Raw genomic sequence first — 43693 nt, forward strand, 5'->3', positions numbered from 1 at the left:
GCACAACGTGATCGGGATGCTCGCCACCCTGGGAGTCGACCTGGTCGAGGTGTCGGGCGGCAGTTACGAAAGCCCGGCCATGAACGGCCGACCGGCGGACGGGCGCACGGCCGCGCGCGAAGCGTACTTCCTGGAACTTGCCGCGGATCTGGCCAAGACCAGCCCGATTCCGCTCATGCTCACCGGCGGAATCTCCCGCAGCGACACCGCCGAACGCGTCCTGTCGAAGAATGTCGCGGTGGTCGGGATGGCAACCGCGCTGGCGGTGACGCCGGATCTGCCCGCTCGGTGGCGCGAGCGTCTCGGCGCGGCCGGAACGCTGAAGCCGGTGAACTGGTCGGACAAATCCCTCGCCTCCGCGACCGAGATGGCGCAGGTCCGCTATCAGATGCGCAGGATGGCGGCCGGCAGGCAACCGGCCCTCGGTGTCAGGCCCGCGCTGGCGCTGGTGGCCGATCAGCGCGTGCAACGACGTGCGTTGCGCCGCTACTCCCGATGGCTGGCATCGAAGAAGCAGCGCCCGGCCGGGACACCATCTGTCCGCACGGCGGCGCGCTGAGCCCCCGCCGCATCGTCGTCCCCACGAGCCCGCCTCGTCGACACTCGAAGGAATCATGCCCACAAGCACGACCGCGCCGCGTGAAGTCCCGTCGGCGACCACCATCCCGCACAACCATGTCGCGATCATCGGAAGTGGCTTCGGCGGTATCGCCACCGCGGTGCGGTTGCGCCGCGCCGGCTTCTCCGACTTCGTCATGCTGGAACGCGCCGACGAGGTGGGCGGGGTGTGGCGCGATAACGACTACCCCGGCGCCGCCGTAGATGTGCAGAGCAACCTCTACTCGTTCTCCTTCGCACCGAACCCCAACTGGCGCAACACCTTTGCCAAACAGCCGGAGCTGTTCGGTTATCTGAGGAATGTCGCCGACTCACAGGGGCTGCGGGAGCATCTGGTGCTCGAATGCACGGTCGAGCATCTGACGTGGGAGCCGGTCGCACAGTTGTGGCGCATCGAAACCACCCTCGGCGCACGCACCGCGACCCACGTGGTGCTGGCGACCGGCGCACTCGCCGATCCGGTGATCCCCGCAATCCCCGGCCTGGACCGATTCGAGGGCGTGAGTTTCCACTCCGCGCGCTGGAATCACGACTGCGACCTGACCGGAAAGCGCGTCGCTGTCATCGGCACCGGCCCCTCGGCGGTCCAGTTCGTTCCCGCCATCGGGCCCGATGTGGCGCAGATGACCGTCTGGCAGCACGGCCGAGACGGCGACACCCTGCGGCCGGATCCAGATCCAATTGTTGATACTGCTTACATGTCCGATTAGCGTAATGTTTACACCGCATACATTTGAGCGAGGGAGCTGTACCGATGGTCCTGAAGCGAGTAGGAGTTCGTTGATTCGATTCGACCTCGTTACGACCGTCACGAGTTCGCACGCACTATCGCCGTCCAGCTCGCCTGCCCCAGAGGAACGCGCCGGTTCCTCCCAAATCTACAATTGGGCTACGGATTTGGGACGCTCGCCGGGCCGAGCATTCGGCGCGCAGCTCCTCGGACCAATTCCGAGTCCCGGCACCCAGCCGCGTTCACCGATTAGCGGCCAGCACTGCCGCGAGGCCTTCTTGCAGGTCCTTGACGAAATACTCGGGAACCTCCAGCGACGGGAAATGTCCCCCGGTTCCGGGCGACCTCCATCGGACGATCTGTCGGTATCGTTCCTGTGCCCAGGGGCGCGGACACTTATCGATGTCGCGGGGATACATAGTGATTGCTGACGGGACGTCGACCCGAAGTTCGGGGTCGAGCGAGTTGTGGCTTTCGTAGTAAATGCGGGCCGACGATGCGCCGGTCCGCGTCAGCCAATACAGGGTGACGTCGTCGAGAATGCGGTCTCTGGAAATCGTCTCGAACGGGCTATCTTCGGTATCTGTCCACTCAGCGAACTTGTCGAGGATCCAGGCAAGAAGCCCGACCGGTGAGTCGACGAGCGAGTAGCCGATGGTCTGCGGTCGGGTCGCCTGCTGCTTCGCGTACGCCGCGCGGTGGCGCGTCGGCGATCCGCCCCAGAAATCGCGGGTTTCCTCGGTCCACTTGCGCTCGACCGCCGTCAGCCCGTCCGTTGTCAACCCGGGCGGTCCCTCCGCGAACGTTGTGTGGATGCCGAGAACGTGCGCCGGGAACCTGCCGCCGAGAACCGTGGTGATATTGCCTCCCCAGTCGCCGCCGTGGGCCGCGAACTTGCTGTAGCCGAGCCTTCCCATCAGCTCCACCCATGCGGCCGCGATCTTTTCGGTTCCCCACCCGGTGGTGGCCGGCTTGTCGCTGTAACCAAAGCCCGGTAGCGACGGAACCACGACGTGGAACGCTGGCGCGTCGGCGTCTTTCGGATCTGCCAGCTCGTCTACTACATCGATGAACTCGGCAATGCTGCCTGGCCAGCCGTGCGTCAAGATCAGCGGAGTGGCATCGGCGCGCGCGGATCGGCGGTGCAGGAAGTGGATTCCCAGATCATCAATGGTCGTGCGGAACTGGCCGATCCGGTTGAGGCGCTCTTCGAACGACCGCCAGTTGTACCCGGTGCGCCAGTAGTTCACGACATCGACGAGGTCGGCGAGAGGAACGCCCTGTTCCCATCGGCGAGGGTCGGGCGCGGCGCGATAGACCGTCTCGGCCTCCGGTAGCCGCGCCGCGGCTAATCGCGCGCGCAGATCGTCGAGGTCAGCGTCGGTTGCGTGGGGTTCGAATGCTTGCACGTCGCTGGTTGGACGGGGCATGAGATCTCCTGGTCGTCGTGTAACCGGTTACGACCTGCCGCGAACCGGCTTAGACGGTTCTAACATGTCTTTATGCCAAAGTGCAACCAGCTAAGGTGGTTCCATGCATGCCGGGTTCCCCGACTTTCGCCTGGGCAACGTGCTGGCGACCAGCTTCACGGCGACTCTGACTGAGCGTCGTGGCGACGCTGTGGAGCGCATACCCACGCCGCAGCGACTCGTCGACTGGCTGGCAGTGAACGGCCTAGCCGTGGACTCCTGCACCACCGCCCAGCTCGAACGCGCTCGGGAACTGAGGGAATCAATTCACGCCGCCGTGACAGCGACCGCGATCCAAGACGCTCTCCCTGCGTCTGCTGTCCAAGTCATCAATGACTGCAGCATTCGGGGTCGGGCGGCGGCTATCCTGACGCCCGAGGGCAATCGTCAGTGGCGACTCAGCTCGGCTTCCTGTGTAGAAGATGCCCTAGGCGTAATCGCCGCCGACGCGATCAGCATCATCGCAGGCGAACGAGACGGAAAATTGGCCTTGTGCGCATCGCCAACCTGCCGAGCCGCCTTCTTCGACACCAGCCAAAGTCGCACCCGGAAATGGTGTGACATGAACACGTGCGGGAATCGTCAGAAGAAGGCGCGCTTCAATGCCAATCAGCGCAAAAACACCAGAGGCTGACTACTAGCGTTCAGGGCCCTGACTGGAGTTCGTCGCTCACCAGGCCATCCCGCACTGCGCGCGCGACCAGAGCGGCCTTCGAGGTTATAGGCCGACCGACGACCTGATACTTCTCTCGGATTCGGCTCAGGTGCGTGTTCAAGGTCCCCATCGATATGTAAAGCTGTTGTGCAGCATTGGGTTTCGTGCCCATCCCAACTAGCTCGGGGGCAGCACGAAGACCGGGATCTGGCGGGTGGTCTTGCTCTGGTAGTCGGCGTAGGGCGGGTACGCCGCGACGGCACGCTCCCACCAGATTGCCTTCTCCTCCCCGAAAACTTCGCGAGCGATGTAGTCCTTGGTGACGGTGCCGTCCTGCAACCGGAGGCGCGCTTCCGGTACGGGCTCGACCATGTGCTCAATGGCATCGCCGCCGCCCTTCCCCACCAGAGTAGGCAGGCCGTGCCGCTCCCGGACGGGACACAACCCTCGTGCGCGCAGCATCGACAGGCCGATCCATCCTGACCGCTGCCAATATTCCTCGGGGAACGTGTTGGCCGGTCAGGATCTCGCCTATCGAGGGGAAAAGAAGGACCCTGCACTTCGCACCAGCAGCGCCGCACCGATCTGGAAGTGAAGATGCTGGCGGCCCATCGCGATTCGGGCGGGGTCTACGGGTCGCCGCGGATCACCGCCGAGCTACGCGCCGCCGGTGAAATCGTGTCGGAGAAGACGGTCGCCAAGGTCACGGCCGAGATCGGGGTGGCCGGGATCAGTCCGCGTACGTTCGAACCCGACCACGGTGGGCGTCGTTCCCTGCGGACCTGGTGGCGCGCTGCTTCGACCGGGGGCGTGTCGATGCGGTGTGGTCTACCGATATCACCTACCTGATCTGCGGCGGGATCGACATGTATTCAATGCGCGGTACGCGCCGGGCACTCCAAGAAAGTGCTCGGCTGGGCCGTTGCTGATCACATGTGCGTCGAGCTGGTCACCGCCGCCGTCGGCATGGTCGTGACCACGCGCCGGAGCCGCTGCGCGGGCCGACGCCGGAGCCGAATCGCTGTGGTCGAGTTTCGAACACGAATACTATTACCGGCACGTATTCGCCGCGAAACCCGAACTTGTTGCCGCAGTTGACAGGTGGTGAGCAGGCAACTTCCAAGGTACTGGGCTACCGGGACGGGCGCCCGAACATTGCACGGCGTTATGACACCCGAGCAAGCGGATCCGCAGTGTTTTGCCGTGGGCGGCACGGCTGCAGGTATCGGCTCATTGGATGAGCCATACGACCCTGACCTACGTCGAGCGCGAATTCGGCGAGGCTGCTGATCTAACGGGCAGCAGGCTAGCGATCAGCCCTGGTCTCATCTGCAGGCTGCCCCCGCCAGACACGCAGGTAGTGCTCGACCCGCGCGACCGCAAACTGAAACCCCTTGCTCGGACAAAGGTTTCAGCGTCAGATCGCAGACTGCTACGCCGGGCGCGCCTGCAAGTAGTCCGTCGCCGACATCACCCTCAGCACCTGCCGAACACCGAGTGGCGCCCACGCCGCCGACGCATCGTGCACCACCACCGGATCGATCAGCAGCACCACGGTACCTTTGACCTCGAGTTCGAAACCGTCTGCGGCCGTTATGTTCTTGACCCAGTCCGCATCACGGCCATAGGTCAGTGCGATCCGGTACACACCGTCGTTTTCGAACGCCCACACCGGAGTTCTATAGGGCCGCCCGGATTTTCGCCCCTTGTGGACGACCATGCTCATCGGGGGCACTTTTCCGGCCAACCGACCGAGGATCGGGTTCGTCACATGCCGGTTCAATTTCGCCAGTGTGCGCGGAAGCACCATCTGGGGCGGTCCTCTCTCAGGGTGGCGTGCGGAGATCAGGTTACTCTCGACCGGTGTTCGTGCACCCTCAGTCGGAGATGATCGCGGTCTATGACGCCGCGGGCTGCGAAATCGGCGCGGCCGACCGGGCCAGCGTCTATCGCGACGGTATCTGGCATGCCAGTGCGGGTGTGCTCGTTCGCTCCGGCGACGGCGAACGCGTCTATGTGCACCGTCGCACCGATACCAAGATGGTCTTCGCCGGTATGCACGACTGCCTGGCCGGTGGTGTCGTCGATCCCGGCGAGACCCCGGCGCAGACCGCGGTCCGTGAACTCGCCGAGGAACTCGGCATCGTCCTGCCCGCCGACGCACCACCGCTCCCCCTGCGGGCCAGCGCGTCCTGGGACGGCATCTGGCAGGGCGCGCCGATGCGCTGCCACCTGTTCGCCTACGAGTTGCGCTACGACGGGCCAATCCGGCACCAGCCCGAGGAGATCGTGGACGGCTGGTGGTGGACCGATGCCGAACTGCGCGCACATCTGGCCGACCCGACCTGGCCGTTCGTCCCCGACACCCGCATCCTCACCGACCAACTGCTGGCTTGAAACGCCATCGGCCCACCAGGTCGAGGACCTGATGGGCCGATGAGCCTGCGTTCTGTCAGGCGGCGCTACCGCTCATAGCACCCATGACCTGGGTGAAGAGGTTGGCGACGACTTCGAGGAGCTCCATGTACATTCCCTTGCTGGACCCGATATGAAAGGTGCATTCTGCATGAGCTAGGTGTCCAGCAGGTAAGGGGGTTGTGAAAACCGGTGACTAACCCGAGGACGCCACCGATCCCGCCCAGGCCGCGAAGGCGCCCGGATTGCGGGTCTGGAGCAACACCCGGCCAGGTCCGGTGAAGTCGAAGACGAAGCCTTCGCCCGACTTCAGCGACTGGATGGAACGCCCGGATACCGCGCGCCGGATGGTGAAATTCATGGCCAGGTCATAGGCCACCACATGGCCGGTATCGATGGTGATCGGCTCGCCCGGCTGCAGATCGATCACATCGATCGCGCCGAATACACCGACGACCACCTCACCCTCGCCGTGCGCGCGCAGACCGAACCCGCCCTCGCCGCCGAACAGGTTCGCGAAACCGCCCCATTTGCCCTCGACCTGCACGCCGTGCGAGTTCGCGATCCAACCGCCGCGGCTGATGAAGAACGGCCGATCGGGGGTGATCTGCAGGTTCAGCATGTCGCCTGGCAATGCGGGCGCCACGTCCACCCAGCCGCCCTGTGCCGGTGCGGTGAAGGTCGAGACGAAAAATGATTCACCCGCCAGCACCGAACGCTTCAGCCCGGCGAGAATGCCGCCTTCGGCCTTGGCCTGCAACGAAACTCCCGCCGAATGCGCGACCATGGCGCCGCTCTCGACCCGCATCGGCTCGCCGCCGGCCAGGAAGCACCGCGCGACCGCAGAGGCCGGACTATGACGCAGTTGTACCTTCATAAATGCCGACCCTACCGGCTATTTCGGCTCCGAAGGGTCCAGCGATTCCAAGGTCTTCTCATCGCGCGCGACGACCGCACCACCATCGGCTGTGAGCACGATCGGCCGCTGGATCAGCTGCGGATTCGCAGCCAGCGCCTCGATCCAGCGCTCCCGGTCCGCGGCGGTGCGTCCCCAGCCGGATACACCCAGATCCTTGGCGATCTGCTCACCGGTGCGGGTGATATCCCACGGCTCGGCGCCCAGCCGCTTCAGCACGGTCCGCAATTCCGCCGCCGTGGGCGGATCGTCGAGGTAGCGCCGGACCTTGTACTCCACGCCCGCCTCGTCCAGGTGTGCGGTGGCATTGCGGCTCTTGCTGCACCGCGGGTTGTGCCAGATCTCGGTTTGCCCAGATGTCATGGTCGCAGCGTACCTACAGGTGCATCCAGGTCGGCCACACCTGCGACCACGGGTGGCGCAGACCGGTACATTTCCACACTGTGACGTTCTGGGTGTTGCCCGGATAGCCGATTCGACTGTCCACCTTGGCAACCGGTTCGACGTCGTCGAAATCCCAATGTAGGAAGGCTTCGTTCACGCCGACCGCGATCACGGCCGAGGCATTGTCCGGTGGCATGCCGAAGTAGCCGAAACCGCGGCTCGGACTGTAGATCGGTGGCAGGCGATCGCGGTCGAATTGGTCCAGGGCACTGGCCTGCCAGTAGGTGTCGGTCACGATGACGGCGTCGGCACGTTCGGCCGGGGTGAGCGATTCATAGGCCTGCCGGACGGCGGAAGTCAGTTCGGGCCAACCGAATTCGCCGTACACACCGATATTGATGGCGGCCTCGGCGTCATCGGCGGGTGGCTCGACGTGCTCGGCATCGCGCCACGGCGTCGACCACAGCACATAGCCCGCGGCCACGGCGGTGAGCACCACGCCGGCAACTGAGACCAAGCGTCTCGGTGTGGGACTCAGGCGATCCGCGATTCCGACGAGACCGACCGCACCGGCCGCGATCACCACACCGAACATTCCGGCGACGTAGTAGATCCGGCCACCGATCACCAGGAAGACGGCGACGAGTATCAGCAGAGTCGCGCCGAGGAACCGGTACGGGCGTAGCGAGGCATCGCACAGCAGCGCCCACACGCCATAGGCCAACAGCACCGCTCCCAGATACCCCGCCAGCAGCACCGCCAGCGGTACGAAGAGCGCCCGGCCGCCGAGTATGCCCTGTTCACCGCTGATTACCTCGCCCATCGACAGCTGCGGCCAATCGTTGCGCGCCTGCCAGATCAGTGACGGCGCGGTCGCCGCGACCACGATGACACCGCCGAGCCACAGTAGCGGCCGCCGCACCAGTTCGCGCGGACCGAAGATCAGCGAACTCACCGCGACGCCGATCCAGAAGAACGGAATCAGCCATTTCACTTGCATATCGACCGCGGTAACCAGCGCGGCGCACAGCAGCAGGCGATCACGGCGGGTCCGCACCCAGCGCACCACCAGCCAAGTGATGATCACCCAGAGCACGGTGTCGACCGCGTTGGTGGTCAGCATTTTGCCTTGGAGCAGCAGAAACGGTGAGGTCGCGTAGCCGAGGGCGGCGAGCACCTGGGCCGCCGCTCCGCCGCCGAGTTCGCGCGCGATCACCGCGCACAGCACGATGCCGAGGACGGTCAGCGCGACAACGGGTAGCCGCAGCACAAAGAAGCTTCCGGGTGCGATCGTATCCATCAACCGCGCCAGCATCGGCAATACCGGACCTTGATCGGCATAGCCGAACGACGGCCGACGACCCGCCGCCAGGAAGTAGAGCTCATCGCCGAAGTAGTCATAGCGGCTGGTCGAGAACACCAAGACGGCCGCGGACGCGGTGGCGATGACACCGACGCCCACATTCGCCATTGGCGGGCGCGCCTCGGACTCCTGACGATCGGCGGTGTCGGTCACGTCAGCTCCTGCGGAGTTCCGAGGTGGACCGCTCGAATGTAGCGGGAAACGGCTATTTCCCCCGCCGACCGGCAGGCGATTCACCCCACGTATTCGTCGGCGACCTCCAACACTTCGTCGACGATCTCCAGCCCCGTGCGCAGTTCGTCGGCCGAGGTGGTCAGCGGCGGCGCGATCTGGAAGCGGTTACCGGCATTGAACGGCCACAGCCCGCGCTCCTTGGCGGCGGCGGTGACCCGGTTCATCGGTTCGGCGGCGGAGCCGGCGGCCGCGAACGGGATCAGCGGCTCGCGGGTGTGTGGATCGCGCACCAACTCCAGTGCCCAGAAGAAGCCGAGGCCGCGCGTCTCGCCGACGCTCGGATGCCGAGACGCCAACTCCGCCAAGCCCTTTCCGAGTACATCCGCGCCGACCGTGCGCACATGGTCGAGGATGCCGTCGCGTTCGAAGACGTTGATCGAGGCGATGCCCGCGGCACAGGCGAGGGGATGTCCGGCGTAGGTGAGTCCGCCGGGATACACCGTATTGTCGTAGCGCTGCGCGATCCGTTCGGCCATCAGTACACCGCCGAGCGGAACATAGCCGGAGTTCACGCCCTTGGCGAAGGTGATGATATCGGGTGCGACATCGAAGGCCTGCACCGCGAACCACTCACCGACCCGGCCGAATCCAACCATCACCTCATCGGCGATATAGACGATGCCGAATTCGTCGCACAGTTCCCGGACACCGGCGAGATAGCCCGGCGGCGGCACGAGCACACCGTTGGTGCCGACCACCGTCTCCAGGATCAGGCCCGCAATGTGTTGCGGCCCTTCCAATTCGATCACCTGGCGCAGGTGGTTCAGCGCCGCCGTCGTCTCTTCTTCGGGAGTGCTCGAGCCCCACGGGGATCGGTAGGGGTAGGGCCCGAAGAAGCGGACCACGTCGACATTGGTCGGCTCGGCACCCCAGCGCCGCGGCTCACCGGTCAGCCCGATCGCAACACCGGTGCCACCGTGATAGGAGCGATAGGCGGCGAGCATTTTGGTGCGTCCGGTGTAGCTGCGGGCCAACCGCACCGCATGTTCGACGGCCTCCGCACCACCGGTGGTGAACAGGATCCGGTTCAGCTCGCCCGGTGCGCGTTCCACGATCAGCCGGGCCAGTTCGCTGCGCGCCTCGTTGCCGACGGTCGGCGAGATGGTCGCGAGTTTCTGTGCCTGATCGACAATGGCCGCGACAATATCCGGATGTTGGTGGCCGATATTGACATTCACCAGTTGGGAGGAGAAGTCGAGGTAGCGTTTGCCGCTCTCCTCCCAGAACCACGAGCCCGACGCGCCGACGATCGGTACCGGATTCAGGGTCGCCTGGGCGCTCCAGGGGTAGAAGACGTGATCGACCACCTATTTACCGCCTTCGGTCAGTGTCACCTGCTGCGGCGCGAATCCCGTTCCGGTGACGTCGATTCCACCGGATTTCAGTAGGTCCAGTGCCTTGGTGACGTATTCGTTGGTGAACGCGCTCGCATCGGGATCCTGCTTCAGCACCGTGACGCCCTCCTGGTTCTTGGTCTCCTTGGCGATCTTCACGGTGCGGTCCCATGCGGACTTGTCGATCATGCCGATCCCGTTGGGCGAGGGCCAGATCAGCTTGTTGACCTCGTTGATCTGCCACTGCTGGTGGCTGGCGCCGAGCGTGCTGCCCGCAGCGACGGTGATATCGCGGCATTTGTCGACATTGTCGCGGCAGAACGCCCAGCCCTTCAGCGAGGCCGCGATGAATTTGACGGTCTGGTCCTGGTATTTCGCATCCTTCAGCTTCTCCGAATTCGCCCAGATCGCGTCCTGCAGCATGGCCACGCCCTCGTCGTTCCAGTCGATGGTGGCGAAATCGTCTGCGGTGTAGAGCTTCCCGGTGGCCGGATTCTTCGTCTCCAGCAGCTGGGCGTATTCGTTGTAGGACATGGCCTGCGCGGCAGTGATGTCCTTGGCGAGGAAGGCGTTCATATCGAACTGCTGCTGGACCAGCTTGACATCCTTGGACGGATCGATGCCCGCCTTGGTCATGCCCGCAAACAGCTCGAATTCGTTGCCGTAGCCCCAGTTTCCAACGGTCTTACCGCGCAGCGCGGCCGGGCCCGTGATGTTGTCGGACTTGAACGACACCTGCTTGGTGCCCGAGCGCTGGAACACCTGCGCCACATCGGTGATACCCGCCCCGGACTCGCGCGAGGCCAGCGCCTTGGGTACCCAGGCGATCGCGTAATCGGCCTGTCCCTGGGCCAGTACCGTCTGCGGCACGATATCGGTTCCGCCATCGAGGATTTCGACGGACAAACCCTGCTCCTTGTAGAAGCCCTGGTCCACGGCGGCCAGATAACCGGCGAACTGCCCTTGCTTGAACCACTGCAATTGCAGGCGGACCTTGGTCAGTCCGTCTGCGGTGGTTCCTGAGCCACTGTCGGTGGTGCTGCAGCCGGTCAGCGCGGCCGCCGCCAACGCCGCCAGCGCGAGACAAGCACGTAAACGCCCTGTGGTGGTTCTCATTTCGATCTCCCAAAGATGTCGCGGATCAGGATGTTCCGGGGTCGGCGGGTCAGTTGTTCGAGAATCAGAACGACGGCGAGGAAGAGCAGGCCGACGATCATGGCGCCGACCACATAGGCCCACGCGCGCGGATAGGCGGTATTCGCTGCGGCGGAGGTGATTCGGCTGCCGAGGCCGTTCTGCAGGCCGCCGAAGTATTCGGCGATGATGGCCGCGATCACCGCACCCGGCGCCGCGATGCGCAGGCCGGTGAACAGGTAGGGCAGTGCCGCGGGCAGCCGTACCGTGCGGGTGATCTGCCAGCCGCCTGCCGCATAGGAGGTCATCAGATCGGTGTGCACCTGCGGCACCTGCCGCAGGCCGCGGGCGGTGCTGACGAACATCGGGAAGAACACCACGATGGCCACGACCATGCGGCGCGGGGTGTCTGTGGTGGTCGAATACATCGAATTCAGCAGCGGGGCGAGCGCGACGATCGGCACGGCAGCGGCCGCAGCGGCCAGCGGCGTCAACAGCCCCTCGACCAGCCGGAACCGCACCGCGACCATGGCGGCCACAATGCCGAGGACCGCCCCGACCAGTAGACCGATCAGGGCATTCGTACCGGTCGCGGTGGCGGCATCGACGATGCGATCGAAGTTCTCGGTGAACTGTTTCGCGATCGCGGTCGGCGCGGGCAGCAGGAACGACGGCACACCCGCGACGACGGTCAGCACCTGCCACAGCGCTAATCCGCCGACACCGAATACCACCGGTGGTAGCCACGTCTTCATTGCAGATCCTGTCCCGCGACGATGATGTCGGCGGTCTCGTGTCCGCCGCGCAGTGCGGTGCGGACGGCGGCGACGGCCTCGAAAAACGCCTCGCTGGAACGGATATCGTCACCGCTGACACCCGCTTCCCGGCCCCAGCCGCCGGTCGGCACGATCTCGGTGATGCGGCCGGGCCGCGGTGACATGACCACCACGCGATCGGACAGGAACACCGCCTCCGGAATGGAGTGCGTCACGAAAACCACTGCGGCACCGGTCTCTCCGGCGATGCGCAGTAACTCGCCCTGCATGCGTTCGCGGGTCATTTCGTCCAGCGCCCCGAATGGTTCGTCCATGAGCAGCAGCGATGGCTTGCGAGCCAACGCCCTGGCAATCGCCACACGCTGTTGCATGCCGCCGGACAGTTCCGCCGGATAGCGGTGCGCGAAATCGGTGAGACCGGCCATTTCCAGGAGCTCCGCACTGCGAGAGCGTCTTTCGGCCTTCGGAACCTTGTGCAACTCGAGCGGCAATTCCACATTGGCCTGTACGGTGCGCCAGTCCAGGAGTCCCGCCTGTTGGAAGGCGATGCCGTAATCCTGGTCGATTCTGGCCTGCCGCGCCGACTTGCCGTGCACGGTCACGCTGCCGCTGCTCGGCCGTTCCAGATCGGCGATGATGCGCAGCAGGGTGGATTTGCCGCAGCCCGAGGGACCGATCAGCGAGACGAACTCCCCCGCACGGACTTTCAGCGAGACACCCGTGAGCGCGGTCACCGAACCCGCGTCGAAGATCTTCCCGAGATCGGTGAGGTCGACCGCGGCAACGTCTTCGGCCTTCGCCGCGACGGGACCCGCATCCGGCGCCTGGATCTGCTCGTCGGCCGCATCGCTACCCGTGGTGGCCGATTCCACTTTCCCGGTCAACGGGTACCTCCTGAAGAACCGCGCGCCCCAGCGGGACGGCTGTAACGACGTAGTGCCACTTCGACCGAGCCGACGACGGCGGTCACGGCGACACCGAGCAGTGCAGCGGCGAGAACAGCCGCGTAGAGCCGGGCCGCATCGCCGGTGGCCTGCTGGGAGAAGACGATGATCTGGCGGCCGATGCCACCCGCGGTGCCGGTCGAGATCTCCGCGACCACGGCACCGATCACCGATGCCGCAGCGGCCAAGCGCAGGGCGGACAGAAAATGCGGCACCGCGGCGGGAAACCGCAAGTGCACCAATGTCTCCCACCAATTCGCGGAGTAGCTGTGCAGCAATTCCACCGATGCCTTGGACGGCGCCTGCAATCCGCGCAACATTCCGACCGCCACCGGGAAGAAGGCCAGATACGACGCGATGACCGCAATACTCATCCACGGCCGCCACGGCTCACCGGCAATGACGATCTTCCCGCCCCACCCGGCCACCAGCGGTGCCAACGCGATCAACGGAACCGTCTGCGAGACAACGATATAGGGCAGTAATCCGCGCTCGACGAAGGAGAAGCGCTGCATCAACACCGCGAGCGCGATACCGACTACCGTGCCGATCGCCAATGCCAACAACGCGAGGCCGAAGGTGAATCCCGCTGTGCGCAGCAGTGTTCCGCCGACAGTGCCGGCGCCGTCTTTGTCACCGAGTACGGTGATGACCGACCAGACGTGCGGCAACGCAGCGTCGCTCGTGCGCGGCAGAATCCGGGTATCCCCGATACTCACCCCGCGCTCGGGCACGAAGTACTTGACGAGTTCCCAGATCGCGACCACCAGCACCAGCACACCGACCGCGTAGCCGACCTGCCGCGCCCGCAAAGCTCCCGCTCTCATTGATCACCCACCGACACCGGAACCGGCTCCGCGAGACGCCTCTTGACCAGCTCATAGCATCCCGCCGCGAGCGCCGCCGCTGCTGAGGCGATCACTCGGCGCCCGCCGTCGCCGTGACCGGATGCGCCAACCGTGGCAGCACCGACTCCCCGTACGCCTCCAGCGTGGCGGTCTTGGCATCGTGCTGGAGATAGACCGCGAACTGGTCGACACCCAACTTCTCCAACTCGTGCAGCCGAGCCAACTGCTCATCGGGCGTGCCGATTACACAGAAACGGTCCACGATGGCGTCCGGCACGAATTCGGCATGCGTATTGCCCGCGCGCCCGTGCTCGTTGTAGTCGTAGCCCTGACGGCCCGCGATGTAGTCGGTGAGCGCGGCCGGAATATCGCCGTCGGAACCGTATTTCGCGACGATATCAGCCACATGATTGCCGACCATGCCGCCGAACCAGCGGCACTGTTCGCGGGCATGCGACGTCGCGGCATCGGATCCGTCGGTGACGTAGGCCGGTGCCGCCACACAGATTTTCACCGATCCTGGCGCGCGCCCGGCCTTCACGGCGGCCGCCCGCACCCGGGCGATCGTCCACGCGGCGATATCCGGGTCGGCGAGTTGCAGAATGAATCCGTCGGCGACCTCACCGGTCAGATCGAGTGCACGCGGACCGTATCCGGCCACCCACACCTCGAGCCGCGAGGCGCTCGCCCACGGGAAGCGCACCACGGTGTCGCCGATACGGGCACTGCGACCATTGCCGAGTTCCCTGATCACCTCGATGGATTCCCGCAATGTCGCCAAGGTCGTCGGTTTGCTGCCGAGGGTGCGCACCGCGGAGTCACCGCGGCCGATACCGCAGACGGTGCGATTGCCGAACATATCGTTGAGCGTTGCGAAGGTCGACGCGGTCACCGTCCAGTCCCTGGTGGCCGGGTTGGTGACCATCGGGCCGACGACCACCTTGCGGGTGGCGGCCAGAATCTGGCTGTGGATGACGTAGGGCTCCTGCCACAGCAGGTGCGAATCGAAGGTCCAAACATGCGAAAAGCCGTGTGTCTCCGCCTGTCTGGCCAGTTCGACCACCCGCGAGGCGGGAGGTGTGCATTGCAGCACCACACCGATATCCATGCGGCACTCTCCAATCGGGTCAGATCAGGTTCTGCGACAGCTCGCGGGCGATGAACCGGCCGTGACCGGCACTGCCCAGATACGAGCCGTCGTCGATGATCACGCGGCCGCGCGAGAGCACCGTGTCGACGTGTCCGTCGATCTCGAAGCCCTCCCAGGCCGAATGATCCATATTCATGTGGTGTGTCTTGCCGAATCCGATGCTGGTATGCCCGGTCGGGTCATAGATGACGATGTCGGCGTCGGCACCCGGACTGATGACACCCTTGCGCGGATACATGCCGAACATGCGTGCCGGGGTGGTGCAGCAGACCTCGACCCAGCGCTCCAGTGATATCAACCCGTTCTTGACGCCCTGGAACATCAGATCCATCCGATGTTCGACGCCGCCGATCCCATTGGGGATCTTGCTGAAGTCACCGAGCCCCAACTCTTTCTGATCCTTCATGCAGAAGGGACAGTGGTCGGTGCTCACCGATGTGACATCACCCGTGCGGATATAGCGCCACAGTTCGTCCTGATGTCCTTCCACCTTCGACCGCAGCGGCGTCGAGCACACCCACTTCGCGCCCTCGAAACCCGGTGCGCCCAAATGCTCTTCGAGCGACAGATACAGGTACTGCGGACAGGTCTCACCGAAGACGTTCTGCCCGTTACCCCGCGCGGCGGCGATCTGTTCCATCGCCTGCTTGGCCGAGACGTGCACGACATACAGCGGCGCATTCGTCAACTGCGCCAACATGATCGCGCGATGTGTGGCCTCCTCCTCCATCTGCCACGGCCGGGAGACACCGTGGTAGTACGGCGAGGTCTCACCGCGAGCCAGTGCCTGCTCGACCAGCACATCGATGGCGATGCCGTTCTCCGCGTGCATCATCAGCAGCGCGCCGAGATCGCCCGCCGATTGCATGGCCCGCAGGATCTGACCGTCATCGGAGTAGAAGACACCCGGATAGGCCATGAACAACTTGAAGCTGGTGACACCCTCGGCCACCAATTCGCTCATCCCCTTGAGGGATTCGTCGTTCACCTCACCGATGATCTGGTGGAATCCGTAGTCGATCGCGCAGTTGCCCGAGGCCTTCTCGTGCCACAGACCGAGGGTGTCCTGTACCCGCTCCCCCGGCTTCTGCACCGCGAAGTCGACAATGGTCGTGGTGCCGCCCCAGGCGGCCGCGCGGGTGCCGGTCTCGAAGGTATCCGAGGCCTCGGTGCCGCCGAAGGGCAGCTGCATATGGGTGTGGCCGTCCACGCCGCCGGGAATCACATATTTGCCGGTCGCGTCGATGACCACATCCGCGGACTCGGCGAGATCCGCGCCCAATGCGGTGGCACCGGGTTGCAGGACCGCGACAATCGTCTCGCCGTCGACGAGCACATCGAGCAATTGCGATCCGGTGGCCGAGACCACCGTGCCGCCGTGAATGAACGTTTTCGTCATATCGATATCACCAGCCTCAGGGAGCCACCATCGGTCCGTAGGCGTCGGGGCGGCGATCGCGATAGAACGCCCAGCGGTCGCGCACCACCTTGATCAGATCCATATCGAGGTCACGGATCACCAGTTCCGGATCGGTGTCCGAGGCGACGTCTCCGACGAATTTACCTTCCGGATCCACGAAATAGCTGGTTCCGTAGAAATCGTCATCGCCGTATTCCTCGATGCCGACCCGGTTGATGGCGCCGATGAAGTATTCGTTGGCGACCGCGGAGGCCGGTTGCTCCAGCTTCCACAGGTAGCCGGACAGGCCGCGCGAGGTCGCGGAGGGGTTGAAGACGATTTCCGCACCCGCCAGGCCCAGCGCGCGCCAACCCTCTGGGAAATGCCGGTCGTAGCAGATGTAGACGCCGACCTTGCCGACCGCGGTATCGAAGACCGGCCAGCCCACATTTCCTGGCCGGAAGTAGAACTTCTCCCAGAATCCGTTGACGTGCGGAATATGATGTTTGCGGTACTTGCCGAGATAGCTGCCGTCCGCATCGATGACCGCCGCGGTGTTGTAGAGCAATCCGGGCTGTTCCTGCTCATATACCGGCAGGATCATTACCAAGCCCAATTCCTTTGCCAGGGCGGCGAATCGCTCCGTTGTCGGCCCCGGCACCGATTCCGCGTAGTCGTAGAACTTCGCGTCCTGCAACTGGCAGAAGTACGGGCCGTAGAACAACTCCTGGAAGCAGATCACCTTGGCGCCCTGTGCGGCGGCCTGGCGTGTGTAGTCCTCGTGCGCCTTGATCATGGACTCTTTATCACCCGTCCAGTTCGTCTGGACGAGCGCCGCTCGAACGATTCCCATGCTTTGTTATACTTCACCGAGATCCAATTCGGTTGTGTTACAAGATTGCGGAAACAGTTTCGTAGCCGTAAACCTTGGGGCCGGTCTTCGTTCCGGCGCTGTGCCCGACGCAGAATGACGCTGTGAACTTCGATCCGACGACCGCACCGCAGGTGTCCGCAGACGACCTGCGAGATACCGCGCCCGCCCCCGTCGCGGCCCGGTCCGGCCTGTTCAATGCGGATCTCGAAGATCGCACCCCGGCCGGAATCGCGGCAGCGGTGAGCCGCCGGATTCGTTCCGGAGCAATCGAACCCGGATCGCGGCTGCCGACCGTGCGTGAGGTCGCCCGCGAGTTGCGGGTCTCCCCCGCTACCGTCAACCAGGCTTGGCGCGCGCTGGCCGCCACCGGCGCGATAGTGGCGCGGGGGCGTGCCGGAACCTTCGTCGGCGAACGCAGCGCCACCCACGCGGCCGCGCCGACGGGACGCTATCAGCGCCTGCACCCGCCTTCGGACAGCGCCTTCCGCATCGATCTGTCCCGCGGTACCCCCGATCCGCAGCTTCTTCCGGATCTGGTCGCCGCACTGCGCGCGATCACCGAGCACGGACGCGGCAACGATCTCGCGGCGGACTATCTCGGCGAGGCCGTGCTGCCGGAACTGGCCGCCAAGGTGCGCACCGATTGGCCCTTCCGCGCCGAACGGCTCGCCGTCGTCGACGGGGCGCTCGACGCCATCGATCGACTGCTCACCACCCATGTGCGGCTCGGCGATGCGGTGGCTGTCGAGGATCCCTGCTTCCCACCTTTTCTCGACCTGCTCGCCCGGATCGGGGCTCGGCCTATTCCGGTTCGCATGGATGAATCCGGTCTACTGCCGGACGATCTCGAGCGGGCACGCGGTGCCGCAGCGCTGATCCTGCAGCCACGCGCGCAGAATCCGACGGGTGCGTCGCTGACCCCCGCACGCACCCGCGAACTGTCCGAAATCCTCACCGGCACAGATACTCTCGTCATCGAGGACGATCACTCCGCGGGCATCGCGTCCACCGCACTCCGATCCCTCGGCTCGCGACTGCCGAGCCGAACGGTACATATCCGCTCCTACTCCAAATCGCACGGCGCGGACCTGCGCCTCGCGGTGGTCGGCGGACCCGCCGAGCTACTCGATCCGATGGTCGAACGGCGCATGCTCGGCCCCGGCTGGACCAGTCGACTGCTGCAGCGCCTGCTGCTCACCATGCTCGACGACGACACCGCCGTGCGCGCCGTCGCCGCCGCTCGCACCGAATATCGCAGGCGCTCAACCGAACTCCGCCGCGCGCTGGCCCGCAAGGGCGTCGCCGTCGCTCGCGGTGACGGCATCAATCTGTGGCTCCCCGTCGCCGACGAGAACGCGGCCATGATCTCCCTGGCCGCCGCGGGCATCAAGGCCGCGCCCGGCCGCCCCTTCGAGGTCGAGGACCACCCGCACGGCGACCACCTGCGCATCACCGTCGCCGCGATCACCGACGGCGAGCTGGACTGGCTCACCGGCGAGCTCGTCGCCGCGACCACCGCGGCCCCCACCTACCGTCGCGTTCGCCGCGCTTAGGATCCCGGCTCGATATCGAAGCTGGTGGTGCCGTCGTCACCGGCCGGGATGACAGGCACGATCACCGAGGACGGATGCTCGGCATCCTTGTAGATCGTCTGCGTCGCGGGCTGCGTGCGGGCGCTTTCACCGAAGGGTTCGCCGGTATTCGGATTCGGCGCGTATTGCGGGTAGTCACTGCTGCTGATGGCCACCCGGATTCGATCGCCCGCCTTGAACTGGTAGCTGGTCGGCCAGATCTTGATGGTGAACGCATAGGGCTGGCCGGGCACCAGCGGGGTCGGATCCGATATCGAATCCCGGAACGCGGCACGGATGATGCCATTGTTGAGGTTGACCGCCGAACCATTGGGTGAGACGACCTCCAGCCGCGCGACGAAATCGGTATCCGGCGCGGTGGACGATGCCCACAGTTTCACGGTAATCGGCCCGGTCACCTCGGTATCGGCGCCGAGCGGATCGGTGGTGTAGGTGAGCACATCCGAACGCTGCTCGACCGAGGTCTGGTCGAAAGGTCCCTGCGGACCCGATCCGACAGAGCAGCACGAATGTCCGCCGATACTCGGTGCGGGTACGGCCGGGTCGTAGACATACCGGTCGACCGCCACGGGCCCGCTCGGCGCGTGATCGACGAGTTTTCCAACCCGACCGACTACGCCGTTGGCGCCGCTGTCGGCGAAGAAGTATTCCTTCCATTGTGTTTGCGGCAGTGGCCAACTCGGTGCCGTCTTCCAACGATCGGCACCCATCAGGAAGTAGTCGACGCGGGGTTTGCCCGCGACGCCGTTGTCCGTGCCTTTGAGGAAGTCGTCGAACCACGCCAGCATCAACTCGTTGATCGGGCTGTCACCGACCGGTCCGAGCTGCTCGAGCCGGGGCGCGATCATCGAGGTGGGTCGTCCCCAGCCGAGGTGGTCCCAGGGACCGATCACCAATCGCTGGTTCTGCCGTGCCGGTGCGGCGCCGCGCTCGACCATGCCGGTGAAGTTCTCGATGCCGCCCGCGAGGAATGCGTCGTACCAGCCCTCGATATCGAGCACCGGCACCTGCACATTCGGGTAGCGGTCGCGGATGCTCCACTGCTTCCAGTAATCGTTGCGTGTCGAGTTGCGGATCCAGTCGAAGTACCACGGCGCGACGGCCGGATTATTCGGCTGCAGCGGCGGAAAGTCTTTATAGGGACGGTAATTCAGCCACGAAGTGATGTTCTGCAGATCCGCGCGCAGCTGGTTGGCGGTGGCCTTGTCGTCACGTCGGTCGGCCGATTCCGCGCCGATGGTGCCCATGGCCCATGGTTCGACGAAGCCGAGGCGGAAGGCGCCGCCCTCGTAGGTCCAGCCGTCGTAGTAGTCGGAGGCGGTATTCGCGGGCACGATCGTGGTCAGGTGTGGCGGCGTCTCGATGGCGGCCAGCCATTGTGTCGCACCGACATATGACGAGCCGTACATGCCGACCTTGCCGTTCGAACCGGGCAGTTGCGCGGCCCATTCCACGGTGTCGTAGCCGTCGTGGGTGTCATTGCCGAATTCGGTGAATGTGCCGTCCGAGCTGCCGATACCGCGAATGTCCTGGATGACGACCAGGTAGCAGTGCGAGGCGAACCAGTCGGGTGTGCGATAGCGCGAGGGCTGGATCTGCGCGGCGGTCTTGCCGTACTGGGTGCGCATCAGGATCACCGGCACCGGATCGCTGGTCTGCGGGCGGTACACATCGGCGCGCAGCACCGTGCCGTCGCGCATCGTTGCCGGAATGTCGGCCTGCTTGTCGACCGCGCATGCGCCACGGTCATCGTTGGGTGGCCAAGCACCCGTTTGCGAGGTCGATTTCGTCTCGGTGCCGGCCGTGCATCCACCCACTAGTGCGCCTGCACACACCACTGCGGTACACCAGCGAAATATGTATCCGGACAAGCTGATACACCTCCTGTGGAGGCGATATCACCGGAGAGTCGATGCGCGCCGAGCCAGTTAGCCGATCAGATGCGCCTCCGTCGCAGCCATGCTAACCGACCAGCCGCCGCACATCCGCGGATTTCCATTGCCACACAGTCGCAATACGCATCTCGTTCCGCTGGAAGCGTCGAGATGGAATGATCCGCTCAGCATCACCCGATGCGATACACAACAGAAGGAGACCCTGACCGGTGAGCAGCGAAGTGCACGTGCGGCGATTCGACCACCATCAGCCCATCAGGCAGCATCGCAGAGTCGGGACTGCCCTGCTACGGGGCCTCGGTGTACTCGCCGTCGGCACCACCCTCGCGATCTTCGCCGCGGGCGGGGTCTCGGCGGATCCGGGCACACCGGTCGCCGGATGCGTGGCCCCCGATTCGGCCAAGCCCGAGAGCAAGCAGTGGGCCAGCGAGCCCGCGATGGCGATCGATACGGGCGCGAAGTACACCGCGCGGCTGGAAACCACCTGCGGCACAGTCGATATCGCCCTGGAGGCCGCCCGCGCACCGCGCACGGTGAACTCCTTCGTATTCCTCGCCGGGCAGAAGTATTTCGACCACACCCAGTGCCACCGCTTGACCACCGCGGGCATCTTCGTCCTGCAGTGCGGTGATCCCACCGCCACCGGCACGGGCGGTCCGGGCTACCAGTTCCCGAACGAGAACCTGGACGGCGCCACCTATCCGGCGGGTACGGTCGCGATGGCCAATGCCGGTCCCGACACCAACGGCAGCCAGTTCTTCCTGGTCTACAAGGATTCGCAGCTGCCGCCGAACTACACCCCGTTCGGCAAGATCACCGGCGGTATGGATGTTCTGTCGCGGGTCGCCAACGCGGGCGCCGCGGACGGCGAAGACGGTCGCCCGAACGCCGATGTCGTCCTGAATTCGGTGACCACCACTCAGGGCTGATCGACATAAGCTGGTGGCGGTGTCGTTCATTGCGACACCGCCACCGGTTTTTGGTGGACCCCCTGCGAGATTTGCGTCCCGACACTTGACTTGGAGTGCACTCCAGGTCATAGCGTTGGCAGTGCAAAATCGTCTAGTACCAGGGGATCACTTCATGGAACTCGGTTTTCACCTACCGATATTCGACATCGACGGCGGCACCACCGCCATTGCCGGGGAGTTGGCCCGGGTCGGCGCCGCGGCAGAGGCATCCGGTGCGACCTGGCTGTCGTTCATGGACCACTACTTCCAGATCGAGCCGACCGGCCTGCCTGCCGAGGCCAATATGCTGGAGGGCTACACCACCCTCGGCTATCTGGCCGCGCACACCTCCCGCATCAACCTCGGCCTGCTCGTCACCGGCGTGACCTACCGGCATCCCGGCCTGCTCGCCAAGATCGTCACCACCGTCGATGTCCTGTCGGGTGGCCGCGCGGTGCTCGGCCTCGGCGCCGCCTGGTTCGAGCGGGAACATCGTGGGCTCGGTGTGCAGTTCCCGCCGATCGCCGAACGGTTCGAGCGCCTCGAGGAGACGCTGCGCATCTGTCAGCAGATGTGGGACCCGCAGAACAACGGCCCCTTCGACGGCAAGCACTACCAGTTGGCCGAGACGCTGTGCTCGCCGCAGCCGATCAACCGGCCCAAGGTGCTCATCGGCGGCGGCGGCGAACGCAAGACGCTGCGGTTGGTCGCGCAGTACGGCGACGCCTGCAACCTCTTCGGTTCCGCCCCCGAGGATGTCGGCCACAAACTCGACGTCCTGCGCCGCCACTGCGACGATGTCGGGCGCGATTTCGACGATATCCGCATCACCATCATGGCCAATAATCCTCGCCCGAGTCCGGACAATCGCGACGAATTCGTCCGCCAGATGGCCGATTACGCCAAGCTCGGTGTGCACACCGTAATCATTATCCCGACCTCCGGGTCCCCGGCGGCGTGGATCGAGGGCATGGCACCGGCGGTAACCCAACTCGCCGAACTCGGTTAGCACCCATACGGTACAAGCCCTTTCGTATGGGTTGTACCGAAAGGGCATGTGTCGTATCCGATCTCGTCGCGGGCGAGCGACTCGAGTTCGCGGCCCGACCGGCGCAACCACGACGGCGACCGGAATGCTGCTCACCCCGAATGGGACACCGCCACCGGGGGGTTGGCCGGTAATCGCGTGGAATCACGGCACCGATACCAGTTCCAGAGCTACCACACCGACCACCAGGGCATCGTGGAAGCCTCCTGGCCTCAACTGATCCCGTTCCTCGAAGGTCTGTTCATTACCGAATAGCACTGTGGAACAACGGATATCAATCCGACAGACCGTTCACGAAGTACACCGCCTCCCACAGGTGGCCATCGGGGTCGGCGAAGTAGCCCGCGTAGATGCCCCATGGGCGAGTGAGGGGTGGGCGGACGATGGTGCCGCCCGCCTGTTCGGCCTGTCGCAGGATACGGTCGACGTCCTCGCGGGAATCGGCGAAGAAGCCGAGACTCATCGGGGAACCGGCCACTCGGTCGAGGGTGATGCCTGCATCCATCGCCAGGTCGGTGCGCGAGTAGAGGGACAGAATCAGTCCGTTGTCGAGGGTGAACATGGCGACCGCCCCGCCGGGGTTCTGCTCGTCGCGGATGAACTCGGTGCCGATAATGCCCGGGGAGGAGAGGCCGAGGCCGTCGCGGTAGAAGCGCAGCGACCGTTCGAGGTCGCTCACGGCCAAGGTGATCGCGCGGATATTCGTTTTCATACCGAGCCTCCTGATCCTCGAACCATGGCCGGGGCGCGGCTTCGGCCCCGGCCACGGTTCAGTCAACGCGGGTGGTGTCCGGATGTCTTGAACGAATCGGACAAACGGCTGGTCAGTCGAGGCGAAGCAGGTCGGACCAGACCTGCGACCAGGGCTGACGTGGGGTGCAGCGCCAGATGGTGACATTGCGGGTGACGTCCGGGTAGCCGAGGCGTGCGTCGACGCGACCGACCGGGGTCAATTCGCCACAGGTGGCACGCATTTCGTCTTCGGCATTGCCGACCCAGAGCACCGTTGTCGCGGAATCCGGTGGGGTACCGAAGTATCCGAAGCCGCGGTTCGGGCTATAGATGGCGGGCAGGCCGAAGCGACTCGAGTCGACATCCAAAGCGCTTGCCTGCCAATAGGAATCGGTGACGATCACCGCGTTCGCACGCTCGGCCGGCGGGAGGGCCTGGTAGGCGTCGGCGGTCGCCTCGCGTAGCTCCGGCCAGCCGAACTTGCCGTACAGGCCGATTTCGATGCCGGCCTCGGCCTGACTGTCGACCGGATCGATGGACGACTCGGATTGCCAAGGCATCGTGAACACCGCGATCGCCACCGAAATCGCGACCAGCGGAACGGTCGCATAGGTTCGCCATCGTCCGGTGTACTCGGTCCAGCGCACCGCGCCCGCCGCCATGATCGCCGCGTAGCAGCCGGCCGCGTAGTAGGGGCGACCGTCGGTTGCGATGAATGCCACGGCCAGCAGCAGTGGCAGCGGCGCGAGGAATCGGTACGGCCGCAAGGTCTCCGAGCGGAACAGCGCCCAGATTCCCACGACCAACAGCACACCACCGAACAGCCCGGCCGCGATCAGCGCCAGTGGCAGCCAGGTGTAGCGGCCACCGATCGTCGCCTGCTCCGCCGCGACCACCGCACCCAATCGCAGCTGCGGCCAGTCGTGCCCGGCCTGCCAGATCAGCGTCGGCACCATGACCAGGACAACGAAACCCGCGCCCACCCACAGCACCGGCCGCCGCAACAGCTCCCGCGGACCGTAGATCGCCACCCCGATGGCGACCGCGATCCAGAAGAACGGAATCAGCCACTTCACCTGCATATCCAGCGCCGTGACCAGCGCGGCCCACAGCAACAAACTGTCGCGGCGGGTGCGCACCCACCGGATCAGCAGCCAGCTGATCACCACCCACAATGCGGTATCAATCGTATTGGTGGCCAACTGAGTTCCCTGCACGAGCAGGAACGGCGAGGTCGCATACGCGGTCGCGCTCAATACCTGCGCGGTCCGCGCCCCACCGAACTCCCGGGCGATCTGGGCACTGATCAGCACCGCGGCAACGGTGACCAGTGCGGCCGGAATCCGCAGTGCCACCAGCGATCCCGGTGCCAGCACATCCATCAGCCGGGCGATCGCGGGCAGCAGCGGCCCCTGATCGGCATAGCCGAATCCGAGTCGACGCCCGGCCGATAGGAAATACAGTTCGTCACCGAAGTATCCGTATCGTCCGAGCGATGCGAACAGCATGATCGCCGACACCACGGCGATCGCGCCCACACCGAGCCACGCGAACGGCGCTGTCGTTTCGGCGTCATCTTCCTGCCGCACTTCACTTTCCACCACGGTTGTCATCACGTCCCCCCTTCCGGGTCGCCAAATCGAATAGTCGGCACACGTGTGCCGAGTACGTCGTCATATCGAAGTCTTTCTCCCGAATCGCCCGTCCCGCCGCGCCATCGATGGCATCGCGGATCGACTTGGCCATGACCGCCGGATCGAATTCGCCGAATTCGCCGGTGCGCTGCCCTTCCCGCATGATGTCGATGAGCGGTTGGATGATCTCCTGCTCCCCTTCCGCCGAGGCGAATCGCGGCTTCCCATCCGCATCACGCAGATTCAGCACCACATCGGTCAGCGCCGCGACATACTTCTTGTTCGCATCGATGAAGCCGAGATTCGCCCCGATATAGGCGAGCAACTGATTCCGCGGCCCGTCCGCCGCCATCACCGCGGGCGCGATGTGCTCGCCGCCGGACACATACAGCTGGATCACCAGCTGCTCCATCAGCTCATCCTTCCCCGCGAAGTGATACGAAATGACACCTTTGGAGATCCCGGCATGCTTCGCGATCCGCGCCAGCGAAGCCCGCCCGTACCCCACTTCCGAAATCACCTCCACCGCCGAGGCGATGATCTGCCGCCGCCGTGCCTCCTCGATGAACGACCGCTGCCGACCACCCGTCCCATTTTCTGGCCGCATGGCCAAATTTTAACCCGCCCGCCCAAACAGCCACATCAACCCCAAGAATGACCCCACCTACCCCACGAGGATGACCCTCGAAAACGCCGAAGGGCCGCGCTCCCAGATGGAAGCGCGGCCCTCGACATCAGCCGATCTACAGGTACTGACCGGTATTCGACTCGGTGTCGATAGCGCGGCTGGCACTGGCGTTCTTGCCGGTGACCAAGGTGCGGATGTAGACGATGCGCTCGCCCTTCTTACCCGAAATGCGGGCCCAGTCATCGGGATTCGTGGTGTTGGGCAGGTCCTCGTTTTCGGAGAACTCGTCCACGATCGAATCGTAGAGATGCTGGATGCGCAAGCCAGGGTTGCCGGTATCGAGGACGGCCTTGATGGCGTACTTCTTGGAGCGGTCCACGATGTTCTGGATCATGGCGCCGGAGTTGAAGTCCTTGAAGTACAGGACTTCCTTGTCACCGTTGGCGTAGGTGACCTCCAGGAAGCGGTTGTCCTCGCTCTCGGCGTACATCCGGTCGACGACCCGTTCGATCATCGCGCGGATGCACAGGCTCTTGTCGCCACCGAACTCTTCGAGATCGTCGGCGTGCAGCGGCAGGTGCTCGGTCAGGTACTTCGAGAAGATGTCCTGCGCCGATTCGGCGTCCGGGCGCTCGATCTTGATCTTCACATCGAGACGTCCGGGCCGCAGGATCGCGGGGTCGATCATGTCCTCGCGGTTGGACGCACCGATCACGATGACATTCTCGAGACCCTCGACACCGTCGATCTCCGAGAGCAGCTGCGGCACGACCGTGGTCTCCACATCGGAGGACACGCCCGAACCACGGGTGCGGAAGATCGAATCCATCTCGTCGAAGAACACGATCACCGGCGTACCCTCGGATGCCTTCTCACGTGCCCGCTGGAAGATGATCCGGATGTGGCGCTCGGTCTCGCCCACGAACTTGTTCAGCAGCTCAGGGCCCTTGATGTTCAGGAAGAACGACTTGGCTTCCTTGGCATCCTCACCACGCGCCTCGGCGATCTTCTTCGCCAGCGAGTTGGCAACGGCCTTGGCGATCAACGTCTTACCGCAACCAGGCGGACCGTAGAGCAGCACACCCTTGGGCGGGCGCAGCGCGTATTCGCGGAACAGGTCCTTGTGCAGGAACGGCAATTCCACCGCATCGCGGATCTGCTCGATCTGCCGACCGAGACCGCCGATATCGCTGTAGTCGACATCGGGCACTTCCTCGAGTACGAGATCCTCGACCTCGGCCTTGGGAATCCGCTCGAAGGCGAAACCGGCCTTGGTGTCGACGAGCAGCGAATCTCCGGGCCGCAGCTTGCGGATCGGCGCATCGGGATCGTCGAGATCATCGACCTCGGCGACCTTGGCCAGCGGACCCGCCAACCACACCACGCGCTCCTCGTCGGCATGTCCGACGACCAGCGCCCGGCGTCCGTCGTCGAGGATCTCGCGCAGGGTCCCGATCTCACCGACGGCGTCGAAGATTCCGGCCTCTACGACCGTGAGCGCCTCGTTGAGACGAACGGTCTGACCGTATTCGAGGGTCGAGGTGTCGATATTGGGTGAACACGTCAACCGCATCTTGCGGCCCGAAGTGAACACGTCGACCGTCTGATCCTCGTACACACCGATCAGAATTCCGTACCCGCTCGGCGGCTGACCCAGCCGATCGACCTCCTCGCGCAAGGCCACCAGCTGCTGGCGCGCTTCCTTGAGGGTGTCCATCAGCTTGGTGTTGCGAATGGTCAGCGAATCGATGCGGGCTTCCAATTCCCGTGCGCGATCCGGCGAATCGGCAAGTTGCCTGCGGAGTGCAGCCGCTTCGGCGCGTACCGCCTCGAGCTCTCTCCAGGCCGCCGAATCCGAATTCTCGATGGGGCTCATGTGCTGCTCCTCCCAGTCCCGGTCTATTAACGCTACCGGGCGCGAACCGTTCTCGCTTTCCGACATGGTTTCGTCGTGATCACATCTGGGCTGCGGTCGACGGCGGATACACCATGTTAGCCTGCCCTAACCAGTCCCCGGCGACGCGCTTCGCCGACCGAACCGAAAGGTTGCTGACGATGCTCCTTCCCGCCAGGACGCTGCGTACGTCCATGGTTGTCGCCGCGGTGGCGATGGCCGCTACCGTCGGGCTCACCGGCTGCGGCTCCGACGACAAGTCCGATGCCAAGGCCACGAGTACCACTTCCGCCGCCGCGTCCACCAGCGCCGCAGGTCACGGCGACCACGGCAACGCCGCCGCACCCACCGCCGAAACGCTCACCGCCGTCCTGGATGCCCTTTCCGACCCGGCGAAACCCACCTCCGAGAAGACCAAGCTGATCGTCGACGGCGAAAAGCGCGCCGCCAATATCGACCAGATGAACCAGGCGCTCGGCAACTACGGCAAGCTCACCTACGCGGTCGCCGATATCACCACCAGCGGCAATTCCGCGACCGCCCAGGTGACCATCACCTCACCGCACGGCACCGCCCCCGCCATGCCCCTGACCTGGGAACATGTCGACGGCGCCTGGAAGCTCTCGGACGCCAGCGGCTGCCTGATGCTCGGCTTCGCGCAGGCGCCCTGCGTTCCGGCCTGATTCAGCCCTTCGACGGGCGACGCTGCGGCTTCGGGGTGACCGTGCCCTCGGCGAGCCGCCGCGCGCTGACCAGGAAGGCGGTGTGGCCCTGCATGCGATGTTCGGGCCGCACCGCCAGACCGACCACATGCCAGCCGCGCACCATCGACTCCCATGAGCGTGGCTCGGTCCAGCACTCCTGCTCGCGCAGCGCCTCGACCACTTTGGACAATTGTGTGACGGTCGCCACATAGACGATCAGCACACCGCCAGGGACCAGCGCTTTGGACACGGCGGGTAGCGCGTCCCACGGGGCGAGCATGTCCAGGACGACGCGATCGACCGGCGGGCCGTCGTAGGCGGCGACATCCGCGACAGTGATCGACCAGTTGTCCGGCCGCTCGCCGAAGAAGGTCTCCACATTGCGGATCGCGTGTTCGGCATGGTCCTCGCGGATCTCGTAGGAGACCACCTGGCCCTGCGGGCCGACCGCGCGCAGCAGCGAGCAAGTCAGCGCGCCGGAGCCCGCACCGGCCTCCAGTACGCGCGCGCCGGGGAACATATCGCCCTCGTGCACGATCTGAGCGGCGTCCTTGGGGTAGATGACCGCCGCACCGCGCGGCATGGAGAGCACGTAATCGATCAGCAACGGCCGCAACGCCAAATACGGTGTGCCATTGGTGGATTGCACGACACTGCCCTCATCGGCGCCGATCAGGTTGTCGTGTTTGATACCGCCGCGATGCGTGTGGAATTCCTTACCCGGTTCCAGCACCACGGTGTAGAGGCGCCCCTTGGCATCGGTCAGCTGTACCCGGTCCCCGATGGTGAATGGCCCGGTCCGTCTGGCCGTCATGTATCTCCGTTCGCTGGTCGTCGCTGCTGTCTGCACTGAGTGGCACCGGCGTGTCGGTGCGCCCGGATAGCCTGCCAGGTATGCATTCGCCGGTATCCACGCCCCCTGCCGACTCCGCGCGGGAGGTTCCACCCGACCGTCCGCGTCCGGCGCTGTCACCTTCGCGGGCAATGGATTTCAAGCAGTGCCCGCTGAAGTACCGATTCCGGGCCATCGATCGGATTCCGGAGCCGCCGACGCGGATCGCGGTGCGCGGCACGGTAGTGCACGCGGTGCTGGAGGATCTGTACGGACTGCCCGCCGGGGAACGCCGATTCGAACGGGCTGCCGAGCTTATCGAGCCTGCATGGGCCCGGGTGCTGGCCGAGAGACCGGAAAGCGCCGAAGTCGTCGCAGCGGACGGACTGGCGGGCTTTCTCGGCGAGGTGCGCGCCTTCGTCGAGACGTACTACCGGCTGGAGGATCCGACCGGGTTCGATCCGGAGTCGTGTGAGTCGCGGGTGGAGGTCGAACTCGACGACGGTGTGCTGTTGCGCGGGTTCGTCGACCGCATCGATGTCGCGTCGACCGGGGAGCTGCGCGTCGTCGATTACAAGACCGGCCGGGCGCCCGGACTCGCCCAGGAGACCAAGGCGCTGTTCCAGTTGAAGTTCTACGCGCTGGTGGTGCTGCGCACCCGCGGTATCCTGCCCACCCAATTGCGGCTGATTTACCTGGCCGACGAACAGATCCTCACCTATGCCCCCGACGAGGACGAACTGCTGCGCTTCGAACGCACTCTCTCCGCCCTGTGGCAGGCCATTCTGGCGGCCGGGCGGACCGGCGAATTCCTGCCGAGCACAAGCTGGCTGTGCGGACATTGCAGCTACAAGAGTCTGTGCCCCGCATTCGGCGGTACACCACCGGTCTATCCGGGCTGGCCGGACAGTGGCACCGGTGATTCACCGGACGAAACCTTCGCCGAAGCGGTCGCCGACTGAGCTCAGCCGAAGAGATTCAGCTCGAGGCCGTGCGAGCCGAGTGCGGCGAAAACGCCGATGAGCACAAGTACGCCGACGGCATCACCGATCACGATGAGCACATTGCGAATCCGCCACCACGACCCGACCGACTCGACACTCGGTTTCACTGGGTCCTCCCCTGTCCGTGCTCGAACGGCACCGCCCGTCCGAGGTGTTCTATAGTTGTTTCGCCCGACACGCCCCCAGTGTTGACGGCGAAGCATGAAGTTTTCGTGAGTTCGCTCGTGAACTGAACGCACACTTTGCCGCTGTGCCCACCCACCCCGCCGACTACGCAAGCTCCGTCGGCCGCCATCTCCCTGTGCTCACCCACCCCGCCCACTACGCAAGCTCCGTCGGCCGCCATCCCCTGCGATGCTCGCCGGGGTAACCGGCGAGCACCGAAACGGCAGGTTGCGGGTGCGGATCTAGGCGGTGAAGTTGTGGAACAGCAACACCGACAGGCCCAAGCCGACGGCCAGATTGAAGACGGCCGCGGATCCGAAGACCACGACCGGACGCCAGCCTGCCTCGCGCAGGCCGCGCAGCGAGAACTCCAGACCGATCGAGACGAATGCGAAGATCAGGAACCAGGTGCGCAGATCGTTGACGATCGCGATATGCGCCGCGCCGGTCTTCTTGTCCACCGACTGCAGATACAGCGTGCCGATGCCGGACGCGGCGACGAAGCCGATCACGAACTTCGGGAACCGCTCCCAGAACTGGCGCACCGACGGCCGTGCCGCACCGGGAATGCGTTCGACCCGGATCGTGAAGTACGCGGTCAGCGCAATGGCAACAATGCCGATGAGCGCATTCTGGGTGGTCTTCACGATGGTGGCGATCTGCAGCGCCTTCTCTCCCGCGATCGCACCGGAGGCCGCGACGGCCGCGGTGGTGTCGATATTGCCGCCGATCCACGCGCCCGCGACCGCATCGGAGAGATCGAAAACATCAGCGAGCCAAGGCAATACGAAGATCGACGGCAGCGCGAAGATGATCACCAGCGATGCCGCATACGCGATCTGCTCGCGTTTGGCCTGCACCGCACCCGCGGCCGCGATGGCGGCGCTGACACCGCAGATCGAGACGGCCGAGGACAGCAGAGCGCGCAACTTATCGTCGAGGCCGAGTCGACCGCCCAGCCACCACGTGAACCCGAAGACCGCGGTGATCAACAGCAGTGCCTGCACGATCGACGGGCCTGCCGCGGTCACCAGGATCTTCAGATTGATCGATGCGCCGAGCAGCACCACACCGGTCTTGATGAAGAATTCGGTGCGAAAACCAGCCGAAAGGCGTTCCCGGAGATCGAGTTTCGCGAGTACGACATTGCCGATCAGGCCGATGGCAATGGCGTACACCGGGAATTCGATCGACTTGGCGATCCGGTTGAACGGTGTACCGACGGCCCACTGCGGTACGTGGGTGTCGAAGTAGCGGGTCAGCGCGCCGAGTAGGACGACGGCCGCGATGCCGGCTCCGATCTCGGCTACCGTGGGGCGTGAAATCGACTGCAGTACAGCGGTCTCGGATCGGACTGCATCCTCATCAACTGCGTCCGTCTCGGTCCTGGCTTCGCTCTCCGACATCACGGCACCAACCAATCCGGGATTGCGCCGACCAGGACCAGGGCGATGAGAACCAGGCCGACAATGGCGGCCAGCCAGTCCTCATTCCATGCGAATGTGCTGCCCGAAGGTTTCGCGGGTGGTGTCTGCGACACGGTGGTACTCCTTGCATTTCCTCATCGAGGCCGCAACGTACCAATCAACCGCAGGTCAGCACACCGATTGCAATCGCCGTGAATCGATCACTCGCACAAAACAACTCGGCCCCGCCGAGCGACGGGGCCGAGTGGACGAAATCGGGTCAGAAGGCGCGACAGGACCGGATATCGAAGGCCAGGATCGCCTTCGCACCGAGTTCGGCGAGCTGGTCCATTACCTCATTGCCCTGCTTGCGCGGCACCATGGCGCGGATGGCGACCCAATTCGAATCGGCGAGCGGGGATACCGTCGGCGACTCGAGGCCGGGCGTGATCTTGACCGCCTCCTCCAGGAGCTCCTTCGGGCAGTCGTAGTCCAACATGATGTACTGCTGACCGAATACGACGCCCTGGACGCGCGCGATGAGCTGATTGCGGGCCCGTTCGTTCTGATCGGAGCCGGTGCGCTCGATGAGCACGCCCTCCGAATCGCACAGCGTTTCGCCGAAGGCGACCAGACTGTGCTGGCGCAGGGTGCGGCCCGAGCCGACCACATCGGCGATGGCATCGGCCACGCCGAGCTGGATCGAGATCTCGACCGCGCCGTCGAGGCGGATCACCTCGGCCTCGATGCCGCGGCGCTGCAGATCGCTCAGGACCAGGTTCGGGTACGAGGTCGCGATACGCTTGTCGTAGAGATCCTCGACCTTCCATTCGCGCCCGGCCGGTGCGGCGTATCGGAAGGTGGAGCGGCCGAAACCGAGTGCGAGCCGTTCCTGAACCGGCGCACCGGAATCCAGCGCCAGATCGCGGCCGGTGATGCCGAGGTCGAGCTCGCCGGAGCCGACGTAGATGGCGATGTCCTTGGGCCGCAGGAAGAAGAACTCGACCTGGTTGGCCGGATCGAGGACGGTCAGGTCGCGGGAATCGGTGCGCTTGCGGTAACCGGCCTCGGCGAGGATCGAGGTGGCCGATTCGGAAAGTGCGCCTTTGTTGGGGACTGCGACGCGCAGCATGGGAGGGTCCTTTCGGGGAGGTGAACTAGGGATCGACGTGGCGGCGCGAGCGACGGCCCCGGAGGCGGTAGCGGAGCGTAACCACGAAGGGGCCCGCGAGTGCCGCAAATTCAACACCGCCGTCACAGATGTCGGTACACGTCTTCCAGCTTCAGCCCGCGGCCCACCATCAGCACCTGGACCCAGTACAGCAGTTGCGAAATCTCCTCGGCGAGCGCCTCGTCGCCCTCGTGCTCGGCGGCCAACCAGATCTCGCCGGCCTCCTCGAGCACCTTCTTACCCTGGAAATGCACGCCCGCGTCCAATGCCGCCACGGTCCCGGACCCCTCGGGGCGGGTGACCGCACGATCTTGCAGCTCGGCGAACAGGGTTTCGAAGTTCTTCACGGTGAGCCATTGTTTCACAGCGCGTCTGAGAAACTCCCCGGGGGAAGTCGTCGACGCCGTCCTTCTCGGACGTCCGGTGCTCATCCCGGTGTGGGGTGGCGCCGGTTCCCACGTCATCCGGGCTGGTTTCACACAACCGGGTGGATGTGTCAGAGCCGTCCCGTCGGCGGGCGTTGTCAACCGGGGCTCGCGCTTCGGGCTCCCGAACTCGGGCACAGATCCAGATGCTCGCCCCGAGTAGCAAGATTGATCGCGGCATTGAGATCACGATCGAGTCGTATCCCGCAGCCACAGGTGAATATGCGGTCGGCCAGCGTCAACCCGACAGTGCGGGCTCCACAACGTGAACACAGCTGGCTAGATGGGAACCAGCGGTCGACTGTGACCACTTCTCCTCCACGCCAACCCTGTTTGTAGCGGAGTTGACGGGCGAACTCGCCCCACCCGGCGTCACCGATCGCACGGGCCAGACACCGGTTGCGGAGCATGCCCGCGATGTTCAGGTCCTCGATGATCAGCCGGTCGTGGGTCTTGACCAGCCGGTTCGACACCTGATGCAGAAAATACGCTCGAAGATTACGGATACGGTGATGATGCCGCGCCAACCGAGCTGCGGCCTCGCGCCGGTGACGGCTTCCCTTCCGTTTGCGGGTAACCGACCGGGCGAGACGGCGCTGCCGCGCCATCCCGGTTACCAGTGGTTTCGGTTGATCGGCGATCCGGTCTACCTCGACGCCGTCGCCTGTTGCGGCGACCAGGAACGCCGACAATCCCCGATCCACCCCCACCCAGCCGCCGCGGTCATCGCCGTCGCGCACTGGATGCCAGTGCGCGGGATGCAAGTCGGTGGCTTCGGTGGTGAGGCTGATCATCCACCGGCCCGCGCGATATGACACCGTCGCCGAAACGATCTTCGCCCGGCCCGCGGCGATCATCCGCCGCAATCGGCGCGTGTCCTCCCGCACCCGCACCGCGCCGATCACCGGCAAAGTTACCGACCGCGGATGATCATCACCGACCCGGATCATGGCCCTCCCACGCGGAGAGCTCTTGTTCCGCAACCGAAACGATGGGACCGTCGAGGTTTTCGATTTGAACTTCGGAAATCCCACCCGGCGTCCGGCGCGTTTTCCGATCCGTGAATCCCGCCACGCCACCAATCCTCGTCCGAGATCCACGGCGGCTTCCTCGAACACCTGCTGGCACACCTCATTTCGCCACCCGAGCCCGACCACAACCAGCGATGCCGTCCCCGACGAATCGACCGCAAACATCCGTCCGGCCTGCTCGGTCCTCTTCCACGCATTGAACCCATTGATGTGATCGAAACCGGTCCACGGCACACGCACATCCTGATTACGGCGACGACTCTGCAATGCTGCCTTCGTCATAGCCAGGCACTGGTTGAAAGCGAACCGTGCCGCACCAGCATGGCGCGACAGCAGTGATTGCTGCTCGACGGTCGGGTCGAGACAGAACCGGAAACTCGTAAACCGCCCCACCGCAACAGCATCGCACCAGCCACCGACACTGAACGGTCGTTGCCGGTCCCTGCGGTGTAACGCCATGCGTTCCCGTCGGCCCGGCAGGACCGGAGCGACGGGACGCATGGCAGCGGGTCAGGCCTCGGAGAGGAGGGCCTCCAGGTCGGCTACGGCGGTGCGCAGGTGGTCGGCGAAGGCGTACATCTCGTCGGCGACCGGTTTCGGAGTGGCCAGGTAGATGTTCCACCGGTCCGGCAGCAGGACGTAGGCGATGCCGATGCACTTCTGGCTGGTGGAGCCGAAACCGAAGTACCGGATATTGACCGACGGGGCCGAGCTGGTGCTCAGGTAATCGTCGCGCATGATCGTCCAGCCGGGACTGGTGTAGAGCGGGATCGGCTCGGTGACCCCGAGTTCGGCACCACGCCGCCGCTGGATCCACTCGAGTTCCCACAGATGCTGTTCGGGCGCATCTCCCGCCTGACACTGCTTGGCACGTTCGACATGCGCGCTCGCCGCGGTACGCGCGGCAGCGAGCCGGTCGGCCTGCGCGACCGCCGGATCCTGCATGGCATCGACGAAGGCCACCATCTCCGGTGTCACCACCCGCATGGCCTCGGTGCGACCGTTGCGGTACTGCCTGGTGGCAATGGATTCGTAGGTCGCGCCGGTCAATCCCTTGCTGCGCCGGTGCGCCAGCTGATAGCTGAGCTGTGCGAACGCATCCGGTGAAATGCCGAGCTGCTTGGCGTGGGCGGTGCCGAACTCGAAAGATACTGTCGCGGTAGCATTCTCGGCCGCATACCGGGCGAACGCCGCCCCAGCCGCCGCGACATCGGCGCGCTGGGCCGGATCGAGCACGAATTCGATCGGTTCGACCGGCGGCAACCCCTGCGGCTGCGCCCCGGCCCGTCCGGCGTGTTCGGCCGCCGGAGCCTGCAGCAGCGTGTCGACGAAGGACAGGATGGTGGTGCCGTCGAGACCGCAGTGTTCGATATTGATGCCGGCCTGACCATCGGCGAAGACGATGAACGATACCGACTTGTCGAACCAGCGGTTGGCACTGTCACCGTGCAGCAGCTGATCACAGGCATGCAGTTCGTCGCGCGGCGTGAAATCCTCCAGGCACAGACCGAACAGCGCGGTCTCGATGGTGTCCAAGGCCGCGACATTGGCGGGTTCGGCCAGCAATCCCTGTCGACTGACGGCCCATTCGGCCCGCGCCTTGGTGGTCAGGTGGCCGACGGCGGTATCGGTGCGGGCCGAGCGTGCCCCCGCCTTGAGCACCGCACGCAGTCCGTCGGAGAGATCCTCCAGCGAGTAGGGCACACCGTCCGGACCGATCACCTCCATCCGGAACATGCTGCCGCGGAAAAACACCACGATATGCCTGGCAGCCGACGGTCCGGGCCATTCGTCGCTGTAGGGCACCCGCACGGAATCCTGCGTCTCCCCCGGAATCCGGGTCTCGGAGAACAGGTACTTGTTCTGCCACATCGACAGCTGCTGTCCGCGCTGGGTGACCGGCGGGATGGCCTCGATATCGAGCGCCAGCTTGTAATCGACCGCGGCCGTGATGATTCCGGCCGCCCGCTCCACCTGCGACGCGCCGGTGGAGGCGGCCAGTGCGGTGTCATCGCGGAACAGGAAGAAGAAGTTGGCGTTCAATGCGATGCGATCGCGACGGCCCAGGTAGCGCGACGGCCAGAACAGATCCAGCCAGCTCCCGACACCGGGGGTGGCATCGTATTCGGCCAGTGCCGCGTGCAGCTTCCGGCCCGGACCATCGGGGCGAAGCAGGTCGGCGACCGCGGCTTCGGTGGTTGCGAATTCGTCGGCGGTCAGCAGTGGCGCACACCACTGCAGCAACCGCTCGCCGCTGTCCTCCAGCGTCGGCAGGGGCACCCTTGGCAGGTGGTCGTCGGCGGCGAAGGTGCGTTCGGTCAATGCGGGTCCTCGGGGTCGGCGTGTTTCGGTAACGGTCGCGAGATGTACAGGTTGGCAAGCAGCCAACCCGTGCTTTCCTGGCCAGCGGTATCGATTCCGTTGGCGGCCAAGGCATTGAGCACCTGGGTGCGTTCATTATCGGATGCGAACTTGCGTTGTTCGAACACCCCGGGGGCTCGCTCGGTGCGGTAGCCGAGCGCGGCCAACTCCGCGGCGATCGGTTCGAAACTGAACATGCGTAGTACAAAGTGTGCCATCCACGGCCGACGACGTGGGTGCGCAGTTGCCACCCGCGCCAGCGTCTTCTCGGTGACGTATCCGACGCAACCGGTCGAGATGACGATATCCGCGGCCGCCAGCGTACGGCGTTGCGCTTCGGTGGGGTCGGTGGCCTCGAGATCCGCGTGCACCGTGTCGTGCAGGAATCCGGCTTCCTGGGCGTAGGCCAGCGCCGGGCGGGCGGCATCCATGCCGATGAAGCGGACGCCGGGGAGCTGGTCGCGGGAGTTCAAGCGGGCCCGGTCGCGGGCGATGAGCGCGGCATGGTCGGCATCGTCCTCGGCGCCGCCGTAGTGATCGGCGAGTTCGCGCACGGTGGTGTCGAAGCGCAGCAGGGCCGCGTTGACGCCGTAGGAGCAACCGATATCGAGCACGGTCGGGGTGTCCACACGCGCGGAGGCTCGATATTCCCGAATCTGCTGCTGGAAGTACGGTTTCGCCAGTTCCGGTATGCGGTAATCCAATTCGGCCATCCGGGCGTAATAATCGCGCGGATCGGGACGGTCGTAGATATCGTCGAAGGAAGCTTTTCCGGTCGTATGTAACGGCACTGGCATGTCGTCCCTCTCAGTCGAGCAACCGATCGCCACGGACGGCGTCGGCCGCGGCGGCTAGGTGATCGGGCAGCACCCGCCCGAACAATTGGCGGGTACGTTCCACGGTGCCGATGACACCGGGCCGATCGGTATAGGCGAAAATCGCCGAATGCCGTGCGGCGCCGCCCTCGACCGGCGAAACCCGGTGCAGCGAGAAGCGGCCCTGGAACAGTTGCAGATCGCCGGGCCGCAGATCGAGGTGCCGGATCAGCTGCGCACCGGATCCGGTGAGCACATCCCGCACATCGTCGAGGTTCTCGGCGTGGGGTGAGCGAATGTTGGGGCAGTACTCGAAGATTCCACCGGTCTCGGCGGGCTGGGTCAACATACTGACGGTGAATTCATTGGTGTCGAAATGCCAGGGATGCGACATTCCGGGCGCTACCACATTCAGGCACAGTCCGGCCAAAGGGTCTGCGAATTCGTGCAATTCGGTCAGTCCGAAGCAGTCCGCGACGAAGCGTTGGAACACCGTATTGGTGTAGAGCCGGTGGATCAGGGCCTCGGCGGGGATACGGTCGCGCGGGACGAAGGCGTTACCGCGTTCCAGTACTATGCGGCCCGGATGGTCTTGCGGCAGTTCGGTATTCAGCGGAATATTGTAGGCGTTGACCCGCTCGACCTCGTAGTGCGCATCCGGGGCCATCGCCTCGCCCTGTGCACGCAAGGTGTCGATCAGCTCCGGACGAATGAACTCCCGCAGTACGGTGCAGCCACTTTCGGCAAGCTCCGCCCGCGCCCGCGCCACCGCTTCCCCCCACGCCGCGCCGGTCGGATCCCCCAGCGGATACCGTGCCGTATCGACGATCTCGTCCAGGACATCCGTCGCTGCCATGGCGTCATTTTGGTAGAGCAATCGGCGACACGCCCGGGATTCGGCAAAGTTGCCGGTGACTACGGTCACACCTATCAACTGCACGCACTTGCGTTGCGGCACAGTAACTCTCACTATGCCGAGGTCGGGAGTGTCGGCTCACAAACGGCGGGACTCGCGATCGTGTTCCGTCCCCGAAAGCACCCATGGTCGGGTGCGCGGTTCAACCTCTGACGCGTAACGCGTCGTCCAGATCCTGCAGGGTCAATCCCACCAACGACTTACGGAATACCCGCCCCGGCGCCGCCGAAACCGGTATCTCACACGGGATCACGATGACCGCACAGCCCGCAGCACCAGCCGCGGCGGCACCGGTCGGCGAATCCTCCAGTGCCACACAGTCTCGCGGGTGCACGCCGAGCAGTTCGGCGGCACGCACATAGATCTCGGGTTCGGGCTTGCCGTGCGCGACTTCGTCACCGCAGACCGAGACGTCGAAGAAATCGCGGCCGAGCGTATCCAATCCGAATTCCGTGAGCGACCGCTTGGTATTGGTGACCAATGCGGTCGCGAGGCCCGCGGTGCGTACCAACGAGAGCGCATCCTTCGCGCCGGGCCGCCATGGGATCGAGCCCGCCATCAATTCGGTCACCCGCCGCTCGATGAATTCACCGGCGGCCCGCACCGCCTCGGGTGTCGCCTCGATACCCAAACCATCGAAAATGAGCCGCAAGGCGTTCGGCCCGGACGCACCGATCAACGCGTGCCGCAGTTCATCGGTCATCTCGTGGCCGTGCGCACGCGCCAGTTCACGCACGGCGACATCCCACAGCTTCTCCGAATCGAGCAGGGTGCCGTCCATATCCCACAGCACCCCGGCAAGTCGCGCCGTCACCCGATTCCTCTCTCTTTCCTATACGCCCGAAGCGGCGATCAGCAATCGCCCGTTGTCCGACGCGACCTGGATCCATCGGTTCTCCGATGTGGTCGAGCCGTTCTTCAGGTTATAGGTAAGCGAAACGACCGCCCGGTTCTCACCGTTCGGTGTGACGCCGCCCACGCTCACCGAACGAACGGTGGACCAGAACTGTGAGTAGGAGCCGAAGCCACCGGTCTGGGCCTGGTACGACGGCGTCAGCTGAGACCACCCGCCCTGCACATTGCCCGGCAGCATCCCGTAGTAGCCGGAGACGAATTGCGAGATCCGATCCGGGGTGGCCGGACCGAACGGGGTGGTGGTGACGGTCGTCGGTGGTGCGGTGGTCGACGGCTTGGCCGACGGGCTCGGCGTCACCGTGGTGCTCGGCTGCGTAGTCGTCGCCGCCGTGGTCGTCGGCGCCTGCGGCTCGGGCTGACCCGGCTGGATCGCGATCGGTGACTCCGGTCCGGTCTCCGAACTGCTGGTCGCGGGTGTCGGCGTCGTCGAGCCGACCGCCGTACCGCCCTTGTCGTCGTTGTTCAGTGACGACACGACGACCGCGACCAGCACCAGCACCGCGACGGCGGCAGCCGCGGCGACGGCGATCAGTCGGCCACGACTCTGCTCACCGTCGCCGCCACCGCCGGGCAGGGTGCCGCCGGACTTCGGCGGCGCGGGCGGCGGTGCGACGGTGACGGCCGGTGCGGCGGGACCCGCCGCGAGCGGAACGACCTGCGTCGCGTCCTGCGCCGCGGCGCCCGACTTGTTCAGGACGGTGGTCGCATCCGCGCCGGGCGCGGGCAGCACCTTGGTCACCGTCGGTGTGGTCACCAGCGCCGGAGTCCGGCCCGCAGCAACTGCTTCCAGCGCCTCCTTGGCTTCGCGCATATTCGGGCGGCCGTCGATCGAGGCGGCCAGCAGCCGCATCAGCACCGGCCCGAGTTCCCCGGCATGCCGCGGCGGCGGAATCTGCGCCCGCGCTGCGGCGTGCAGGACCGCGAGGGCGTTATCACCCTCACCGAAGGGCGGACTGCCCTCGACCGCCGCATACAGCGTGGAGCCGAGTGCGAAGACATCCGAAGCCGGTTCCGGATTCTCGCCGCGCGCCACCTCCGGCGCGAGGTAGGCGGGGGTGCCCGCCAGGAATCCGGTCGCGGTCACCGTCACGTCGCCGACGGCGCGGGAGATGCCGAAGTCGGTGATCTTCACCGTGCCGTCGTCGCCGACGAGCAGGTTCGCCGGTTTCACATCCCGGTGCATGATGCCGGCATCGTGTGCGGCAGCCAGCGCGCCCGCGGCCTGGGCCCCGATGCGGGCCACCTCGGTCGGTGCGAGGGTCCGCTTGCCCGCCAGTTTCGCGGCCAGGCTCGGCGCGTTCATGTACTCCATGACCAGCCAGGGCTGGCCGTCCTCCTCGGCGACATCGAATACGGTGATCGCGTTGGGATGGTGTAGTCGCGCGGCGATGCGGCCCTCCCGCATGGCCCGCAGCTTGGCCTCGAGGGCCTGGGACCGGGACAGACCGGGCGCGAGCAGCAGCTGCTTCACGGCTACAGTGCGGCGCAGCCGGACGTCGGTGGCCCGCCACACCACACCCATGGCGCCGCTGCCGATCGGATCCGTCAGCCGATACCGTCCAGCGATCAACCGGTCCGCCGTCATGGTGTTGTGCCCCTCCTGCTTGCCCGCCGAGCCAATTCCGCACTCCGCGCGTAAGCGGAAATCTTCGAAAATGCTACGCGCCGAAGTCCTTTGCACCCGAATTGCCGCAGGACCTTCACATCCGCCGACTGCCCCGGATGCAGTTGCAACAGTTCCGACTTTGTCATACCCGACCGACATCCATCCACCAACGCGCGAACCTGGAGGCGATACCCCAGGTCAGAGGCGCGTGGCCGCCCGGATACGCCCGCGCGTCGCAAGCCCTCGTGTCGTCGGCGTCCGCATTCGATCTCACATATCACGAGGTAATCAAGGCCATCACCGCACCGGAAACGCACCGATCGAACCGATTCCGATGCGGTGAGAATCACAACGACCGGACCGGTCGGATAACGGATCCCGCCCGGAAACCGACTGGTCGGCGCTTACGCGTTGAAGTACTTGGCCTCCGGATGCAGCAACACGAACGCATCGGTCGACTGTTCCGGATGCAGTTGCAACTCCTCCGACAGTACGACGCCGATGCGGTCGGCCCCGAGCAGGTCGACCAATTTCGCCCGATCCTCCAGTTCCGGGCAGGCGCCGTAACCGAAGGAGTAGCGGGCGCCGCGGTAGCCGAGTTTGAAGTACTCCTGCACATCCGAAGGGTCGGAGTCGGCGATCGAATGCCCTTCCAGCACCAGCTCTTCGCGGACGCGGCGGTGCCAGTATTCGGCGAGCGCCTCGGTGAGCTGGACGCCGATGCCGTGCACCTCGAGGTAGTCGCGGTAGTTGTCCGCCGCGAACAGCTCATTGGCGAAGTCGGCGATCGGCTGCCCCATGGTGACCAATTGGAACGGCAGCACATCGACCTGACCGGTTTCGCGGGCGCGTTCGCGCGAGCGGATAAAGTCGGCGATGCACAGGAACCGGTCGCGCTGCTGGCGCGGGAAGGTGAACCGGTAGCGTTGCGGCGCATCGGGATTCGGGTCGGTCAGCACGATGACGTCATCGCCCTCGGAGACCGCGGGGAAGTATCCGTAGACCAGGGCCGCATGTTGCAGTACGCCTTCGGTGGACAGCCGGTCCAGCCAGTACCGCAGCCGCGGCCGACCCTCGGTCTCCACCAACTCCTCGTAGCTCGGGCCCTCACCGCCGCGCTGACCGCGCAGACCCCACTGGCCGAGGAATAGCGCGCGCTCGTCGAGCAGTCCCGAATACTCGTGCAGCGAAACGCCTTTTACCACTCGGGTGTCCCAGAACGGGGGCACCGCGACCGGCAGGTCCGCGGCGACATCGGAGCGCGCGGGCACCTCGATCGGCACCTCGGCCGCCTTGCGCTGTTCGGCGATCCGTTTGGAACGCTCGTGCCGCGCCTTGCGCTCGGCCGCCTTCTCGCGTTCCGCGATCGCCGCCGGGCTGTCCGGATCGATGCCGCCGCCGCGCTTGCGGGTCATGATGTCGTCCATCAGCCGCAGGCCCTCGAAGGCGTCGCGGGCGTAGTGCACATCGCCGTGGTAGACCTCGGTGAGATCGTTCTCGACGTAGGCGCGGGTCAGCGCCGCACCGCCGAGCAGCACGGGGAACTGGTCCGCGACACCCTTGGCGTTGAGCTCCTCCAGATTCTCCTTCATCACCACGGTCGACTTCACCAGCAGACCGGACATGCCGATCACATCGGCCTTCTTGTCGACGGCGGCGTCGAGAATGGTCGCGATCGGCTGCTTGATGCCGAGGTTGACGACCTCGTAGCCGTTGTTGGACAGGATGATGTCGACGAGATTCTTGCCGATATCGTGCACGTCGCCCTTGACGGTGGCCAGCACGATGCGCCCCTTACCGCTGTCGTCGGTGGCCTCCATATGCGGCTCGAGATAGGCGACCGCCGCCTTCATCACCTCGGCCGACTGCAGCACGAACGGCAGTTGCATCTGGCCGGAGCCGAATAGCTCACCGACCGTCTTCATGCCCGACAGCAGCGTCTCATTGATGATCCGCAGCGGCGGCACCTCGGTCATGGCGGCATCGAGATCGGCCTCCATCCCGGCCTTCTCCCCGTCGACGATCCGGCGTTCGAGCCGCTCGAACAGCGGCAGCGCCGCCAACTCCTCGGCGCGCGAGGCCCGCGACGACGAAGTCGACACACCCTCGAACAGCGACATGAGCTTCTGCAGCGGGTCGTAATCGTCACGACGGCGGTCGTAGACCAGGTCCAGTGCGGTCTCGCGCTGCTCCTCCGGAATGCGGGCGATCGGCAGGATCTTGGAGGCGTGCACGATGGCGGAATCCAGTCCGGCCTGCACGCATTCGTGCATGAATACCGAATTCAGCACCTGGCGCGCGGCGGGATTGAGGCCGAAGGAGATATTCGACAGACCGAGGGTGGTCTGCACCTCGGGATGCTTCTGCTTGAGCAGCCGGATGGCCTCGATGGTTTCGACGCCGTCGCGCCGCGACTCCTCCTGGCCGGTGCCCAGGGTGAAGGTCAGCGTGTCGATGATGATGTCGCTTTCGCGCAGACCCCAGTTGCCGGTGATATCGGCAATGAGCCGCTCGGCGATCTCCACCTTCTTCTCGGCCGTGCGGGCCTGGCCCACCTCATCGATGGTCAGCGCGACCACCGCCGCGCCGTGTTCGGCGACCAGCTTCATCGTCTGCTGGAACCGGGAGTCCGGACCGTCGCCGTCCTCGTAGTTCACCGAGTTGACGGCGCAGCGACCACCGAGATGTTCCAAACCGGCTTGCAGGACCGGGGTTTCGGTGGAGTC

The 43693-nt window shown here is 65.2% G+C and carries 41 protein-coding genes and 3 pseudogenes; 11 read left to right on the forward strand and 33 right to left on the reverse strand.

From position 1 onward, the window contains the following. Together ON44_RS18255 and ON44_RS18260 are read left to right on the forward strand one after the other, a co-directional pair. Positions 1-559: pseudogene (locus ON44_RS18255) on the forward strand (2,4-dienoyl-CoA reductase); the annotation flags it as partial. A 55-nt stretch (positions 560-614) separates the two neighbouring features. Continuing rightward, complete coding sequence (locus tag ON44_RS18260) at positions 615-1328, forward strand: flavin-containing monooxygenase (protein WP_051182167.1); 714 nt, start codon at positions 615-617, stop codon at positions 1326-1328. A gap of 262 nt (positions 1329-1590) precedes the next feature. Here the strand turns inward: ON44_RS18260 and ON44_RS18265 are convergent, their stop codons facing one another. After that, positions 1591-2778 (reverse strand): epoxide hydrolase family protein, encoded by a 1188-nt coding sequence (locus tag ON44_RS18265; protein ID WP_040691632.1) that lies wholly within the window; start codon positions 2776-2778, stop codon positions 1591-1593. Between the two features lie 103 nt (positions 2779-2881). On the opposite strand from ON44_RS18265, the gene ON44_RS18270 reads away from it, so the two are divergent. Further along, positions 2882-3451: a CGNR zinc finger domain-containing protein gene (locus tag ON44_RS18270; RefSeq protein ID WP_040691633.1), complete on the forward strand. Its 570-nt coding sequence runs from the start codon at positions 2882-2884 to the stop codon at positions 3449-3451. A 10-nt stretch (positions 3452-3461) separates the two neighbouring features. Here ON44_RS18270 and ON44_RS52630 read toward each other — a convergent pair. Together ON44_RS52630 and ON44_RS50305 are read right to left on the reverse strand one after the other, a co-directional pair. Continuing rightward, positions 3462-3638, reverse strand: a pseudogene (locus ON44_RS52630) (LuxR family transcriptional regulator); the annotation flags it as partial. Between the two features lie 11 nt (positions 3639-3649). After that, positions 3650-3820, reverse strand: a pseudogene (locus ON44_RS50305) (nitroreductase/quinone reductase family protein); the annotation flags it as partial. Positions 3821-4063: 243 nt separating this feature from the next. Here ON44_RS50305 and ON44_RS50310 point away from each other — a divergent pair. Beyond that, a complete protein-coding gene (locus ON44_RS50310) occupies positions 4064-4321 on the forward strand; it encodes a helix-turn-helix domain-containing protein (RefSeq protein ID WP_051182168.1) in 258 nt (85 codons plus the stop codon). Positions 4322-4904: 583 nt separating this feature from the next. Here ON44_RS50310 and ON44_RS18285 read toward each other — a convergent pair. Beyond that, a complete protein-coding gene (locus tag ON44_RS18285; RefSeq protein ID WP_040691634.1) occupies positions 4905-5282 on the reverse strand; it encodes a nitroreductase family deazaflavin-dependent oxidoreductase in 378 nt (125 codons plus the stop codon). Positions 5283-5359: 77 nt separating this feature from the next. On the opposite strand from ON44_RS18285, the gene ON44_RS18290 reads away from it, so the two are divergent. Next, a complete protein-coding gene (locus ON44_RS18290; RefSeq protein WP_040691635.1) occupies positions 5360-5869 on the forward strand; it encodes an NUDIX hydrolase in 510 nt (169 codons plus the stop codon). Positions 5870-6083: 214 nt separating this feature from the next. Here the strand turns inward: ON44_RS18290 and ON44_RS18295 are convergent, their stop codons facing one another. The 11 genes from ON44_RS18295 to ON44_RS18345 form a co-directional block, all read right to left on the reverse strand. Next, a complete protein-coding gene (locus tag ON44_RS18295) occupies positions 6084-6764 on the reverse strand; it encodes a TIGR00266 family protein (RefSeq protein WP_040691637.1) in 681 nt (226 codons plus the stop codon). 18 nt (positions 6765-6782) lie between these two features. Then, positions 6783-7166 (reverse strand): arsenate reductase family protein, encoded by a 384-nt coding sequence (locus ON44_RS18300; protein ID WP_040691639.1) that lies wholly within the window; start codon positions 7164-7166, stop codon positions 6783-6785. A 13-nt stretch (positions 7167-7179) separates the two neighbouring features. After that, positions 7180-8703 (reverse strand): glycosyltransferase family 39 protein, encoded by a 1524-nt coding sequence (locus ON44_RS18305; RefSeq protein ID WP_040691641.1) that lies wholly within the window; start codon positions 8701-8703, stop codon positions 7180-7182. An 80-nt stretch (positions 8704-8783) separates the two neighbouring features. Beyond that, complete coding sequence (locus ON44_RS18310) at positions 8784-10091, reverse strand: aspartate aminotransferase family protein (RefSeq protein WP_040691643.1); 1308 nt, start codon at positions 10089-10091, stop codon at positions 8784-8786. After that, positions 10092-11234, reverse strand: coding sequence for an ABC transporter substrate-binding protein (locus tag ON44_RS18315; protein WP_040691644.1), 1143 nt, complete (start codon positions 11232-11234; stop codon positions 10092-10094). It abuts the gene before it with no gap. Beyond that, positions 11231-12007 (reverse strand): ABC transporter permease, encoded by a 777-nt coding sequence (locus ON44_RS18320; RefSeq protein ID WP_040691646.1) that lies wholly within the window; start codon positions 12005-12007, stop codon positions 11231-11233. The genes ON44_RS18315 and ON44_RS18320 overlap by 4 nt, the downstream gene beginning before the upstream one ends. Beyond that, entirely contained in the window at positions 12004-12912 is a 909-nt protein-coding gene (locus ON44_RS18325; protein WP_245567218.1) for an ABC transporter ATP-binding protein, read from the reverse strand. Before ON44_RS18325 ends, ON44_RS18320 begins: the two co-directional genes overlap by 4 nt. Continuing rightward, the gene (locus ON44_RS18330) at positions 12909-13799 is read right to left on the reverse strand and encodes an ABC transporter permease (protein ID WP_040691648.1); all 891 of its coding nucleotides are present in this window, start codon (positions 13797-13799) and stop codon (positions 12909-12911) included. Before ON44_RS18330 ends, ON44_RS18325 begins: the two co-directional genes overlap by 4 nt. A 91-nt stretch (positions 13800-13890) precedes the next feature. Further along, a complete protein-coding gene (locus tag ON44_RS18335) occupies positions 13891-14928 on the reverse strand; it encodes a TIGR03842 family LLM class F420-dependent oxidoreductase (protein WP_040691650.1) in 1038 nt (345 codons plus the stop codon). A 19-nt stretch (positions 14929-14947) separates the two neighbouring features. After that, positions 14948-16369, reverse strand: a complete 1422-nt coding sequence (hydA, locus tag ON44_RS18340) for a dihydropyrimidinase (protein WP_040691651.1) — start codon at positions 16367-16369, stop codon at positions 14948-14950. Between the two features lie 16 nt (positions 16370-16385). Continuing rightward, positions 16386-17222: a nitrilase-related carbon-nitrogen hydrolase gene (locus ON44_RS18345; RefSeq protein WP_040691652.1), complete on the reverse strand. Its 837-nt coding sequence runs from the start codon at positions 17220-17222 to the stop codon at positions 16386-16388. A gap of 122 nt (positions 17223-17344) precedes the next feature. On the opposite strand from ON44_RS18345, the gene ON44_RS18350 reads away from it, so the two are divergent. Continuing rightward, positions 17345-18796 (forward strand): aminotransferase class I/II-fold pyridoxal phosphate-dependent enzyme, encoded by a 1452-nt coding sequence (locus ON44_RS18350; protein ID WP_245567219.1) that lies wholly within the window; start codon positions 17345-17347, stop codon positions 18794-18796. Here the strand turns inward: ON44_RS18350 and ON44_RS18355 are convergent. Then, entirely contained in the window at positions 18793-20673 is a 1881-nt protein-coding gene (locus ON44_RS18355; RefSeq protein ID WP_040691653.1) for a CocE/NonD family hydrolase, read from the reverse strand. The genes ON44_RS18350 and ON44_RS18355 overlap by 4 nt on opposite strands. A 266-nt stretch (positions 20674-20939) precedes the next feature. Between ON44_RS18355 and ON44_RS53470 the strand changes: the two genes are divergently transcribed. From ON44_RS53470 to ON44_RS18370, 3 genes are all read left to right on the forward strand, one after another. After that, positions 20940-21659: a peptidylprolyl isomerase gene (locus ON44_RS53470; RefSeq protein WP_040691654.1), complete on the forward strand. Its 720-nt coding sequence runs from the start codon at positions 20940-20942 to the stop codon at positions 21657-21659. 154 nt (positions 21660-21813) lie between these two features. Beyond that, the gene (locus tag ON44_RS18365) at positions 21814-22689 is read left to right on the forward strand and encodes an LLM class F420-dependent oxidoreductase (RefSeq protein ID WP_040691655.1); all 876 of its coding nucleotides are present in this window, start codon (positions 21814-21816) and stop codon (positions 22687-22689) included. Positions 22690-22737: 48 nt separating this feature from the next. Beyond that, positions 22738-22983: a hypothetical protein gene (locus tag ON44_RS18370; RefSeq protein WP_040691656.1), complete on the forward strand. Its 246-nt coding sequence runs from the start codon at positions 22738-22740 to the stop codon at positions 22981-22983. Between the two features lie 19 nt (positions 22984-23002). Here the strand turns inward: ON44_RS18370 and ON44_RS18375 are convergent, their stop codons facing one another. The 4 genes from ON44_RS18375 to arc form a co-directional block, all read right to left on the reverse strand. Further along, a complete protein-coding gene (locus tag ON44_RS18375; RefSeq protein WP_040691657.1) occupies positions 23003-23440 on the reverse strand; it encodes a VOC family protein in 438 nt (145 codons plus the stop codon). A 112-nt stretch (positions 23441-23552) separates the two neighbouring features. Then, entirely contained in the window at positions 23553-25073 is a 1521-nt protein-coding gene (locus tag ON44_RS18380) for an ArnT family glycosyltransferase (protein WP_051182169.1), read from the reverse strand. After that, a complete protein-coding gene (locus ON44_RS18385) occupies positions 25051-25701 on the reverse strand; it encodes a TetR/AcrR family transcriptional regulator (protein WP_040691661.1) in 651 nt (216 codons plus the stop codon). Before ON44_RS18385 ends, ON44_RS18380 begins: the two co-directional genes overlap by 23 nt. Before the next feature lie 136 nt (positions 25702-25837). After that, positions 25838-27598 carry a proteasome ATPase gene (gene arc / locus ON44_RS18390; protein WP_040691662.1) on the reverse strand — a complete coding sequence of 587 codons (1761 nt, stop codon included), beginning with the start codon at positions 27596-27598 and terminating at the stop codon, positions 25838-25840. Positions 27599-27777: 179 nt separating this feature from the next. On the opposite strand from arc, the gene ON44_RS18395 reads away from it, so the two are divergent. Then, positions 27778-28299, forward strand: a complete 522-nt coding sequence (locus tag ON44_RS18395; RefSeq protein ID WP_051182170.1) for a WKL family lipoprotein — start codon at positions 27778-27780, stop codon at positions 28297-28299. 1 nt (position 28300) lies between these two features. Here ON44_RS18395 and ON44_RS18400 read toward each other — a convergent pair whose 3' ends face one another. After that, the gene (locus tag ON44_RS18400; RefSeq protein WP_040691664.1) at positions 28301-29134 is read right to left on the reverse strand and encodes a tRNA (adenine-N1)-methyltransferase; all 834 of its coding nucleotides are present in this window, start codon (positions 29132-29134) and stop codon (positions 28301-28303) included. 80 nt (positions 29135-29214) lie between these two features. Here ON44_RS18400 and ON44_RS18405 point away from each other — a divergent pair, with 80 nt between their 5' ends. Further along, positions 29215-30114 carry a RecB family exonuclease gene (locus ON44_RS18405; RefSeq protein WP_040691665.1) on the forward strand — a complete coding sequence of 300 codons (900 nt, stop codon included), beginning with the start codon at positions 29215-29217 and terminating at the stop codon, positions 30112-30114. 2 nt (positions 30115-30116) lie between these two features. Here ON44_RS18405 and ON44_RS50315 read toward each other — a convergent pair whose 3' ends face one another. From ON44_RS50315 to ON44_RS18460, 12 genes are all read right to left on the reverse strand, one after another. Continuing rightward, complete coding sequence (locus ON44_RS50315; protein WP_157187211.1) at positions 30117-30263, reverse strand: hypothetical protein; 147 nt, start codon at positions 30261-30263, stop codon at positions 30117-30119. Positions 30264-30563: 300 nt separating this feature from the next. Continuing rightward, positions 30564-31727, reverse strand: a complete 1164-nt coding sequence (locus ON44_RS18415; RefSeq protein WP_040691669.1) for a YeiH family protein — start codon at positions 31725-31727, stop codon at positions 30564-30566. After that, positions 31727-31861 carry a hypothetical protein gene (locus tag ON44_RS53475; RefSeq protein WP_281005226.1) on the reverse strand — a complete coding sequence of 45 codons (135 nt, stop codon included), beginning with the start codon at positions 31859-31861 and terminating at the stop codon, positions 31727-31729. Before ON44_RS53475 ends, ON44_RS18415 begins: the two co-directional genes overlap by 1 nt. A 146-nt stretch (positions 31862-32007) precedes the next feature. After that, the gene (gene hisG / locus ON44_RS18420; RefSeq protein WP_040691671.1) at positions 32008-32859 is read right to left on the reverse strand and encodes an ATP phosphoribosyltransferase; all 852 of its coding nucleotides are present in this window, start codon (positions 32857-32859) and stop codon (positions 32008-32010) included. A 122-nt stretch (positions 32860-32981) separates the two neighbouring features. Beyond that, entirely contained in the window at positions 32982-33263 is a 282-nt protein-coding gene (locus tag ON44_RS18425; protein ID WP_174415078.1) for a phosphoribosyl-ATP diphosphatase, read from the reverse strand. 158 nt (positions 33264-33421) lie between these two features. Then, positions 33422-34747: an RNA-guided endonuclease TnpB family protein gene (locus tag ON44_RS18430; RefSeq protein ID WP_169338076.1), complete on the reverse strand. Its 1326-nt coding sequence runs from the start codon at positions 34745-34747 to the stop codon at positions 33422-33424. Positions 34748-34864: 117 nt separating this feature from the next. Next, entirely contained in the window at positions 34865-36676 is a 1812-nt protein-coding gene (locus ON44_RS18435) for a choline/carnitine O-acyltransferase (protein WP_040691674.1), read from the reverse strand. Further along, positions 36673-37512, reverse strand: a complete 840-nt coding sequence (locus ON44_RS18440; RefSeq protein ID WP_083897967.1) for a class I SAM-dependent methyltransferase — start codon at positions 37510-37512, stop codon at positions 36673-36675. The genes ON44_RS18435 and ON44_RS18440 overlap by 4 nt, the downstream gene beginning before the upstream one ends. 10 nt (positions 37513-37522) lie before the next feature. Further along, positions 37523-38386, reverse strand: a complete 864-nt coding sequence (locus tag ON44_RS18445) for a HalD/BesD family halogenase (protein WP_040691675.1) — start codon at positions 38384-38386, stop codon at positions 37523-37525. A 202-nt stretch (positions 38387-38588) separates the two neighbouring features. Then, complete coding sequence (locus tag ON44_RS18450; protein ID WP_040691677.1) at positions 38589-39260, reverse strand: HAD family hydrolase; 672 nt, start codon at positions 39258-39260, stop codon at positions 38589-38591. 18 nt (positions 39261-39278) lie between these two features. Further along, positions 39279-40946: a serine/threonine-protein kinase gene (locus tag ON44_RS18455; RefSeq protein ID WP_040691678.1), complete on the reverse strand. Its 1668-nt coding sequence runs from the start codon at positions 40944-40946 to the stop codon at positions 39279-39281. A 425-nt stretch (positions 40947-41371) separates the two neighbouring features. Then, the coding region (locus ON44_RS18460; protein WP_040691680.1) for a vitamin B12 dependent-methionine synthase activation domain-containing protein at positions 41372-43693 on the reverse strand (2322 nt) is incomplete at its 5' end.

The sequence above is a fragment of the Nocardia vinacea NBRC 16497 genome (assembly GCF_000308835.1).
In the GTDB taxonomy this organism is placed as follows: domain Bacteria; phylum Actinomycetota; class Actinomycetes; order Mycobacteriales; family Mycobacteriaceae; genus Nocardia; species Nocardia vinacea.

Excerpts from the sequence above, each read along its gene's own strand:
- hydA (WP_040691651.1), bottom strand. The coding sequence starts at position 16,369 with ATGACGAAAACGTTCATTCACGGCGGCACGGTGGTCTCGGCCACCGGA.
- ON44_RS18285 (WP_040691634.1), bottom strand. The coding sequence starts at position 5,282 with ATGGTGCTTCCGCGCACACTGGCGAAATTGAACCGGCATGTGACGAAC.
- ON44_RS18440 (WP_083897967.1), bottom strand. The coding sequence starts at position 37,512 with ATGCCAGTGCCGTTACATACGACCGGAAAAGCTTCCTTCGACGATATC.
- ON44_RS18400 (WP_040691664.1), bottom strand. The coding sequence starts at position 29,134 with ATGACGGCCAGACGGACCGGGCCATTCACCATCGGGGACCGGGTACAG.
- ON44_RS18315 (WP_040691644.1), bottom strand. The coding sequence starts at position 11,234 with ATGAGAACCACCACAGGGCGTTTACGTGCTTGTCTCGCGCTGGCGGCG.
- ON44_RS18270 (WP_040691633.1), top strand. The coding sequence starts at position 2,882 with ATGCATGCCGGGTTCCCCGACTTTCGCCTGGGCAACGTGCTGGCGACC.
- ON44_RS18455 (WP_040691678.1), bottom strand. The coding sequence starts at position 40,946 with ATGACGGCGGACCGGTTGATCGCTGGACGGTATCGGCTGACGGATCCG.
- ON44_RS18375 (WP_040691657.1), bottom strand. The coding sequence starts at position 23,440 with ATGAAAACGAATATCCGCGCGATCACCTTGGCCGTGAGCGACCTCGAA.
- ON44_RS18330 (WP_040691648.1), bottom strand. The coding sequence starts at position 13,799 with ATGAGAGCGGGAGCTTTGCGGGCGCGGCAGGTCGGCTACGCGGTCGGT.
- ON44_RS18345 (WP_040691652.1), bottom strand. The coding sequence starts at position 17,222 with ATGGGAATCGTTCGAGCGGCGCTCGTCCAGACGAACTGGACGGGTGAT.
- ON44_RS18365 (WP_040691655.1), top strand. The coding sequence starts at position 21,814 with ATGGAACTCGGTTTTCACCTACCGATATTCGACATCGACGGCGGCACC.
- ON44_RS18380 (WP_051182169.1), bottom strand. The coding sequence starts at position 25,073 with ATGACAACCGTGGTGGAAAGTGAAGTGCGGCAGGAAGATGACGCCGAA.
- ON44_RS18405 (WP_040691665.1), top strand. The coding sequence starts at position 29,215 with ATGCATTCGCCGGTATCCACGCCCCCTGCCGACTCCGCGCGGGAGGTT.
- ON44_RS18385 (WP_040691661.1), bottom strand. The coding sequence starts at position 25,701 with ATGCGGCCAGAAAATGGGACGGGTGGTCGGCAGCGGTCGTTCATCGAG.
- arc (WP_040691662.1), bottom strand. The coding sequence starts at position 27,598 with ATGAGCCCCATCGAGAATTCGGATTCGGCGGCCTGGAGAGAGCTCGAG.
- ON44_RS18320 (WP_040691646.1), bottom strand. The coding sequence starts at position 12,007 with ATGAAGACGTGGCTACCACCGGTGGTATTCGGTGTCGGCGGATTAGCG.
- ON44_RS18260 (WP_051182167.1), top strand. The coding sequence starts at position 615 with ATGCCCACAAGCACGACCGCGCCGCGTGAAGTCCCGTCGGCGACCACC.
- ON44_RS18395 (WP_051182170.1), top strand. The coding sequence starts at position 27,778 with ATGCTCCTTCCCGCCAGGACGCTGCGTACGTCCATGGTTGTCGCCGCG.
- ON44_RS18445 (WP_040691675.1), bottom strand. The coding sequence starts at position 38,386 with ATGGCAGCGACGGATGTCCTGGACGAGATCGTCGATACGGCACGGTAT.
- ON44_RS18300 (WP_040691639.1), bottom strand. The coding sequence starts at position 7,166 with ATGACATCTGGGCAAACCGAGATCTGGCACAACCCGCGGTGCAGCAAG.
- ON44_RS18295 (WP_040691637.1), bottom strand. The coding sequence starts at position 6,764 with ATGAAGGTACAACTGCGTCATAGTCCGGCCTCTGCGGTCGCGCGGTGC.
- ON44_RS18415 (WP_040691669.1), bottom strand. The coding sequence starts at position 31,727 with ATGTCGGAGAGCGAAGCCAGGACCGAGACGGACGCAGTTGATGAGGAT.
- ON44_RS18265 (WP_040691632.1), bottom strand. The coding sequence starts at position 2,778 with ATGCCCCGTCCAACCAGCGACGTGCAAGCATTCGAACCCCACGCAACC.
- ON44_RS18290 (WP_040691635.1), top strand. The coding sequence starts at position 5,360 with ATGATCGCGGTCTATGACGCCGCGGGCTGCGAAATCGGCGCGGCCGAC.
- ON44_RS18335 (WP_040691650.1), bottom strand. The coding sequence starts at position 14,928 with ATGGATATCGGTGTGGTGCTGCAATGCACACCTCCCGCCTCGCGGGTG.
- hisG (WP_040691671.1), bottom strand. The coding sequence starts at position 32,859 with ATGCTGCGCGTCGCAGTCCCCAACAAAGGCGCACTTTCCGAATCGGCC.